Raw genomic sequence first — 57,671 nt, 5'->3', positions numbered from 1 at the left:
AATAACGCGACCAATCTGCAAACTGCGAAACGCCCGACCGTGGCCGAGCGTATAGATGGCTTCCAGCACGCTGGTTTTGCCACTGCCGTTGGCACCTACCAGAAAGTTAAAGCCGGGAGATAAAGCGAGATCCGCGGTTTCGATATTGCGGAAATCGCGGATCAACAAGCGGGTGAGGGACATTACAGTCTCATTGGCATGACAACATAGGCAGCCGACTGTGATGCGGCATCTTCAATCTGCACGCTGGAAACCGAATCGGTCAGCATCATGCGCACGTTTTCGCATTTCAGCGCGTTCAGGACATCCAGCACATAGCTGACGTTGAAGCCGATTTCCATCTCCGCACCGCTATAGGTAACGTCGAGGATCTCTTCCGCTTCTTCCTGTTCCGGGTTATTGGCGGTGATTTTCAGCTGGTTTTCGCTGACATACAGACGCACACCGCGGAATTTCTCGTTAGAGAGAATTGCCGCACGAGCAAACGCCTGCTTGAGCAGATCGCAGCCAGCTTCCAGATGTTTGTCCGGGTTCTTCGGCAATACGCGGCGGTAATCCGGGAAGCGACCGTCCACCAGTTTGGAGGTGAAGATAAAGTCGCCAACGTGAGCGCGAATATTGTTGCTGCCAATCTGTACACGCAGCGGATTGTCGCCGCCGTCGAGCATACGCATCAGTTCAATCACGCCTTTACGCGGCACGATCACCGAATGGCTTGGCAAAGATTGACCAATTGGCATTGAACAGACCGCCAGACGGTGGCCGTCGGTCGCCACGGTGCGCAGTTCTTCACCTTCGGTTTCAAACAGCATACCGTTTAAGTAATAACGAACGTCCTGATGCGCCATAGAAAACTGGGTCGCTTCAATCAGACGCTTCATCGTCGCCTGTGGCAGGGTAAATTCGACTTCGCTCTGCCAGTCATCGAGGTTCGGGAAATCTGCCGCTGGCAGGGTGGAAAGCGAAAAACGGCTGCGCCCGGAGCGCACCAGCATCCGCTCACCTTCCAGCTGCACGGCAATTTCCGCGCCTTCAGGCAGACCACGGCAGATATCAAAGAATTTGCGCGCCGGAACGGTCGTCGCCCCTGGTTCGTGCGGCTGAACCAGCGCAACGCGTGCCACCATTTCCATCTCGAGATCAGTACCGGTCAGCGACAACGTACCGTCAGCAACCTGTAACAGCAGATTACCGAGAATCGGTAGCGTAGGACGACCACCTAACGGACCGCTCACCTGTTGTAGCGGTTTTAATAAATGCTCACGTTCTACGGTAAATTTCATAGGTTTACGATGACAATGTTCTGATTAAATTAGAGAAATCTTCTTTGATATCGTGGCTCTCTTCACGCAATTGCTCGATCTTACGGCAGGCATGAAGCACCGTCGTGTGGTCACGACCACCAAACGCATCGCCAATCTCCGGCAGACTGTGGTTAGTCAGTTCTTTCGCCAGCGCCATCGCCATCTGACGTGGACGCGCTACCGAGCGGGATCGACGTTTGGAAAGGAGATCCGCGACTTTGATCTTGTAGTACTCTGCCACCGTCTTCTGAATATTGTCGATAGTGACCAGTTTTTCCTGCAAAGCCAGTAAGTCGCGCAGCGCCTCACGTACGAAGTCAATCGTGATCGCCCGTCCGGTAAAGTTGGCGTTAGCAATGACGCGGTTCAGCGCCCCTTCCAGCTCACGTACGTTAGATCGTAGACGCTTGGCGATAAAGAACGCCACTTCGCCCGGCAAACGAATGTCGTTTTCGTCGGCCTTTTTCATCAGGATCGCCACGCGGGTTTCCAGCTCTGGCGGTTCGATCGCCACAGTCAGCCCCCAGCCGAAGCGAGATTTCAAACGATCCTCAACACCGTTGATCTCTTTCGGATAGCGATCCGACGTGAGGATGATCTGCTGATTACCTTCCAGCAGGGCGTTAAAGGTATGGAAAAACTCTTCCTGGGATCGTTCTTTATTGGCGAAAAACTGAATATCGTCGATCAGCAGCGCATCAACGGAACGGTAGTAGCGTTTAAACTCTTCGATCGCATTGTTTTGCAGGGCTTTTACCATGTCCTGAACAAAGCGTTCGGAGTGCATATAAACCACTTTGGCATTCGGCTTGCGCGCCATAATGCCATTACCCACCGCATGAAGCAGGTGAGTTTTACCCAGCCCCGTGCCGCCATAAAGGAACAGCGGGTTATAGGCGCCGCCCGGGTTGTCTGCCACCTGGCGAGCCGCCGCGCGCGCCAGTTGGTTAGATTTACCTTCGACGAAGTTATCAAACGTATGTTTAACGTTGACGTTGGAACGATAGGTCGGTTCTGCCGGAGCCGGAACGTTATCCCAGCCTGAGCGCGTAGAAGGCGCAGCACGTTGCGGCTGCACCTGCGCTGCCTGAGCGGGTGCAACTGTATTGCTGGCAGGGACTTTCAGCGTTTGTGTCACGGGCTTTGTGCCCACTTCAAAACGCAGCTGTGGGGCATCCGCTCCACAGAAACTGGTTAGCAGTCCATTGATATTATTGAGGTACTTGTCCCTTACCCAATCGAGGACAAAACGGTTTGGCGCGTACAAGGCCAGCGTGTTATCGCTCAGTTCCGCCTGCAATGGGCGTATCCACATACTGAATTCTGTGGCTGGTAACTCATCCTGCAATCGGGCAAGACACTGCTGCCAAAGCGAAAGTGACACGGCGGACTCCACTCGAACAAAAGTCGATTATGACTAAGGCTGAAACATTCATGATTGTTGACGCACGTCGAAAAGACCCTGCATGAGGGTGACGCACGAACCGCTGTCTGCGGTTATATGCCCGATCAAGATCCTGCAAAACGATCGGGACCGCGGATCATAGCCTAAACTGCGCAAGAGATCTTCTGTTTCTCACAGATTTTCCCGATTTATCCACAGGGCTTTCCAGAACTCGCTAAGTGTAAACGATCCTGCCGCAAGGCGGGCACGATTTACGCCGCATATTGGAAAATTTAATGACCTTAGACAAAATTAGGCTTAATCGATCTAATAAAGATCCTGGACGATCCTTGCGCTTTACCCGGTAGCCCGTATAATCCTCGCCCCGGCGCGCCATGCTGGTTTTCACTGGTGTGAAGCCGTACATTTTCCCAGCGAAAAGGTGCGGAAAAGCGCGGTAAATAAGGAAAGAGAATTGACTCCGGAGTGTACAATTATTACAATCCGGCCTCTTTAATCACCCATGGCTTCGGTGTCCATCGTTTCATTTTTCGGCGGATATCCAATAAAGCCATTGAATTTATTCAAGTTTAGGTAGAAATCGCCATGAAACGCACTTTTCAACCGTCTGTACTGAAGCGCAACCGTTCTCACGGCTTCCGTGCTCGTATGGCTACTAAAAATGGTCGTCAGGTTCTGGCACGTCGTCGTGCTAAAGGCCGCGCTCGTCTGACCGTTTCTAAGTAATATAGCTAACCCCTGCGTGGTTAAGCTCGCATTTCCCAGGGAGTTACGTTTGTTAACTCCCAGTCAATTCACATTCGTCTTCCAGCAGCCACAACGGGCTGGCACGCCGCAAATTACCATTCTCGGCCGCCTGAATTCGCTGGGGCATCCCCGTATCGGTCTTACTGTCGCCAAGAAAAACGTTCGACGCGCGCATGAACGCAATCGGATTAAACGTCTGACGCGTGAAAGCTTCCGTCTGCGCCAACATGAACTCCCGGCTATGGATTTCGTGGTGGTGGCGAAAAAAGGGGTTGCCGACCTCGATAACCGTGCTCTCTCGGAAGCGTTGGAAAAATTATGGCGCCGCCACTGTCGCCTGGCTCGCGGGTCCTGATAGCCCTCATTCGGGTCTATCAACGCCTGATTAGTCCGCTACTCGGGCCGCATTGTCGTTTCACTCCAACCTGTTCAAGCTACGGAATTGAGGCATTGCGCAGGTTTGGAGTGATAAAAGGCAGTTGGTTGACGGTGAAACGCGTATTAAAATGCCACCCTTTACACCCTGGTGGTGACGATCCCGTCCCGCCCGGACCATTTGATACCAGAGAACACTAACGATGGATTCGCAACGCAATCTTTTAGTCATCGCTTTGCTGTTCGTGTCTTTCATGATCTGGCAAGCCTGGGAGCAGGATAAAAACCCGCAACCTCAGGCCCAACAGACCACGCAGACAACGACCACCGCAGCGGGTAGCGCCGCCGACCAGGGCGTACCGGCCAGTGGCCAGGGGAAACTGATTTCTGTTAAGACCGACGTGCTTGATCTGACCATCAACACCCGTGGTGGTGATGTTGAACAGGCTCTGCTCCCGGCTTACCCGAAAGAGCTGAACTCTACCCAGCCGTTCCAGCTGCTGGAAACTTCACCGCAGTTTATTTATCAGGCACAGAGCGGTCTGACCGGTCGTGATGGCCCGGATAACCCGGCTAACGGCCCGCGTCCGCTGTATAACGTTGAAAAAGACGCTTATGTGCTGGCTGAAGGTCAAAACGAACTGCAGGTGCCGATGACGTATACCGACGCGGCAGGCAACACGTTTACCAAAACGTTTGTCCTGAAACGTGGTGATTACGCTGTCAACGTCAACTACAACGTGCAGAACGCTGGCGAAAAACCGCTGGAGATCTCCACCTTTGGCCAGTTGAAGCAATCCATCAATCTGCCACCGCATCTCGACACTGGAAGCAGCAACTTCGCACTGCATACCTTCCGTGGCGCGGCGTACTCCACGCCTGACGAGAAGTACGAGAAATACAAGTTCGATACCATTGCCGATAACGAAAACCTGAACATCTCTTCGAAAGGTGGTTGGGTGGCGATGCTGCAACAGTATTTCGCGACTGCGTGGATCCCGCATAACGACGGCACCAACAACTTCTACACCGCTAATCTGGGTAACGGCATCGCCGCTATCGGCTATAAATCTCAGCCGGTACTGGTTCAGCCAGGTCAGACTGGCGCGATGAACAGCACCCTGTGGGTCGGCCCTGAAATTCAGGACAAAATGGCAGCTGTTGCTCCGCACCTGGATCTGACCGTTGATTACGGTTGGTTGTGGTTCATCTCTCAGCCGCTGTTCAAACTGCTGAAATGGATCCATAGCTTTGTGGGTAACTGGGGCTTCTCCATTATCATCATCACCTTTATCGTTCGTGGCATCATGTACCCGCTGACCAAAGCGCAGTACACCTCCATGGCGAAGATGCGTATGCTGCAGCCGAAGATTCAGGCTATGCGTGAGCGTCTGGGCGATGACAAACAGCGTATCAGCCAGGAAATGATGGCGCTGTACAAAGCTGAGAAGGTTAACCCGCTGGGCGGCTGCTTCCCGCTGATTATCCAGATGCCAATCTTCCTGGCGTTGTACTACATGCTGATGGGTTCCGTTGAACTGCGTCAGGCGCCGTTTGCACTGTGGATCCACGACCTGTCTGCACAGGACCCGTACTACATCCTGCCGATCCTGATGGGCGTAACGATGTTCTTCATTCAGAAGATGTCGCCGACCACTGTGACCGACCCGATGCAGCAGAAGATCATGACCTTTATGCCGGTCATCTTCACCGTGTTCTTCCTGTGGTTCCCGTCAGGTCTGGTGCTGTACTATATCGTCAGCAACCTGGTTACCATTATTCAGCAGCAGCTGATTTACCGTGGTCTGGAAAAACGTGGCCTGCATAGCCGCGAGAAGAAAAAATCCTGATTCGGTGAGTTTTCGCTAAAATAAGGGCGGTCAGTTGACCGCCTTTTTTCTTTTCGTAGGGCGGATAAGCACCGCGCATCCGCCACACAAAGCAACAGGAACATCATGAGCGATAATGACACTATCGTAGCCCAGGCCACGCCTCCGGGACGTGGCGGCGTTGGCATCCTGCGCATCTCCGGCCTCAAAGCCCGTGAAGTTGCCGAAACCGTGCTGGGTAAACTGCCTAAGCCGCGCTACGCCGATTATCTTCCGTTTAAAGACGCCGACGGCAGCGTGCTCGATCAGGGGATTGCGCTATGGTTCCCTGGCCCGAACTCGTTCACCGGCGAAGATGTGCTGGAACTGCAGGGTCATGGCGGTCCGGTGATCCTCGACCTGCTGTTAAAACGTATTCTGACCATTCCCGGCCTGCGAATTGCCCGCCCGGGTGAGTTTTCCGAACGCGCGTTTCTTAACGATAAACTCGACTTAGCCCAGGCCGAGGCGATTGCCGATCTTATCGATGCCAGCTCGGAACAGGCAGCCCGTTCGGCGCTTAATTCGCTGCAAGGCGCATTCTCCGCACGGGTCAACCATCTGGTGGAAGCCCTCACCCACTTGCGCATTTACGTCGAAGCGGCGATTGATTTCCCCGATGAAGAGATCGATTTCCTCTCGGACGGCAAAATTGAAGCCCAACTCAATGGCGTAATTGCCGATCTTGACGCAGTACGCGCCGAAGCTCGTCAGGGCAGCCTGTTGCGCGAAGGGATGAAGGTGGTGATTGCCGGACGTCCTAACGCCGGTAAATCGAGCCTGCTAAACGCGCTGGCTGGGCGTGAAGCAGCAATTGTGACTGATATCGCCGGAACCACACGTGACGTGCTGCGTGAGCATATCCACATTGACGGAATGCCGCTGCATATCATCGACACCGCCGGGTTACGTGAAGCCAGTGACGAAGTGGAACGTATTGGTATCGAGCGTGCGTGGCAGGAAATTGAACAGGCCGACCGCGTGCTGTTTATGGTCGATGGCACCACGACAGACGCTGTTGATCCGGCAGAGATCTGGCCGGAATTTATCGCCCGTCTGCCTGCGAAACTACCGATCACCGTGGTGCGCAATAAAGCCGATATCACCGGCGAAACGCTGGGAATGAGCGAAGTGAACGGTCACGCGTTGATTCGTCTCTCGGCAAGAACTGGTGAAGGTGTGGACGTGCTGCGTAACCATCTCAAACAGAGCATGGGCTTTGACACCAACATGGAAGGCGGCTTCCTGGCGCGCCGTCGTCACCTACAGGCGCTGGAACAGGCGGCGGAGCATTTGCAGCAAGGTAAAGCACAGCTGTTGGGCGCATGGGCTGGCGAATTGCTGGCGGAAGAGCTGCGCCTGGCGCAGCAGAACTTGAGCGAGATTACCGGGGAGTTTACCTCTGACGACCTACTGGGGCGGATTTTCTCCAGCTTCTGTATCGGTAAGTAACCGCACTTACTAAGCCGCATCTGGTAATCAGGATGCGGCTTTGTTTTCCTGCTTGCATACTTTTTATTAATCAATTCATCTTATAAACATTAAATTTTTAATGCAGCGTATTTTTCTGAGAAAAAGCATTTAATAATGCGTCTCGAACGATTGTGATTCGATTCACATTTAATAAACTTAGGAATAGATATAAAAATCTTAATGTAATAGTGTAGCAACATGTCTTTCGAGGATAAGTGCATTATGAATATCTTACATATATGTGTGACCTCAAAGTGGTTCAATATTGACAACAAGATTGTCGATCACCGCCCTTAATTTGCCCTTCTGTAGCTATCACCAGAGTCAAACCAATTAGATTCAATGTGATCTATTAGTTTGCCATGCCTTAATTTTACCTTTTAGACAAGCCATTATTTCTTTATCTATTTGCTCGTCTAAATAAATGTACTCACATACATAAATATGGTGAATTAATGGTTATTGCAGACGCAATATTCACAGGGATCACTGTAATTAAAATAAATGAAGGATTATGCAATGGAAAACTTTAAACATCTCCCTGAACCGTTCCGCATTCGTGTTATTGAGCCAGTAAAACGTACGACTCGCGCTTACCGTGAAGAAGCGATTATTAAATCTGGTATGAACCCGTTCCTGCTGGATAGCGAAGATGTGTTTATCGATTTACTGACCGACAGCGGCACCGGGGCGGTAACTCAAAGTATGCAGGCAGCGATGATGCGCGGCGACGAAGCCTACAGTGGCAGCCGCAGCTACTATGCGTTAGCCGAATCAGTAAAAAATATCTTTGGTTATCAATACACTATTCCGACCCACCAGGGCCGTGGCGCAGAGCAAATCTATATTCCAGTACTGATTAAAAAACGCGAGCAGGAAAAAGGTCTGGATCGCAGCAAAATGGTGGCGTTCTCTAACTATTTCTTCGATACCACTCAGGGCCATAGCCAGATTAACGGCTGTACCGTGCGTAACGTCTATATCAAAGAAGCCTTCGATACTGGCGTACGTTACGACTTTAAAGGCAACTTTGACCTCGAAGGATTAGAACGCGGTATTGAAGAAGTTGGCCCGAATAACGTGCCGTATATCGTTGCGACCATTACCAGCAACTCCGCAGGTGGCCAGCCGGTTTCACTGGCAAATATGAAAGCGATGTACAGCATTGCGAAGAAATACGATATTCCGGTAGTGATGGACTCCGCGCGCTTTGCCGAAAACGCCTATTTCATCAAACAGCGTGAAGCGGAATATAAAGACTGGACTATCGAGCAGATCACTCGCGAAACCTATAAATATGCCGATATGCTGGCGATGTCCGCCAAGAAAGATGCGATGGTACCGATGGGCGGCCTGCTGTGCGTGAAAGACGACAGCTTCTTCGATGTCTACACCGAATGCAGAACGCTGTGCGTAGTGCAGGAAGGCTTCCCAACTTATGGTGGTCTGGAAGGCGGTGCGATGGAGCGTCTGGCGGTGGGGCTGTATGACGGCATGAACCATGACTGGCTGGCTTATCGTATTGCGCAGGTGCAGTATCTGGTCGATGGTCTGGAAGAGATTGGCGTAGTATGCCAGCAGGCGGGCGGTCATGCGGCGTTCGTTGATGCCGGTAAACTGTTGCCACATATCCCGGCAGATCAATTCCCGGCACAGGCACTGGCGTGCGAATTGTATAAAGTCGCCGGTATCCGTGCGGTAGAAATTGGTTCCTTCCTGTTAGGTCGCGATCCGAAAACCGGTAAACAACTGCCTTGCCCGGCAGAACTGCTGCGTTTAACCATTCCACGCGCAACATATACCCAAACACATATGGACTTCATTATTGAAGCCTTCAAACATGTGAAAGAGAACGCGACAAATATTAAAGGATTAACCTTTACCTACGAACCAAAAGTATTGCGTCACTTCACCGCAAAACTGAAAGAAGTTTAATTAACACTACAGAGTGGCTATAAGGATGTTAGCCACTCTATTTCCCCTACACCCTCAATAACAAAAATAGCCTTCCTCTAAAGGTGGCATCATGACTGATCAATCAGAAAAAAAGCACTCTGCATTTTGGGGTGTTATGGTTATAGCCGGTACAGTAATTGGCGGTGGGATGTTTGCTTTACCTGTTGACCTTGCCGGTGCCTGGTTTTTTTGGGGCGCTTTTATTCTTATTATCGCCTGGTTTTCAATGTTACATTCAGGCCTATTATTATTAGAAGCGAACTTAAATTACCCCGTCGGCTCCAGTTTTAACACCATCACCAAAGATTTAATTGGCAACACCTGGAACATTATTAGCGGTATTACCGTCGCCTTCGTTCTCTATATTCTCACTTATGCTTATATCTCTGCTAACGGCGCAATCATTAGCGAAACGATATCGATGAATTTGGGCTATCACGCTAATCCACGCATTGTCGGGATCTGTACGGCCATTTTCGTTGCCAGCGTATTGTGGATAAGCTCTTTAGCCGCCAGTCGTATTACCTCGTTGTTCCTCGGGCTGAAGATTATCTCCTTTGTGATCGTGTTTGGTTCTTTCTTCTTCCAGGTCGATTATTCCATTCTGCGCGATTCCACCAGCACGACTGCGGGGACGTCTTACTTCCCGTATATCTTTATGGCTTTGCCGGTGTGTCTGGCGTCATTTGGTTTCCACGGCAATATTCCCAGTCTGATTATTTGCTATGGCAAAAAGAAAGATAAACTAATCAAAAGCGTAGTTTTCGGCTCGCTGCTGGCACTGGTGATTTATCTCTTCTGGCTTTATTGCACGATGGGGAATATCTCGCGAGAAAGTTTTAAAGCGATTATCTCCTCGGGCGGCAACGTTGATTCACTGGTAAAAACGTTCCTCGGCACCAAACAGCATGGCATTATCGAATTTTGCCTGCTGGTGTTCTCCAACTTAGCTGTCGCCAGTTCGTTCTTTGGCGTCACGCTTGGGCTGTTCGATTACCTGGCGGATCTGTTTAAGATTGATAACTCCCACGGCGGACGTTTCAAAACCGTGCTGTTAACCTTCCTGCCACCCGCTTTGTTGTATCTCGTCTTCCCGAATGGCTTTATTTACGGGATTGGCGGTGCCGGACTGTGCGCCACCATCTGGGCGGTCATTATCCCCGCGGTACTGGCAATCAAAGCCCGCAAGAAGTTTCCCAATCAGATATTCACGGTCTGGGGCGGCAATCTTATTCCGGCGATTGTCATTCTCTTTGGTATCACCGTGATTTTGTGCTGGTTCGGCAACGTCTTTAACGTGTTACCTAAATTTGGCTAATCCCTTAAAGAAGCCAGCGGTCATTCGCTGGCTTCTTGCCTGAAAGGAAATCTCTTTTGTCCAAATGGCAACTCGCCTGATTCTCCTTCACCACGTATGCTTTGCGTCACCTTCCCGTCAGGACGCTTTATCCCATGTCCCGCTTTTTAATTTGTAGTTTTGCTCTGGTTTTACTCTATCCCGCAGGTATTGATATGTACCTGGTCGGCTTACCGCGCATCGCCACCGATCTCAATGCCAGCGAAGCGCAGTTGCATATTGCGTTCTCCGTTTACCTTGCGGGGATGGCAGCAGCAATGTTATTTGCCGGGAAAGTGGCCGACCGTTCAGGGAGAAAACCTGTCGCCATCCCCGGCGCGGCGCTATTTATTATCGCCTCTGTGCTCTGTTCACTGGCTGAAACCAGCGCGTTATTTCTTGCAGGGCGCTTTCTACAGGGACTGGGCGCGGGCTGTTGTTACGTGGTGGCGTTCGCCATTTTGCGCGACACGCTGGATGATCGACGTCGGGCAAAAGTGCTGTCATTACTCAACGGCATTACCTGCATCATTCCGGTGTTAGCGCCAGTGCTTGGCCACCTGATTATGCTTAAGTTCCCGTGGCAGAGCCTGTTCTGGGTAATGGCGCTGATGGGTGTCGCGGTACTCATGTTGTCATTGTTTATTTTAAAAGAAACCCGCCCTGCGGCACCTGCCGTTTCGGGCAAAACACGAGAAAATACCGAGTCTTTGCTTAACCGCTTTTTCCTCAGCCGAGTGCTTATCACCACCCTCAGCGTCTCAGTCATACTTACCTTCGTGAATACGTCGCCAGTATTGATGATGGAAATCATGGGCTTTGCGCGCGGAGAATACGCCACCATTATGGCGTTGACCGCAGGTGTTAGCATGACCGTATCATTCTCCACGCCATTTGCGTTGGGGATTTTTAAGCCACGTACGTTGATGATCACCTCGCAGGTGTTATTTCTGGCGGCGGGAATCATCCTTGCGGTTTCGCCTTCCCATGCAGTTTCGCTGTTTGGCATCACGTTGATTTGCGCTGGTTTTTCGGTGGGATTCGGCGTGGCAATGAGTCAGGCGTTAGGGCCGTTTTCATTACGCGCGGGCGTAGCCAGTTCGACATTAGGCATTGCACAGGTTTGCGGTTCATCACTGTGGATTTGGCTAGCGGCGGTAGTCGGCGTAGGCGCATGGAATATGCTGATCGGGATTCTGATTGCCTGTAGCATAGTGAGCCTGTTGCTGATTATGCTCGTCGCGCCTGGACGCCCCGTTACCGCTCATGAAGAAATCCATCACCACACTTGATCTGAATTTGCTGCTCTGCCTGCAACTGCTGATGCAGGAGCGCAGCGTGACCAAAGCGGCGAAGCGGATGAACGTGACGCCTTCGGCGGTGAGCAAATCTCTGGCAAAGCTTCGGATATGGTTTGATGACCTGCTCTTTGTGAACTCACCGCTGGGCCTGACGCCAACGCCGCTGATGGTCAGCATGGAGCAAAATCTGGCGGAGTGGATGCAAATGAGCAATCTGCTGCTGGATAAACCGCACCACCAAACGCCACGTGGTCTGAAGTTTGAGCTGGCAGCAGAATCGCCGCTGATGATGATTATGTTTAATGCGCTGTCGAAACATATTTACCAGCGTTACCCACAGGCGACGATTAAACTGCGCAACTGGGATTATGACTCGTTGGATGCAATTATTCGTGGCGAAGTGGATATCGGTTTTACCGGACGAGAAAGCCACCCTCGCTCGCGAGAACAGCTTAGTCTTCTGCCGTTGTCTATTGATTATGACGTATTATTTACAGACTTACCGTGCGTCTGGTTGCGCAAAGATCATCCGGCGCTGCGTGAAGAATGGGATCTGGATACTTTTTTACGTTATCCACATATCAGCATTTGCTGGGAACAGAGCGATACCTGGGCGCTGGACAATGTGTTGCAGGAATCAGGACGCGAACGCACGATTGCCATGAGTCTGCCGGAATTCGAGCAGTCACTGTTTATGGCGGCGCAGCCAGACAATTTGCTACTGGCGACCGCACCGCGCTACTGTCAGTATTACAACCAACTCCACCAGCTGCCACTGGTTGCACTCCCTCTCCCGTTTGACGAAATCCAGCAAAAAAAGCTGGAAGTGCCGTTTACTCTGCTGTGGCACAAACGGAACAGCCATAACCCGAAGATCGTCTGGTTACGGGAAACCATTAAAAATCTTTACGCCTCGATGACATAATTAAATCGTATAAAACGCGACCATATTTCGCGATAAAATGTAAAAAACATGTAATAAATTTGTCTGAATCGAACTTTTCGCCGCTTTAGTCTGTCCATAATTTCAGTAAATGATTACTCTGTATTCATAATGGACCATTAAGCATGGAGCGAAAAATGGCGACTCACTTTGCCCGAGGGATTTTAACGGAAGGACACCTGATATCTGTTCGTCTACCCTCCCAGTGTCATCAAGAAGCCCTAAATCTTCCCCCTCATCGTCAAAGTCGTTTCCTGGCGTCCAGAGGTTTACTCGCAGAACTGATGTTCTTGCTGTACGGCATTAGTGAATTGCCGGAAATCGTCACCCAGGCAAAAGGAAAGCCGGTTTTCCACGATAGAAATTTACCATCATTTTCAATAGCCTATGCCGGAAACATGGTCGGAGTGGCATTAACAACTGAAGGTGAATGTGGCCTCGATATGGAACTACAGCGCGCGACTCGTGGGTTTCATAGCCCTCACGCGCCCGATAACCATGCTTTTTCCAGCAATGAATCACTATGGATCAGTAAGCAAAACGATCCTAACGAAGCGCGAGCGCAGCTCATCACGCTGCGCCGAAGCGTGCTAAAACTTACCGGTGATGTTTTGAATGACGACCCGCGAAATCTGCAGTTGATGCCCATTGCGGGACGCCTGAAATGTGCCCATGTAAATCATGTAGAAGCGATATGCGACGCAGAGGAAGTGCTGGTATGGTCCGTGGCGGTCAGCCCAGCGATTGAAAAGCTCAATGTCTGGGAGTTTGATGGCAAGCAAGGCTGGAAAAGCCTGCCGGATATTCACAGCCGCGCCAATAATCCTACCAGCCGGATGATGCGTTTTGCCCAGCTCTCTACCGTGAAGTCATTTTTGCCAAATTGATAGACAACCACAGGAGTCATCATGTCTGAAAAATTGAAGGTGGTTACGTTATTGGGAAGCCTGCGCAAAGGTTCATTTAATGGCATGGTTGCACGTACCCTGCCGAAAATTGCCCCAGCGGGTATGGAAGTTAACGCGTTGCCATCTATTGCTGACATTCCCTTATATGACGCAGACGTACAGCAGGAAGACGGTTTTCCAGCAACGGTTGAAGCTCTGGCGGAACAGATTCGTCAGGCGGATGGTGTGGTGATCGTGACGCCGGAATATAACTACTCGGTGCCGGGTGGACTGAAAAATGCCATCGACTGGCTTTCCCGCCTGCCCGATCAGCCATTGGCCGGTAAACCGGTGTTGATTCAGACCAGCTCAATGGGCGTAATTGGCGGCGCACGCTGTCAGTATCATCTGCGCCAGATTCTGGTCTTCCTGGATGCAATGGTAATGAACAAACCAGAGTTTATGGGCGGCGTGATTCAGAACAAAGTCGATCCACAGACTGGAGAAGTGATTGATCCGGGAACGCTGGACCACCTGACCGGGCAGTTGACCGCATTTGGCGAGTTTATTCAACGCGTTAAGATCTAAATAAAAAACCCGCCAGCAATCATGCATGGCGGGTTTTTAACGCGCTATCGATTTTAGTGGGCGTCGATAAAGACAATTTTCAGCACAAACAGCAGCGCCACGATAATCACGCACGGGCTAAGGTCGCGCAGACGGCCTGTACCGATTTTCATCACGCAGTAGGAGATAAAGCCCAGCGCAATACCTTCGGTAATCGAGAAGCTAAACGGCATCATCACGGCAGTAATAAACGCCGGAACGGATTCGGTGAGATCCTGCCATTTCACACGCGCAAGACTTGAGGTCATCAATACGCCAACGTAAATGAGCGCGCCAGCCGCGGCGTAGCCAGGCACCATCCCCGCCAGCGGCGACAGGAAGATAACCAGCAGGAACAGCAAACCAACAACCACTGCCGTCAGACCAGTACGCCCACCAACGGAAACACCGGAGGAGGACTCAATATACGCCGTAACAGAAGAAGTACCGATAAACGAACCGGTCACGGAAGAGATACTGTCGACATACAGCGCCTGCTTCATGCGCGGGAATTTACCTTTCTCATCCGCCAGACCTGCTTTATCAGTCACGCCAATCAGCGTACCGGAGGAGTCAAACAGGTTAACCAGCATGAAAGAGAAAATCACGCCAGCCAGTCCGAGGTTGAATGAACCAGCTAAATCCACATGCCCCACCACGGTCATCACGCTCGGCGGCGCGGAGACAATGCCGTTGTAGTGCACATCACCCAACATCCAGCCCAGCAGCGTTGTCACCACGATAGAAACCAGCACCGCCGCGTGGATGTTACGTGAAGCCAGAATGGCGATGATGAAGAAGCCGAGGATACCCAGCAGCACACTGTGAGAAGTCAGATTACCGATACTCACCAGCGTTTCCGGATTAGCGACAATCACACCTGCGTTTTTCAGCCCCATCATGCCAATGAACAGGCCGATACCGCTGGTGATCCCCACACGCAGACTCACCGGAATGTTGGCAATCATCCAGTAGCGAACGCGGAAGATTGTCAGTAACAGCAGACCAATCGCGCCCCAGAAGATTGCGCCCATCCCGACCTGCCACGGCAAGCCCATCGCCTGTACAACCACAAAAGCGAAGAACGCATTCAGGCCCATAGCGGGTGCCAGCGCGACTGGCAGGTTAGCAAACAGCCCCATCAGAATACTGCCGAACGCAGCAATCAGACAGGTGGTGACGAAGACGGCGCTGGTGTCCATGCCAGCAACGCCAAGAATTTGCGGGTTAACAAAAACGATGTAAACCATCGTCAGGAAGGTGGTAAAACCGGCGATCACTTCGGTCCGTGCCGTCGTGCCATGTTCGCGCAGTTTAAACACGCGTTCCAGCATCCCCTGGCCAGAAGCCTGGGTTGTGTGTTGTTGACTCATTATCTATTTCCGAACAAGGAGGGAAAATACGTCGCTATCGTATACCAAAATGAGACAATATGGATGGCTGAAGATAACTTTTTTTCATTGTATTCGCTTATACGGCAACGATTGCGTCATGCGAATATGCCTGACGAAAACGTTAAACTAACGATAAAGGAAAGACATGTCCCAGATAGAAGCGGTATTTTTCGACTGCGACGGTACGCTGGTCGACAGTGAGGTCATTTGCTCCCGTGCCTATGTCACGATGTTCAGGGAATTTGGCATTAACGTTGACCTTGAAGAAATATTTACCCGCTTTAAAGGCGTAAAACTCTACGAAATCATCGACATCATTAGCAAAGAACAGGGCGTAGAAATGGTCCGTGCCGATGCCGAACACGTTTATCGTGCGGAAGTGGCGCGACTGTTTGATAGCGAGCTTGAGGTGATTGCAGGAGCGAACGAATTGCTGGCTAGTGTGAAAGTGCCGATGTGCGTCGTCTCTAACGGCCCGGTCAGCAAGATGCAGCATTCGCTTGGTAAGCTCAATATGCTGCACTATTTCCCGGAAAAACTGTTCAGCGGTTACGACATTCAGCGTTGGAAGCCCGACCCGGCATTAATGTTCCATGCGGCAAAAGCGATGAATGTGAACGTTGAAAACTGCATTCTGGTCGATGACTCCAGCGCCGGTGCGCAGTCAGGAATCGATGCCGGTATGGAAGTGTTTTACTTCTGCGCTGACCCGCACAATAAGCCGATCGTTCATCCGAAAGTCACCACCTTTACCGAGTTGGCGCAGTTACCTGCGCTCTGGAAGGCACGAGGCTGGAATATTACGGCATAACGCTTCAAACTCCCTTCACTTACCCCGCCCGGCAAGGCGCTCAAAGGTAAGCAAAGGGAGTTTGATATGTCAGTTCAACGTCGGGTAATGCATCACGCGTCTACCAGGATTCGGTATTTAATATCCTGAAACAGACTCTTTACGCTAAGCGGGATGCTTTATCTTTAAGCTACTCAAAAGCAGACAGGATGTTTCTATGACTCAAAATATCAGGCCGTTACCCCTATTCAAATATCATCCAAAACCACTGGAAACAGGCGCATTTAAGCAGGATAAAACCGTAGAGTGCGATTGCTGTGAACAACCGACGTCAGTTTATTACTCTGGTCCTTTTTATTGTGTTGATGAAGTTGAATATCTCTGTCCGTGGTGCATTGCGGACGGTTCTGCGGCAGAAAAGTTTGCAGGTAGTTTTCAGGATGATACAAACATTGAAGGCGTTGAATTTGAGTATGATGAAGAGGACGAATTTGCCGGTGTTAAGAACACATATCCTGACGAAATGCTGAAAGAGTTGGTTGAACGCACGCCAGGTTATCATGGATGGCAGCAGGAATTCTGGCTCGCACATTGTGGCGATTTCTGTGCTTTTATCGGCTATGTGGGCTGGAATGAGATAAAAGATCGCCTCGATGAATTTGCCAATCTTGAAGAAGATTGTGAAAATTTCGGTATTAAAAATTCAGATCTAGCTAAATGTTTGCAAAACGGCGGTGATTGTCAGGGTTATCTGTTCCGCTGTCTCCACTGCGGTAAGCTGAGACTGTGGGGCGATTTTTCGTAATGCTACTCTGCCCGGTAAGTTTTACCGGGCAGAGAGCCAGGTGCAGCGCACGCTTAGCGTTACGCTTTCGAATCTTTCTCTGCCAGCAATTTATCCAACTCATCGCCGCCGACGTGACGGAAATCCTGACCCTTCACGTAGTAGAAGATGTATTCGCAGATATTCTGGCAGCGGTCACCAATACGTTCGATTGAACGTGCGCAAAACAGCGCGGTAAGTACGCTCGGAATGGTGCGCGAATCTTCCATCATGTAGGTCATCAACTGACGAACAATCCCTTCGTACTCCTGATCGACTTTTTTATCTTCACGATAAATACGCACCGCTTCGTCAATATCCATACGCGCAAACGCGTCCAGCACGTCGTGCAACATCTGGATAGTGTGACGCCCCAGTGATTCCAGGCTTACCAGCAACGGCTGATGCTGCTGGGAGAATTTCTCCAGTGCAGTGCGACAGATTTTATCCGCCACGTCGCCAATACGCTCCAGTTCGGAAATGGTTTTACTGATCACCATCACCAGACGCAGGTCGCTCGCCGTCGGCTGACGTTTGGCAATAATGCGCACGCAGGCTTCATCGATCGCCACTTCCATCATGTTGACGTTCTTGTCGCCTTCGATCACGCGCTTCGCCAGATCGCTGTCCTGGTTATGCATCGCGGTGATTGCATCAGAAAGCTGCTGCTCCACCATGCCGCCCATGGTCATCACCTGCGTGCGGATACTTTCCAGTTCGGCGTTGAACTGGCCGGAAATATGTTTATTAAGATTGAGACTGTCCATAACGCACTCCTGAATCAACCGTAACGACCGGTGATGTAGTCTTCTGTTTGTTTCTTCGCTGGCTTGGTGAACAGATCGTCCGTGTTGCTGAACTCAATCAATTCGCCCAGGTACATAAACGCCGTGTGGTCGGAACAACGCGCAGCCTGCTGCATGTTGTGGGTGACGATCACCACGGTGTAATCCTGCTTCAGTTCGGTGATCAGCTCTTCAATACGCCCGGTAGAAATGGGGTCGAGCGCCGAACACGGTTCGTCGAGCAGCAGCACTTCCGGGCGAATGGCGATACCACGCGCAATACACAGACGCTGTTGCTGACCGCCAGAGAGAGAGTAACCGCTCTGGTGCAATTTATCTTTGGTTTCGTTCCACAATGCAGCTTTGGTCAATGCCCACTGCACTCGCTCGTCCATGTCAGCACGGGAGAGCTTCTCAAACAGACGCACGCCAAAAGCGATGTTGTCGTAAATGGACATCGGGAACGGCGTCGGTTTCTGAAACACCATGCCCACTTTCGCACGCAGCAGAGCGATATCCTGAGTGTTGGTCAGAATGTTGTCGCCATCGAGCAGAATTTCACCTTCCGCGCGCTGCTCTGGGTACAGTTCAAACATTTTGTTGAAGGTACGCAGCAGCGTCGATTTACCGCAGCCGGACGGCCCGATAAACGCCGTAACCTGGTTTTTAGCGATATCCAGGTTGATGTTTTTCAGGGCATGGAATTTGCCGTAGTAGAAGTTCAAATTACGAACCTGAATTTTACTCGGGGCAGTTTCAACCATACTCATTGCAATCTTTTCCTCATCGTGCCTGATGCACTTCGCTAATCAGGCTTACCGTAGGCCGGATAAGGCGTTCACGCCGCATCCGGCAAAGTGTTAACCGTGTTTATTCTTCGCAAATACAACGCGCGCCAGAATGTTCAGCAGCAGTACGCACAGGGTAATGATCAACACCCCGGCCCAGGCCAGTTGCTGCCATTCCGCAAACGGACTCATCGCAAACTTAAAGATCGTTACCGGCAGGTTGGCGATCGGTTGCATCATGTCCGTGCTCCAGAACTGGTTGGAGAGCGCGGTAAACAGCAGCGGCGCGGTTTCACCAGCAATACGGGCAATCGCCAGCAGGATACCGGTCATAATCCCGGACACCGACGCTTTCAGCGTAATCGCGGAGATCATCTTCCACTTCGGCGTACCCAGCGCATAAGCCGCTTCACGCAGGCTGTCCGGCACCAGTTTCAGCATGTTCTCGGTGGTGCGGATAACAATCGGCACCTGTAATAGCGCCAGTGCAATCACACCCGCCCAGCCGGAGAAGTGCTCCATCTGCGCCACCACAATGGTGTAAACAAACAGACCAACCACAATCGATGGCGCAGAGAGCAGAATGTCGTTAATGAAGCGAATCACTTCTGCCAGCCAGGATTTACGACCATATTCAGCCAGATAAATCCCCGCCATAATGCCCAGCGGCGTACCGAATACCGTGGCCCACAAAATTAACAGCCCGCTACCTGCCAGGGCGTTCGCCAGACCACCGCCTTCCGTATTGGGCGGCGGTGTCATTTCAGTGAACAGCGCCAGCGACATACCATCGATACCGCGAGTGATGGTGGACATTAAAATCCAGATCAGCCAGAACAGACCGAAGGCCATCGTCGCCATTGAGAGCGTCAGTGCAATACGGTTCTTGAGGCGGCGACGCGCCTGCATTTTGCGGCGGGATTCAGCAAGCGCCGCAGTGGTTTGCATTTCAACCATAGCCATTAGCGTGCCCCCTCATTCTTAGCCAGGCGCATAATCATAAACTTCGATGCGGCGAGGACGATGAAGGTAATCACAAACAGGATCAGGCCCAGTTCCATCAGTGCGGCAACGTGCAGACCGGATTCCGCTTCGGCAAATTCGTTGGCCAGTGCAGAGGTGATACTGTTGCCCGGCATGTACAGCGAGGCGCTGTCGAGCTGGTAGGTGTTACCGATGATAAAGGTCACCGCCATCGTTTCACCGAGCGCGCGCCCCAGACCCAGCATAATGCCGCCGATTACCCCATTTTTGGTGAACGGAAGAACAATACGCCAGATAACTTCCCAGGTGGTGCAGCCAATACCGTAGGCCGACTCTTTCATCATCACCGGGGTTTGTTCGAACACATCGCGCATTACCGCCGCAATGTACGGAATAATCATGATGGCGAGGATCACGCCTGCCGCGAGGATACCGATACCAAATGCCGGACCGGAGAACAGCGCGCCGACAATCGGGATATTCGACATGATATTGCCGACCGGCTCCTGAAAGTAAACGGCGAACAGCGGCGCGAAGATAAACAGACCCCACATGCCGTAAACGATACTTGGAATGGCAGCCAGCAACTCAATGGCGATACCCAGCGGGCGTTTCAGCCAGCCAGGCGCAAGCTCGGTCAGGAACAGGGCTATACCGAAACTCACCGGAACGGCGATCAGCAGCGCGATAAACGAAGTCACCAGCGTACCGTAGATCGGTACCAGCGCCCCGTAGATATCGTTCGGCGCATCCCACTCTTTGGTCCACAGGAAAGCCAGACCAAATTTCTGAATGCTCGGCCAGGAGGAGATGATCAGAGAGACAATAATGCCACCCAACATCAATAGCACAATCAGCGCCGCCAGTTTTACCAGCACGCTGAAAATTATGTCGCCCTTTTTACCCGGTGGGTTAAAAGCAGGCTTGGTTGCAGCCATAAGTTACTCTTCAGTTAAACGCGTTTACAAAGTCATTTTGTAATGCCGGATGCGGCGTTAACGCCTCATCCGGCCTGGAGTTTTATTAGTACAGCGGCTTACCGCTACTGTCTTTAATATTGGTCTTCCACGCAGCGCGAACCTGTTCAACTACGCTATCCGGCAGGCTGGCATAATCCAGATCGTTCGCCTGTTTAGCCCCGGTTTTGTACGCCCAGTCGAAGAACTTCAGCACTTCTGTGCCTTGTTCTGGTTTCTTCTGATCTTTGTGGATCAGAATGAACGTGGTAGAGGTAATAGGCCACGCATCTTCGCCTTTCTGGTTGGTCAGATCCTGAGCGAATGTTTTGCTCCAGTCTGCACCTTTTGCTGCATTAGCGAAGTTTTCTTCGGTCGGACTAACCGGTTTACCGTCAGCGGAGATCAGTTTGGTGTACGCCAGGTTGTTCTGCTTCGCGTAAGCATATTCAACGTAACCAATTGCACCCGGCAGACGCTGAACGAACGCGGCGATACCGTCGTTACCTTTACCACCCAGACCAATCGGCCATTTTACGGTAGAGCCAGTACCAACGTTGTTTTTCCACTCTTCGTTCACTTTCGCCAGGTAGCTGGTGAAGACGAAGGAAGTCCCGGAGCCATCTGCACGGCGCACTACTGCGATATTCTGTGAAGGCAGCTTCAGACCCGGATTCAATTTGGCGATGGCTTCATCATCCCACTTTTTAATTTTGCCCAGGTAGATATCGCCGAGGGTTTTACCATCCAGCACCAGTTCGCCAGATTTCAGACCCGGTAAGTTAACCGCCAGCACCACGCCGCCAATCACGGTCGGGAACTGGAACAGGCCTTCCTGAGCCAATTTTTCATCAGACAGCGGCGCGTCAGAGGCACCAAAATCAACGGTATTAGCGATAATCTGTTTTACGCCACCGGAAGAACCGATACCCTGGTAGTTAACTTTATTACCGGTTTCTTTCTGGTAAGTGTCAGCCCATTTGGCATACACCGGCGCAGGGAAGGTTGCACCTGCGCCTGTCAGGCTTGCTTCTGCAAACACAGAGAAAGCACTCATCGATAAGGTCGCGGCGACAACAGTTGCGACGGTGGTACGCATAACTTTCATAATGTCTCCTGGGAGGATTCATAAAGCATTGTTTGTTGGCTACGAGAAGCAAAATAGGACAAACAGGTGACAGTTATATGTATGGAATATGACAGTTTTATGACAAATCAGAATTATTAGTTAACTTTTTGATTTTATTGACTAAGAAAAAGAAAAGTAATGTCACCTTTTTGTCATGCAGAGTGAAAACTCGCGGACAAAAATGCGTAAGATGACAACGGTGTGAGGAACACCGCTGTCAGTTCGTTTAGCGTACAATCTCAATTGTTATCGTTGCAGTCGCGGTAAATGTTCCTGGCGCGGGGCGAGCCCCCGTAAGGCTTGCAGGAGCAGCAGAAAAAGTGACGCTACCTGCTTTTTCACCAAAGACGGTTGATTTACCCATATCTGTCGGCAGTTCACCACCGTTAACATTGATTTCCTTATTATTTTTATCATAAATTTTAATCCCAACGTTCGGGTTTGATGTCACGACCATTGAGTTGTCAGTACTGGGTTCGGTAGCATAAAAAGATGTACTGATATCATCAGTATTTAGTATTCCTAAATTTTCACACTCAATGGTGACGGTTTTGGTAATTTTATGCGTTGTCACGGTACTTCCAGCTACCGAAGAAAAATCTGCCGCAGGAATTTCTTTAAAATCAAAATTAATGGGTCTTAAACTGTTAATTTCACAGCTTTGCGGTGCAGTGATATCGCCACGAATATAAACATCCGCCATAGGTTGTGAGTAATCAACCGGAGTGTCACGGCTTATGGTTCCGTACAATTTCGCCACGAGAGTTTCAGGAATAATTAACTTTCCAGCAAAAGTCTTCTTAATATAAAAATAAATTATTGCTTTTGCACCACTGGAAATACTTAATGGGTCCGTGCGACTACATTTATATGAACCTCCAGTAGGCCTGTTAGCATGGTATTCAAAAGGTGCATTAATGTATCCTACACCGAGAAGGTCTATCGATATTCCAACATCCAAATTAGGATTCAAATTAAAGTAGTTTACATTAGAACGAACACCCGCATAACTTAAGGCCTCGTTTATTCTCGCTGTATAGTAAATATAAGGAAACTCCCCCACTTTCCCTGTATCACAATGGCAGTGAGCAGGATAAGTGTCCCCATTTGTCACGGTTTTATTAAAGGTCTCTCCCACTCTGTTCTCGTCTGCCGTAATCAGATAGCCTGAAAAATCAAGTGTGCTATGAAAGGCCCCATTATCTGAAGTGCAGATACCTTTTGGGGCCGCAAGTGCCACGCCACTAAAGGAGAAGATAAAGACAGCAAAGCACCACTGTATAATATACTTATTCATAAAAATCCTTTTAATGACATGTCACACCTTGTTCAATTAAGCCGCTCTCACTTTCTGGTATTGAAAGGGAATAATCGAAGGTGCATTTAGTGACGGCATTTTCACCCCAGGAGAGCATCACCTGCCCCTTTTCAGGAAGGCCCGAGAGATAAAGTTCTCCCTGGTCACCGACAATTCCTGAATCAGCAGAGCTTGTATTTTGTACAGAAGCAATAGCGCCAAAAGGTGCTGGCTTACCTTTTGCATTCATTACTCTGAAAAGAACGCGATAGCCCACGTGGGTAACAAATTCTGCTTTAACCACCGCGCCACGGGTGGGAACCATCGTAACGACGGTATTATCAAGTTCTATATTCGACTTCGAGAAATAGTTATCGCTGATTGCTACCCGGTTTTCATCATAAGGGTTTAGCTGTGTCTTGACCGTATAGCCACGCCAGTCCGTTGCTGCACCACGCATATTATCGATTTCCAAACCGGCGGCCCCTGGCGCTTTAACGAGAGCGATTGTTTCACCCAATTCCTGGCTTAACGTTACTCCTTCACTGTGCGCCAGAATGCCGCCCCTGATACCATAATTAAGTCGCTGGGAATTTTGGCTGTAGTTATAACTGCCGTTCACTGTGCCGTAAGTTCCGTCATAGGTCAGTGACATATTACCGCCGACTTCATCATCACGGCTGTTATAGGACTGCATTAAATTCCAGGAAAGATTATTTCTCTCCAGAGCCGTACCACTGAGTCCAAGTTGATGTGAGCTACCGGAATTATCGTTTTGTGAAACAGAATAGGTGGCGTAACTATTTCCCCACCAGCCCGATAAAGGAACAGATAAAGAGAGCATGTAGATCTGCTCACTGGTGTTATCACTGGCATGGTTGTTACCCGTCCCCTGCCGGGCAGTATTGGAATAACTCCAGGAGACGTTCCACGAGAGACGCTTCCAGCTACTGCTGTAGCCAAATTGCATTAATCGTTCAACATCATCGGTATGCCAGTACTGTTGGCGACTTAATGTCAGATATAAGTTGCCATAATCTCTGCCCAGTGATTGCGTTAGCGTTCCTTCCACACGGCTGCGGCGGTTACCGGTTTCCCAAAAATCTTCAGGATTATTACGCCGGGACGCCCATTCATTGAGGGTATAATAGCCTTCGGTGGAGTAACGATAGCCAACCAGGCGCAAGCTGGTATCCGTATCATCAAAACGTTTCGAATACAGAAAGCGATAAGACTGACCGGTTTCCGTATCATCATGACTAAATTTCGCGCGGGCATGTGTCACATCAAAAGAAATTGCGCCCAGAGAACCTAGATCTTTACCCACGCCCAGAGCGGCAGAACCATAATTTTCAGCAGCCTGTATGCCACCATACAATGTAAAACCATGGGGAAAACCATGAAGGATCTGTGCCTGAAGAACATCAGGGGTAAAGCCATCTTCATCGCGCAATTCCCCCACACTGACATCAACATCGGTCTGACCTTCACGTTTGAGGATCGCCAAAGAGGCATAAGGTTGAGTGAATCGTTGTTCGCTACCATCTTCTTCTTTGATAGTCACGTCCAGATCGCCACCTGTGCTGGCAGTGTTGAGGTCGGTGATTTCAAAGGCACCTTGTGGAACGGCAGATTGATAAATCACGTAGCCATTCTGGCGAATGATGACAGTGGCATTGGATTTTGCAATTCCCCGAACTACTGGCGCAAACCCATTCTGGCTGGCAGGTAACATGTCGTTGTCGGTATACAGGCGTGCTCCGCGGATTTGTGTACTGTCAAAAATATCGCTCGCCGTCCACGTATCGCCGATCATAATCTGGCTTCTTAATGCCGCAATATCACGCTGTATCCAGGTGCTGATAGAGTTGTATTCCGCCCGACCATCAGTGGTGTTTAAGGTACTGTAATTACGTAGCCGCCATGACCCAATATTCAGCCCGTTGCGCAAATTGAGATAACTGGTATCTGTCTCCTCAGAACCATAATCCGAACGCAGGGTATGTGAACCAGAAAAATCGTAGTTGATAGTGAGCGCGTTAATCCCCTCATCCCAACGCGTGGGGCTTATGTAATCAAAAGCCATCGCGTCCATGTAGATTTGGGGAATGGATATATTCAGTTGTAATTTATCACTGTCGAACTGCCAGGATGAGCCTTCAATACGTGGCGCAGGATCAAGGCAGGTCGTTTCATCCACGTTATTGAGCGACTTCAAGGCATCAACTTTTACGCCAAAAGAGGCCAGCGTTTTTTTAATGGCAATAAAGCAGGCGTGTAGATCGGCATCGGGGTTATCCTGAACAAAAGTAACATCCTGACGTTCAAACATTTTCCCATTAATAAAAATATCAACGCTATAAACGCCAGGAGGCATCATATTTGCCCGGTTAAACTGACGAATATCGACTTCGGATTTATGGTCGATTTCCAGAAGCGCCGGATTGAATACACTGACCTCGGCCATCAGGCTTTGCGAGAAAATCAGACACGTCCCTGCCGTGAGGCCAACCACTATTCTGGTCGTCATCATAATACGCCTATCCTTATCCCTTGCTTACAGCATCATTTTTATCGGGTCACTGACTGCGCCGTAATCATTAATAAATCGCCAGGTCATTTGGCCTCCCGCAGAATTAGCAGGTAAAGGTAACGTGAGCGTTTCAAAAGGACGGATCATGTTGAGAGGCACATCATGACCATCAACGATGACATCCATCACACTGATATGAATTGGGTTGGGATTCTCTGCTATGAGATTTCGCCCTTCCCGGCGCCACTTCACCTTCGGTGCAGCATCTTCGGGAATAAGGCGGATATTTGCTGGTCGCCAGAACAGCTTGATACGCGTTTTGACTGCGATTTCTAGCGAGTTCGCCGCTTTGTTGCTCGCAGAGGGCGGAATATTTTTAATATTCAGCCAGAAGACTGACTCGCGATCATCAGGCAATGACACACCTTTGGTGTGAATAATGCGTAATACTTTTTCTTGCGCGGGTTCTAATCGTGATACCGGAGGAATAACGGTAAACGGAGCTTTACTTTTATCCTCTTTATTAAACGGATCTACCCAAGCCTGGATGAGGTAAGGTATTTTTTCTTCTTTGCTAAATACAGAAATAGATTTATCGGCATTATTACTTAAGTAAACTACCCGCGTACCGCCAATGACAACACCTGCATAGGTTAATGCTGACTGGCCTAGAAAAAGGCTTAGTATAATAGCGATAAATAACTTACATGAAACTGTTGTTTTAAAGAGCCTGATTAAACAACTTTTTCTGGACATAACGACTCCCTGGCCAAAGCCAACTGAATAAAAAGGCCCTTGATAAATTATTTCTTATATTCGACGGTAAATTGTGAATCAGCGTTCGCCGTACCCGCCGTTACGGTCACATTGGTTGCCACATAGCGTGCAATAAACTTCATTTCTGCCTTGCCTTCAGCGTCGATAGCGGTATAAGCAGAGTCGTTATAAAGTTTAACCTGCGAATTATCGGACTGGTTAAAAATACGGATGCCGACGCCAGTAGCAACTATTGCAGCTCCTGTGCCAGTATAATCACCCGGATCGCTCGCAGTAATTGGTGTACCTACTTTCAGGTCACCGTCTCCGCCAGGCGCTTCGGTACCATCAAAACGAACGGCTGCCTGAGTGTAGGTTGCCGGGCACTTTTCAAGTTTAATACTGAACTGCTGTGGTGACGCCAGACTACCTACACCTGAAAATGCGCTTTTGCTGACTTTACCCAGTGGAACGGTTTGATCGGCTGTATCGGAGGTAACTTCACAAGTAGTGTCGACAATTTCACCGACAAAATGAACAACACCATCCTCTGCCAGTGCATGCCCGGCCAACATTAAAGAAGCCAGAGTGAGTGCACTACCTATAATATTACGTTTCATAGAAACTCCATTGATATAATATATCCTTTAACCTGAATCATCACTTATATTAATAAGTGTGTTTATGATTCGCGGACATACTACATCAACGAAATAAAATTAGCTAAAAATAATATTAATTATTTGAATTTGAATATAAATTTATTATTTAAATATTATAAAAAATGTATAAAATCAAGTGTGCAATCAGACATTAAAAACAAATCAGAATATATTCATATTGCCTAATATATAAATCATAATTTTATTAATGTTATTTATGAAAAAAAAGGGCCGCCAGATGGCAACCCTTTCATTATGCGTGTTCTGTTTTACTCAACCGTTACCGATTTTGCCAGGTTACGCGGCTGGTCAACGTCGGTACCTTTGATCAGCGCGACATGGTAAGCCAGTAGCTGCAGCGGAACGGTGTAGAAGATCGGTGCAATCACCTCTTCTACATGCGGCATCTCGATGATGTGCATGTTATCGCTACCGACAAAACCTGCATCCTGATCGGCGAAGACGTACAACTGACCGCCACGCGCACGAACTTCTTCAATGTTGGATTTCAGTTTTTCCAACAGTTCGTTGTTCGGTGCAACGACGATAACCGGCATATCCGCGTCAATCAGCGCCAGCGGACCGTGTTTCAGTTCGCCCGCAGCGTAGGCTTCAGCGTGAATGTAAGAGATTTCTTTCAGCTTCAATGCGCCTTCCAGCGCGATTGGGTACTGATCGCCACGTCCCAGGAACAGCGCGTGATGTTTGTCAGAGAAATCTTCTGCCAGGGCTTCAATGCGTTTGTCCTGAGACAGCATTTGCTCAATACGGTTCGGCAGCGCCTGCAGACCATGCACGATATCATGTTCAATGGAGGCATCCAGACCTTTCAGGCGAGACAGTTTCGCCACCAGCATCAGCAGCACGGTTAACTGGGTGGTGAAGGCTTTGGTGGAGGCCACGCCAATTTCCGTACCTGCGTTGGTCATCAGCGCCAGATCGGATTCACGCACCAGAGAAGACCCCGGAACGTTACAGATTGCCAGCGAACCAAGGTAACCCAGCTCTTTCGACAGACGCAGGCCAGCCAGGGTATCTGCGGTTTCGCCAGACTGTGACAAGGTGATCATCAGGCTGTTACGACGCACGGCAGATTTGCGATAGCGGAATTCAGAAGCGATTTCGACGTCGCACGGAATACCAGCCAGCGATTCAAACCAGTAACGGGAAACCATACCGGAGTTGTAAGAAGTACCGCAGGCAAGGATCTGAATATGCTCAACCTTCGACAACAGTTCGTCGGCGTTCGGCCCCAGCTCGCTCAAATCTACCTGACCGTGGCTGATGCGCCCGGTAAGGGTGTTTTTGATCGCGTTAGGCTGTTCGTAGATCTCTTTCTGCATGTAGTGACGGTAAATACCTTTATCGCCCGCGTCATATTGCAGATTGGATTCGATATCCTGACGTTTCACTTCCGCGCCAGATTTATCGAAGATGGTTACCGAACGGCGAGTTACTTCAGCGATATCGCCCTCTTCGAGGAAGATAAAGCGACGGGTCACCGGCAGCAGCGCCAGCTGGTCAGAAGCGATAAAGTTTTCGCCCATACCGAGGCCAATCACCAGTGGACTACCAGAACGTGCCGCCAACAGGGTATCCGGGTGACGGGTATCCATAATTACCGTGCCATAAGCGCCACGCAGCTGCGGAATAGCGCGCAGAACAGCTTCACGCAGAGTGCCGCCCTGTTTCAGTTCCCAGTTCACCAGGTGCGCAATCACTTCGGTGTCGGTTTCAGACACGAAGGTATAGCCACGGGCTTTTAACTCTTCACGCAGCGGTTCATGGTTTTCGATGATGCCGTTATGCACCACCACAATGTGTTCAGAAACATGCGGATGCGCATTCACTTCTGAAGGTTCGCCGTGCGTCGCCCAGCGAGTATGAGCAATACCCGTACCGCCATGCAGAGGATGTTCTTCCGCTGCCTGAGCCAGCATCTGTACTTTACCGAGACGACGCAGGCGGGTCATATGACCTTCCGCATCAACAACGGCCAGACCGGCAGAGTCATATCCGCGGTATTCCAGACGACGTAAACCTTCAAGAAGGATTTCTGCTACATCACGTTGCGCGATCGCGCCAACAATTCCACACATAGTTTTTGATTCCGGTTTATATCGTTGTCGGTCAACCTGTATGCCCGTTTTTTCGGGCGCCCCGAGCCTTGTAGAGAGTGGGGTTATTTTTATAGTTACTGCTTGTGGGAGGGAGATTATGTTATCTCCTCATCCCTGGAGGCCGGATTTACCCAGCCAGAATTACTTTTTCTTTACCGGACGACGCCAGCCTTCTTTTTGCGACTGCGGCACACGGCTGATCGCCAGGGCGTTTTCGCCAACATTACGCGTCACAGTTGTACCGGCAGCAATCGTCGCACCTTTACCCACCGTTACAGGAGCCACCAGCTGGGTGTCGGAACCGACAAAGACATCATCGCCGATAATGGTTTTGAATTTATTCGCTCCATCATAGTTGCAGGTAATGGTTCCCGCACCGATGTTAACGTTATCGCCGATCTCCGCATCGCCCAGGTAAGTCAGATGACCGGCTTTCGAACCTTTACCCAGACGCGCTTTTTTCATCTCAACGAAGTTACCGACGTGTGCGCCTTCCAGCAACTCAGCACCGGGGCGCAGACGGGCAAACGGGCCGATGGTACAGGCTGCTGCCAGATTAGCATCTTCCACTACGGTATACGGGCTAATTTCGCAATCATCGCCAATCACGCTATTTTTAATCACGCATCCGGTGCCGATTTTCACGCGATTACCGAGAGTAACGTTGCCCTCGATGATAACGTTAGTATCAATTTCAACATCGCGCCCGTGAGTTAGCGTACCGCGCAGATCAAAACGGGCTGGATCGCGCAACATAACGCCTGCTAACAACAGTTTTTCAGCCTGTTCGGACTGGTAAACGCGCTCCAGACGAGAGAGTTGCAGACGGTTATTCACGCCTTCAACCTCGCTTAAACGTTGCGGGTGAACGGCAACGATTTCACGTCCTTCCTGATACGCCAGCGAAATAATATCGGTGATGTAGTATTCACCCTGAGCGTTATTGTTGGTCAGCTTCGCCAGCCAGCGTTTCATATCTGCGCCGTTGGCGATCAGAATGCCAGTGTTGATTTCCTGAATTTGACGCTGCTCGTCGGTGGCATCTTTGTGCTCAACAATGCCGGTAACTTTGCCGTTTTCACGGGTGATACGTCCATAACCGGTCGGATCATCCAGTTTCACTGTCAGCAGGCCAATGCCGCCCTGCGGTTTAGCATCTCGCAGGCGCTGGAGTGTTTCAACAGAGATCAGCGGCACGTCGCCATAGAGCATTAAAATGTCTTCATCATCGGCAAAAAAAGGTGCGGCCTGCTGCATTGCATGACCCGTACCCAGCTGTTCTGCCTGAAGCACCCAGTTCAGGTTGTCATCTTTCAGCGCCTGTTTAAGCAGATCGCCGCCGTGGCCGTAAACCAGGTGAACGTGCGCTGCACCTAATTCATTCGCGGCATCAATGACATGCTGAACCATCGCTTTCCCGGCAAGGGTATGCAGCACTTTCGGAAGATCGGAATACATGCGAGTGCCTTTGCCTGCTGCAAGGATCACTACGCTCATAGCATTATTCAACATACGCGTCCTGACTGTAATTTGAGAACGAATTTAAACCGCTTCACATTGAAAAAACTACATTTTTTTCATCGTGAAATGGACAGGGGATAAATTGCTCAATAACGGATTATCCCCGCTGGCGAAAGAGCCATTTTCGACCATCGTCACGCCTTTTGTCTTCATAAAAGTAAGACACCACCTTCATTTAAGCGTCAGACTGATGTTTTTGCTCTTATTTCGATCAATGAATAAACAGGAAAATCAGCGAAGGATTTCGCGTAATTATAAAAACGAGTTTAATTGCGGGATATAAAAATGCGCAGGATATAGCAGAACCAATCTCGCTGCGGCGCGCGAAAAAAAAGCCAGCCTGTTTCCAGACTGGCTTTTGTGCTTTTCAAGCCGGTGTTACATCGCTTTTTTGGTCAACTCGATAACGCGCAGCTGCGCGATCGCTTTGGCCAGTTCCGCAGACGCCTGAGCGTAATCTACGTCGCCGTGAGAGCTGCTAATGTGCTCTTCAGCCTTACGTTTCGCTTCCATGGCTCGCGCTTCGTCGAGATCCTGTCCGCGAATTGCGGTGTCGGCCAGAACGGTCACGTTGCCAGGCTGCACTTCAAGAATGCCGCCAGACAGATAGATAAACTCTTCGTGACCGTGCTGTTTCACGATGCGAATCATACCAGGCTTAATGGCGGTGAGCAGCGGTGCGTGGCCCGGGTAAATTCCCAGTTCACCTTCGCTACCCGTTACCTGGATTTTCTCGACCAGACCAGAGAACATTTGTTGCTCTGCGCTGACGACGTCCAGGTGGTAAGTCATTGCCATATCACCCTCCGATTAAGGCGTTAAAGTTTTTTGGCTTTTTCCACAGCTTCTTCGATGGAACCGACCATGTAGAACGCCTGCTCCGGCAGGTGATCGTATTCGCCTTCCATGATGCCTTTAAAGCCACGGATGGTGTCTTTCAGGGAGACGTATTTACCCGGAGAACCGGTGAATACTTCTGCCACGAAGAACGGCTGGGACAGGAAGCGCTGGATCTTACGAGCACGCGCTACCACCAGTTTGTCTTCTTCAGACAGTTCATCCATACCCAGGATGGCGATAATGTCTTTCAGTTCCTGATAACGTTGCAGGATGGACTGAACGCCACGCGCGGTGTCGTAGTGTTCCTGACCAACCACCAGCGGGTCCAGCTGACGGCTGGTGGAGTCCAGCGGGTCAACGGCCGGGTAGATACCCAGAGACGCGATCTGACGGCTCAGTACCACGGTTGCGTCAAGGTGCGCAAAGGTGGTTGCCGGAGACGGGTCAGTCAAGTCATCCGCAGGTACGTATACTGCCTGTACGGAGGTGATAGAACCGGTTTTGGTGGAGGTGATACGTTCCTGCAGAACGCCCATCTCTTCCGCCAGGGTCGGCTGATAACCTACCGCTGAAGGCATACGGCCCAGCAGTGCGGATACTTCCGTACCGGCCAGGGTGTAACGATAGATGTTGTCAACGAACAGCAGAACGTCACGACCTTCGTCACGGAATTTCTCAGCCATGGTCAGACCGGTCAGAGCAACGCGCAGACGGTTTCCCGGCGGCTCGTTCATCTGGCCATACACCAGGGATACTTTGTCGATAACGTTGGAGTCGGTCATTTCGTGGTAGAAGTCGTTACCCTCACGAGTACGTTCACCTACGCCCGCAAACACAGAGTAACCGGAGTGCTCGATCGCGATGTTACGAATAAGCTCCATCATGTTTACGGTTTTACCTACACCCGCACCACCGAACAGACCAACTTTACCGCCCTTAGCGAACGGACACATCAGGTCGATAACTTTGATACCGGTTTCCAGCAGTTCCTGAGAGTTTGACAGCTCTTCGTAGGAAGGTGCTGCGCGGTGAATCGCCCAACGCTCTTCTTCACCGATCTCGCCTTTCATGTCGACCGGTTCGCCCAGTACGTTCATGATACGGCCCAGAGTCGCTTTACCTACCGGGACTTCGATCGGGTGTTCGAGGTCTTTTACATCCAGACCGCGACGCAGACCGTCGGAGGAACCCATTGCGATGGTACGCACGATACCGCCGCCGAGCTGCTGCTGAACTTCCAGCACCAGACGCTCATTACCATTTTGCACCTCAAGAGCATCGTACACGCGCGGTACGGCATCCTGAGGGAATTCGACGTCAACTACGGCGCCGATTACCTGGACAATCTTTCCAGTAGCCATCTTAAATCCTCTACGAAATAACCTGTTTAAACCGCGGCGGCCCCCGAGACGATCTCGGTGAGTTCCTGAGTAATGCTGGCCTGACGAGCTTTGTTGTATACCAACTGCAGCTCTTTAATCAGGCTGCCGCCATTGTCGGTCGCGGCTTTCATCGCCACCATACGGGCGGCCTGCTCGCTGGCCAGGTTTTCAACCACGCCCTGATAAACCTGAGATTCGACATAACGACGCAGCAGGGTATCCAGCAACGCCTTCGGATCGGGTTCGTACAGGTAATCCCAGGATTTATGTTTCAGATCATCATCATCTGATGCCGGTAACGGCAGCAGCTGGCTGATGGTCGGAACCTGAGACATGGTGTTAATAAATTTGTTGCTGACAATGTAAAGCTTGTCCAGACGGCCTTCGTCGTAGGCCTGCAACATCACTTTTACCGGACCGATCAGTTCGGACAGGGAAGGGTTATCTCCCATGCCTGTAACCTGGGCAACAACATTGCCGCCCACGGAACTGAAGAACGACACACCTTTCGAGCCGATCATTGCGAGGTCGCATTGAACGCCTTTGTCGGTCCAGGTCTTCATTTCCGCCAGCAGTTTTTTGAACAGGTTAATGTTCAAACCACCGCACAAACCACGGTCGGTCGACACCACCAGGTAGCCCACGCGTTTAACGTCGCGTTCTTCCAGGTATGGGTGCTTATATTCCAGATTACCGTGCGCAAGGTGACCAATCACTTTGCGCATGGTTTCTGCATAAGGACGGCTGGCCGCCATGCGATCCTGCGATTTACGCATTTTGGAAGCGGCGACCATCTCCATCGCTTTAGTGATCTTTTGCGTGTTCTGGACGCTTGCGATCTTACTACGTATCTCTTTTGCGCCGGCCATGAGCTTCTCCTCAATGCCTTGCGGCCTGCCCTAAGGCAAGCCGCCAGACGTTACCAGGATTGGGTTGCTTTGAAGGAATCGAGGATGCCTTTCAGCTTGCCTTCGATTTCGTCGTTGTAGCCACCGGTCTGGTTGATCTCTTGCATCAACGGAGCGTGATCACGGTCGACGTAAGCCAGCAGAGCGGCTTCGAAGCTGCCGATTTTCGACAGTTCAACATCCGCCAGGTAACCACGTTCTGCTGCGAACAGAACCAGAGACTGCTGCGCAACAGACATCGGCGCATACTGTTTCTGTTTCAGCAGTTCGGTCACTTTCTGACCGTGGTCAAGCTGCTTACGCGTTGCATCGTCAAGGTCGGATGCAAACTGAGAGAACGCTGCCAGTTCACGATACTGTGCCAGAGCGGTACGGATACCACCGGACAGTTTTTTCATGATTTTGGTCTGTGCTGCACCACCAACACGGGATACGGAAATACCCGGGTTAACCGCAGGACGAATACCGGCGTTGAACAGGTTGGTTTCCAGGAAGATCTGACCATCGGTAATGGAGATTACGTTGGTCGGAACGAACGCAGAAACGTCACCCGCCTGAGTTTCGATAATCGGCAGTGCGGTCAGAGAACCGGTTTTCCCTTTCACTTCACCTTTGGTGAAGGCTTCAACGTATTCGGCGTTAACACGCGCAGCACGCTCCAGCAGACGAGAGTGGAGGTAGAATACGTCGCCCGGGAATGCTTCACGTCCTGGCGGACGACGGAGCAGCAGGGAGATCTGACGGTAAGCAACAGCCTGTTTAGACAGGTCATCGTAAATGATCAGCGCATCTTCACCGCGGTCACGGAAGTATTCGCCCATTGCGCAACCGGCATATGGCGCCAGGTATTGCAGTGCAGCGGATTCAGACGCGGTTGCTACCACAACGATGGTGTTAGCCAGTGCGCCGTGCTCTTCCAGTTTACGTACCACGTTAGAAATGGTGGACGCTTTCTGGCCGATAGCGACATAGATACATTTGATACCGGAATCGCGCTGGTTGATGATGGCATCAATAGCCAGTGCGGTTTTACCGGTCTGACGGTCACCGATGATCAATTCACGCTGACCACGACCGATTGGGATCATGGAGTCAACGGCTTTATAACCGGTCTGTACCGGCTGATCTACGGACTGACGTTCGATAACGCCTGGAGCGATTGCTTCTACAGCAGAGAAGCCGTCGTGATCCAGCGGACCTTTACCGTCGATTGGTGCACCCAGAGTGTTAACCACACGACCCAGCAGGCCACGGCCAACCGGAACTTCCAGGATACGGCCAGTACACTTAACTTTCATGCCTTCGGCAAGGTCAGCGTACGGACCCATAACAACCGCACCTACAGAGTCGCGCTCGAGGTTCAGTGCGATAGCGTAACGGTTACCCGGCAGGGAGATCATTTCACCCTGCATACAATCGGCCAGGCCGTGAATGCGGATAACACCGTCACTTACAGAAACAATAGTACCTTCGTTGTGAGCTTCACTCACAACATTGAACTGAGCAATGCGCTGCTTGATCAGTTCGCTGATTTCGGTGGAATTCAGTTGCATGCTCCAGTCCCCTTAAGACTGCAAGACGTCTGCAAGGCGCTCAAGACGACCGCGTACGCTGCCATCAATGACCATATCACCCGCTCGGATGATAACGCCTGCCATTACAGACTTATCGATTTTGCAATTCAGCTTAACTTTGCGTGACAGACGTTTTTCCATCGCAGCAGAAATTTTCGCGAGCTGTTGTTCACTCAATGCAGCAGCGGAAATGACGTCTACCTCAGCGGTAGCCTCACTTACGGCACGCAGGTGAATAAACTGCTCCAGAACATCCGGGAGCGCGTTAAGACGACCATTTTCAGCCATAACCCGAATCAGGTTCTGACCGTTTTCGTCCAGTTGCTCACCACAAACTGCGATAAACGACTCGGCGAGCGTTTCTGGCGCCAGTGCACCAGAGAGAAGCTCTGCCATCTGTTCGTTTTTGGTTACCTCGGCGGCAAACGCCAGCATGTCCTGCCAGCGTTCTACACTTTGGTGTTCGACGGCAAAGTCAAAAGCTGCTTTGGCGTAGGGGCGAGCTACCGTAATAAATTCAGACATCAGCCCCTCCCTCCTTACAGTTCAGCGACAAGTTTATCCACGATGTCGCTGTTAGCAGCTTCATCCACGGAACGTTCGATGATCTTCTCGGCGCCAGCAACAGCCAGGATAGCAACTTGCTTACGCAGCTCTTCACGGGCACGTTTACGCTCGGCTTCAATTTCCGCCTGCGCCTGGGCCACGATTTTAGTACGTTCCTGTTCTGCCTCAGCTTTCGCTTCGTCCAGAATCTGCGAGCGGCGTTTGTTCGCCTGCTCGATGATTACCTGGGCTTCCGCTTTCGCTTTTTTCAGCTGGTCGGTCGCGCTGGCCTTTGCAAGGTCAAGGTCCTTATGTGCTCGTTCTGCGGAAGCAAGACCGTCAGCAATTTCTTTTTGACGTTTTTCGATGGCTGCCATTAATGGCGGCCATACGTACTTCATGCAGAACAGAACGAACAGGACAAACGCGATGGCCTGGCCGAGGATTGTTGCGTTAAGATTCACAGCACAATGCCTCTATTTAGTTAACGTTCTGATATTGCTCTTTAAATAAAAGCAACGCTTACTACGCGACAGCGAACATCACGTACAGACCCAGACCTACAGCGATCATCGGGATAGCATCCACCAGACCCATAACGATAAAGAACTGAGTACGCAGCAGAGGAATCAGATCAGGTTGACGCGCTGCGCCTTCCAGGAATTTACCCCCGAGGATGCCGATACCGATCGCAGCACCGATTGCCGCCAGACCCATCATCACAGCGGCAGCCATGTACAGCAGATCCATATTCAGGTTTTCCATGACAGTCTCCAGTTTGTTTCAGTTAAAACGTAGTAGTGTTGGTAAATTAATGTTCTTCAGACGCCATCGACAGATAGACGATCGTCAGAACCATGAAGATGAAGGCTTGCAGCGTAATGATCAGGATGTGGAAAATGGCCCACGGCACATTCAGGATCCACTGTGACCACCACGGCAACAGACCAGCAATCAGAATGAAAATCAGCTCACCGGCATACATGTTACCGAACAGTCGCAAACCGAGTGAAACTGGTTTGGACAGCAGGCTTACCCCTTCAAGGATTAAGTTGACAGGAATGAACGCCCAGTGATTGAACGGCTGCAGCGTCAACTCTTTCGTGAAGCCGCCGATGCCTTTCATTTTGATGCTGTAGAACAGAATCAGGATAAATACGCCCAGTGCCATAGACAGCGTTACGTTCACGTCCGCAGACGGAACCACACGCAGTGCAGGCAGACCCAGTACATGTTCAGCAATGTACGGCAGCAGGTCGATAGGCAGTAAATCCATCAGGTTCATCAGGAATACCCAGACGAAGATCGTCAGGGCCAGCGGAGCAATCAGCTTGCTTTTGCCATGGTACATGTCTTTCACGCTACCATTAACAAAGCCGATCACCAGCTCAATCGCGGTCTGAAACTTACCTGGCACACCGCTGGTCGCCTTTTTGGCTACGCTACGGAATAAAACCAGGAACAACAGACCCAGCACCACCGAGAAGAACATGGAGTCAATATTAATTGTCCAGAAGGTGGCTGGGGGGTTATGCGGATCCACCAGCGAGAATGTACGCAGGTCCAGCTGAAGGTTATTCAGGTGGTGTCCTATGTAATCCTGCGGCGTCATATTTTCTGAAGCCATGATGCCTTTTACCCTTTGTTGTTAATTACAGCCGGTGCCAGTATCTGAACCACCAGCACCAAAACCCACGTAACGATCAGCGGCAAGAATACCGCCTTTAAAACAGCCAACGCCACCACCAGTAACACCAACATCGCCAGAACTTTGAAAGCTTCGCCAAATGCGAACGTCCAGGCCACCCGGCCTTTCGCTGGTGTATGCGCCTGGTGACGCCAGGCAAATATCATAAAAAAAACGTTAGGCAGAAAGACTGCCAGGCCTCCACTTAACGCAGAGACGCCCCAGAAGGGGTCTTTGAGGCTGAACAGCAATCCACTTGCTATCACCACCAGTAACTGAACGAGCAGAAGCTTCCGAGCAACGTTTCGACTCAAGAGCGACACAGACATCACGTTTTTCACTCCTGCTCCCTTCGAGGTATGCCGCGTGTCGTATAAAACTTTCTTTAAGGCTTAGAGTCAAGCATCAAAAAGCGGTCAAATTATACGGTGCGCCCCCGTGATTTCAAACAATAAGTAGCCAAAAGGTGAATAAATGTTTAAATATTTTTCCAGTGCATACAATTGCGACTTTTCTGCTAACCGTGGTGGATCATGAAAAACTGTAAATAACGCGTAAACACTAGTGGTAAAGCGTGCTTCAGATCACATATCGAGCATGTTCACCCGTAGCATATTTATTTACTTGGCAAATGATGCCTTTGCAAGCTTCTGATATTTCAGTCTAAAAACAGATACTCTTTTCACAAATAGCATTTACACAACAAAAACCACCCATTGACATTCTTAATAAAACTTTAACAGACAATTATGGTTCTTAGCGCCAATTTTTAGCAGCCTGATATTTTCACTAATGACTTATTTTCTGCTTACCAAAAAAAGCCACGTTACTTTGTTGATGCAAAATGGTGAACGTGGCGTTAAATGTAACCAGTTATATCAGTAGAAAACCTGGTTGTTGTTAACAGTCTAACCGGTCAATTTTTTATTATTTTTTTGATAAAAATTAAATTTTATTTGCTTTAATCACCACCAGATGACGTTCGCCATCCAGGGCGGGAACCTGAAGTTTAACCACTGATTCGACCTGATATTCTTCGGGCAACAAAGCGATTTCATCTTCCGGCATTTGACCTTTCAACGCATAAAAACGGCCTTGCTCACCAGGAAGATGATGGCACCAGCTCACCATATCGTTCAAAGACGCAAAAGCGCGGCTAATTACGCCATCAAACGGCGGCTCTGACGGAAACTCTTCTACCCTGCTCTGTACTGGTTCAATGTTTTCCAGTTTCAGTTCATGTTGCACCTGACGGAGGAAACGCACGCGTTTACCAAGGCTATCCAGCAGCGTGAAATGGGCTTCAGGACGCACGATGGAAAGCGGTATGCCAGGCAACCCCGGTCCGGTTCCCACATCGATAAAACGCTCACCTTGCAAATATGGAGCAACGACAATGCTGTCGAGAATATGGCGTACCAGCATCTCGTTAGGATCGCGGACCGAGGTCAGGTTGTACGCCTTATTCCATTTATGCAGCATATTTACGTAGGCAATAAGCTGATTTTTCTGGTGATCGGTAAGCGAAATTCCTGCGTCTTTCAGCAGTGAAGAGAGTTTGTTGAGCACGGTGATTACCTGTTCTTGATGCGTTGCCAGGTAAGCGGGTGCTTACCTGGCATTTTTAATGCGTTATGCGCTACGACGCAGCATACCCTGTTTTTTCAGCCACACCAGCAGAATGGAGATGGCCGCAGGTGTGACGCCAGAAATACGCGAAGCCTGACCGATAGAGGCCGGTTTGTGATCGTTAAGTTTGGCGATCACTTCGTTAGACAGACCGGATACCTGGCGGTAATCCAGCGTCGCAGGCAGCAGCGTGTTCTCGTTACGCTGTTGCTTTTCGATCTCATCTTGCTGGCGCGCAATATAACCTTCGTATTTAACCTGAATCTCAACCTGTTCCGCCGCCTGTTCGTCTGTCAACGCAGGGGAAAACGGCGTCAGCGTGGTTAATTTTTCATACGTCATTTCCGGACGACGCAGCAGATCTTCACCGCTGGCTTCACGGGAAAGCGGCGCAGTCAGGTGAGCATTCACTTCGGCTGCCGCTTCCGCCGACGGGGTTACCCAGGTTGACTTCAGGCGCTGACGCTCACGCTCGATGTTCTCAAGCTTCTCGTTAAAGCGCGCCCAGCGTTCGTCATCTACCAGACCCAGTTCACGACCGATTTCAGTCAAACGCAGATCCGCGTTATCTTCGCGCAGCATCAGACGATATTCTGCGCGGGAGGTAAACATACGGTACGGTTCTTTGGTACCCAGCGTGCAGAGGTCGTCCACCAGCACACCAAGATAAGCCTGAGAACGCGCAGGCGCCCAACCTTCTTTGTCTGCGGACAGACGGGCAGCGTTAAGACCGGCCAGCAAACCTTGCGCAGCGGCTTCTTCATAACCGGTAGTGCCGTTAATCTGACCAGCAAAGAACAGCCCCTGGATAAACTTACTCTCCAGCGTTGGTTTCAGGTCACGCGGATCGAAGAAGTCATATTCGATGGCATAACCAGGACGCACGATCTTTGCATTTTCCATCCCCTGCATGGAGCGGACGATTTGCATCTGCACATCGAATGGCAGGCTGGTGGAGATACCGTTCGGATAAATTTCGTTAGACGTCAGCCCTTCCGGTTCAAGGAAGATCTGATGCTGATTTCTGTCGGCAAAGCGCATGACTTTGTCTTCGATCGACGGGCAGTAGCGTGGGCCGACACCTTCGATCACCCCTGCGTACATTGGGCTACGATCGAGGTTACTGCGGATCACATCATGGGTTTTCTCGTTGGTATGGGTGATATAACACGGCACCTGCTGGGGATGCTGGGCCGCATTGCCCATGAACGAGAATACCGGCATTGGGTTATCGCCATGCTGTTGCGCCAGCACGCTGAAGTCGATAGTGCGCGCATCGATACGCGGCGGCGTCCCGGTTTTCAGACGACCAACGCGCAGCGGCAGTTCACGCAGACGGCGAGAAAGCGGAATGGATGGCGGATCACCAGCACGGCCACCGCTGTAATTATCCAGACCGATATGAATTTTACCGTCGAGGAACGTCCCAACGGTGAGCACGACGGCTTTGGCACGGAATTTCAGTCCCATTTGGGTGACCGCACCAACCACGCGATCGTTTTCGACAATAAGATCCTCAACTGCCTGCTGGAAGATCATCAGATTCGGTTGGTTCTCCAGCGCCGTGCGTACCGCCTGACGATAGAGCACACGATCCGCCTGAGCTCGGGTAGCGCGAACCGCCGGCCCTTTGCTGGCGTTTAGTATCCTAAACTGGATACCTGCCTGATCGATCGCTTTCGCCATCAGACCGCCGAGTGCATCCACTTCTTTTACCAGATGTCCCTTCCCAATACCGCCGATCGCCGGGTTGCAGCTCATCTGCCCCAGAGTGTCGATATTGTGTGTCAAAAGCAGAGTCTGTTGACCCATACGCGCCGCGGCCATCGCGGCCTCGGTGCCTGCATGACCCCCGCCAATGATGATGACGTCAAAAGGATCCGGATAAAACATGGTGATTGCCTCGCATAACGCGGTATGAAAATGGATTGAAGCCCGGGCCGTGGATTCTACTCAACTTTGTCGGCTTGAGAAAGACCCGGGATCCTGGGTATTAAAAAGAAGATCTATTTATTTAGAGATCTGTTCTATTGTGATCTCTTATTAGGATCGCACTGCCCTGTGGATAACAAGGATCTGGCTTTTAAGATCAACAACCTGGAAAGGATCATTAACTGTGAATGATCGGTGATCCTGGACAGTATAAGCTGGGATCAGAATGAGGGGTTATACACAACTCAAAAACTGAACAACAGTTGTTCTTTGGATAACTACCGGTTGATCCAAGCTTCCTGACAGAGTTATCCACAGTAGATCGCACGATCTGTATACTTATTTGAGTAAATTAATCCACGATCCCAGCCATTCTTCTGCCGGATCTTCCGGAATGTCGTGATCAAGGATGTTGATCTTCAGTGTTTCACCAATCTGTTTTGCACCGGAATTTTTGAGTTCTGCCTCGAGTTTATCGATGGCCCCACAAAAAGTGTCGTATTCACGACTGCCAATACCGATTGCGCCAAAGCGCACTGCAGAAAGATCGGGCTTTTGTTCCTGCAATGCTTCATAGAAAGGAGAAAGGTTGTCCGGAATGTCTCCGGCACCGTGGGTTGAGCTGATAACCAGCCAGATCCCAGAGGCAGATAAATCTTCTAACAGCGGACCGTGCAGCGTTTCGGTGGTAAAACCCGCCTCTTCCAGCTTTTCAGCCAGGTGTTCTGCTACATATTCGGCACCGCCCAGGGTGCTGCCGCTGATAAGAGTGATATCTGCCATAAACCGCCACCTTTATTAAGAGTGGCGTATTGTACGCTGTGAACGCGCTGGGATCTACCTGTGGAAAAGTATGGGATTAAAAAAGCTGATCAGGGCTTAATGGTACGCATGATCGGGTTCTGCAGGACGATCAATGTCTCGGTGGACTGAATTTCATCAATTGTTTGGATCTTGTTGATAAGTACATGCTGGAGGGCGTCGATCGAACGGCACATCACTTTTATAAAGATGCTGTAGTGGCCGGTGGTGTAGTAGGCTTCGGTGACTTCGTCGAGACTTTCCAGCTTTGCCAGCGCGGAAGGATAGTCTTTTGCGCTCTTCAGGATAATGCCGATAAAACAGCCTACGTCATAACCGAGCTGTTTTGGGCTGACGTCGATACGGGCGCCGGTAATGATCCCCGCTTGCTTCATTTTCTCTACACGAACGTGAATCGTCCCCGGGCTTACGCCAAATTGTTTCGCCAGTTCGGCGTAAGCGGTGCGTGCATTGCCCATTAATGCTTCCAGGATGCCGCGGTCCAGATTGTCGATCAGATAATTTTCCATAGGATTTTCTTATGTGCATTGATGATTTATTCTATTTTAGCCTTCTTTTTTAACGAATCAAAATTGAGTTAGGCTTTTTATTGAATGATTATTGCATGTGTGTCGGTTTTTGTTGCTTAATCATAAGCAACAGGACGCAGGAGTATAAAAAATGAAAACCGCTTACATTGCCAAACAACGTCAAATTAGCTTCGTGAAATCTCACTTTTCTCGTCAACTGGAAGAACGCTTAGGGCTGATTGAAGTCCAGGCGCCGATTCTTAGCCGTGTGGGGGATGGCACGCAGGATAACTTGTCGGGCTGTGAAAAAGCGGTACAGGTAAAAGTGAAAGCTCTGCCTGATGCCCAGTTCGAAGTGGTTCATTCACTGGCGAAGTGGAAACGTCAGACATTAGGGCAACACGACTTCAGCGTGGGCGAAGGGCTGTACACGCACATGAAAGCCCTTCGCCCCGATGAAGACCGTCTTTCCCCGCTGCACTCGGTCTATGTTGACCAGTGGGACTGGGAACGCGTAATGGGCGACGGTGAGCGTCAATTCTCCACTCTGAAAAGCACAGTAGAGGCGATCTGGGCGGGAATTAAAGCAACCGAAGCTGCTGTTAGCGAAGAGTTTGGTCTGGCAGCGTTCCTGCCGGATCAGATCCACTTCGTACACAGCCAGGAGTTACTGGCTCGTTATCCGGATCTCGATGCCAAAGGGCGTGAGCGGGCGATTGCGAAAGATCTTGGCGCGGTATTCCTCGTCGGGATTGGTGGCAAGCTGAGTGATGGTCATCGCCACGACGTGCGCGCACCGGATTATGATGACTGGAGCACCCCGTCAGAGCTGGGCCATGCGGGTCTGAACGGCGATATTCTGGTATGGAACCCGGTACTGGAAGATGCGTTTGAGCTTTCTTCCATGGGGATCCGCGTGGATGCCGACACGCTGAAGCATCAACTGGCGCTGACCGGTGATGAAGATCGTCTGCAGCTGGAGTGGCATCAGGCGCTGCTGCGTGGTGAAATGCCGCAGACCATCGGCGGCGGTATCGGCCAGTCTCGTTTGACTATGCTGCTGCTGCAACTGCCGCATATCGGCCAGGTTCAGTGTGGTGTATGGCCGGCAGCTGTTCGCGAGAGCGTCCCTTCTCTGCTGTAATCGTTTATCGCCGCCAGCGTCTGAGCAGGCGGCTTCGCATCCCGGTATCAAAGCGCCAGATATGATCGAAAATGCGCATGATGCCGGGTTTGCCGTGTGCCGACATCGCCACGGCATGAAAGCGATGCTGATGTACCCGCTGCAACTCTTTCACTTTACTCGTCACATCGTCAGGCAACCGCTGGGCGATAAAATCAGAAATCACCACCGCATCAGCGTCAAACCATTCCCGACTTTGTAAGCGTTCCATAATGGCGCGAAAACAACTGGCCAGATCGGTGCCGCCACGAAACTGCTGACTTAAAAAGCGGATCGCTTGTTCAAGACCTTGTGGGCCTGAAAGCTCGTAACGGACGATCTCGGTGGAAAATAACATAATATAGCAGCGTCGATTTTCAGCGAGGGCTATGCGCATCAAGGCCAGACAGAACGCTTTCGCACACTGCTCATTAAAACCGCCCATTGAGCCGGAAGTATCTACGCAGACAATAAACGGCCCGCGCGGTTGTTCGTCGTAATCTTTATGTACCACCGGGCGTTCGATCACTTTTTCACGCCATGATTCACCGTGCAGACGATAGGTGAGCAACTGTTTTTCCACCAGCCGACGATAAAATTCATATTCCAGTTCAGTGATGCCCAGTGTCGCCAGTTCCGGCGGCAGAAGGCGTAAAATATCATCGCTTTGTTGCAGGCCATCAACCTGCTCAGGAACGGTTGCTGGTTCGCGCACCATGGTGCGGAAGGTTTCCATCTGCGCATCGTTGCGGGGTATTGATTTGGCCTCCCGCGAACGTCCCAGCTGTTCCGCCAGACGTTTCAGTTCCGGCTGTTCGTTAAGAAATTCCCCGTATTTCACAATCAACTGATAGTCGCCGCGTTTAAGCTGACCGGCGCTCATATCCCACAGACGACCGGCTGCGGTGTTGTTATCAGCCAGAACTGGTTCGAGCTGCCCGCTTAATGTCATGCGTTCCTGAACTTCGCTCAACAGTTGTTCGCGTTCTTCTTCTAATAACTGCTGATTCAGGGTCGTCGCTTGCACAATCAGGCTTAAGCGCCAACGCTGGAGAAAAAGTGTATGCAATGACGGAGTGATAGTGCTGTTAGCATCAACCAGCTGTCGGGCTTGTTCGGCCCACGGGGAATTCAGACGATGCAGTAAGTCCAGAATCTGGGGTAGCTGCACAATAAACTGCGGCGTGGAGAGAAGCTGGCTTTGCTGATAGCACATGACCTCTTCAGTGAGTTCCGGCGGGACACGCGCATCTTTCAGGCGGCTATGCAGCACCTCACGCCAGCGGGGAATATCATCGGTGATTGCCGCCTTGAGGCGCGGGAATTTTTCAAAGAATACCGCCAGCTGCGGTGAGGCCAGCAGCGCGATGATCATCTCTTCGATCAATCCCTCTTCGCTGACGGCCAGCATCACATTGAGCGTATCCAGTGTTAGCATTGTTGCGCCTGGCGAATCTGGGCGCCGACATCCTGTAGGCTGGCTTCAATGCGACCTAACCAGTCGCCAGGGATAAACAGACATTTTTGCTGTTCGCTGAATAAAACGTGTTGCTTACGCCAGTCGCTTTCAAGCTCTTCCAGCTGTTGTTTTATTTCACCTGGTAGACCTTCAGCCGATGAACCGGGGAGCGCCAGCATACTGCCTTGTAAACTTACATCGCGTACAACCAGATGTTGGGCGCTATCAACTTCCAGATTCAGTTTCTGGGCAAAGCCGATACCGTTCAGTTTGCCACGAATTTCACCACCTTTGCTCAGCCACTGTTCCAGCGCGCTACGCTCAAAGGAGATATGAACTACTTCCATATCATGCAGTTTTAACGGTTTTTGCAGCAGCAGAGTCAGATTGGAATCAGTAACGTTGACAGGAAGCTGATACTGCTGACGACGGCTGAAAATGCCGCCCAGACGAATTACCGTTAAGGCTGTTTTATCGCTTTGTTGCTGCTGGAGTTGCAGACGACGTTGCACAATCGCGCCCAGGCGGGTCAACATCCCTTGCTGTTGCCAGGCGTGACCGGTCATCAATAAATCAATTTGTTGTTGAATCAAATTCAGGCTTTGCGCGTCATACCATAGGCAATCTTTCAGCAAGATAAGATCAACCGGGGCAACAGCACTGCGACCACTAAAAAAAGCGCTGGCCTGCAATAAGCGGATCGCTTTTTTCCAGCGGCGATCGGAGACGTAAGGCGCATCCGGTAATTTATCCAGTTGCTGGCGCAGCATAAAAATCAGCTCAAATACATGATCGGGCAGCGTAATTTCACTAATCTCTTTCTGCCAGCGTTCATATTCTTCATCAGTGACCTGCAAGGCGGCAGGAACCGGATTGTTATTTTCATCTTGTTGGCTGGTTAGCATGGAGCGGAAATTCGCTTTATCCTGCACTTTATCTAACCACAGACGAATCAGCATGCGGTCATATAACGCTTCCAGACTGCTGTCTGCTTCCGGCAGCTCGTTGGAGGCCGCCACGAGCAAGCGCATCGGGATTTTTTCGACATGAGCACCGTTACGGAATTGACGTTCGTTAATAGCGGTTAGCAGGGTATTAAGAATTGCCGGGCCAGCTTTCCAGATTTCATCCAGAAAGACGATTTCTGCTTCCGGCAGGTAACCGCTGGTTAAGCGTTCATAGCGTCCCTCATCTTTTAACGCCTGAATGGAAAGGGGGCCAAAAACTTCTTCCGGGGTGGAGAAGCGGGTCATCAGATATTCAAAATCGCGCGCATTCTGGAAGGCGAATTTTAAGCGACGGGCGATCAGACTTTTAGCAATACCTGGGGGGCCAAGCAGGAACACGCTTTCACCACTTAATGCCGCTAACAAACACAGGCGGATGGCGTGGCTACGTTCATAAAGCCCCTTTTCCAGCGCGCTGCTCAGGCGGGAAATTCTTTCCGCTAATAAATGAGGGTGAGCCATAATGAAGTGGCGTCCTTTCGTCAAAAGTTCTGCGTAAATTGCGAGTATAGACGTTTCTTGCTGGTGGCAAAAATAGTCTCAAAGAAGGGATATTTTTCTTTGAGCCAGGTTAATGTGGCCGCATTTAGGAGTACGATTTTGCCGTTAATCGTGCATACTGAGCGCTTTTTTGTGGGCCAAGGGACTACGCACACATTTCATATTTCAACGAAAGACTAGTCTATGAGCACTGATAATAAGCAATCGTTGCCCGCGATAACCCTCGCGGCGATTGGAGTTGTCTACGGCGATATTGGTACCAGCCCGTTATATACACTTCGTGAATGTTTGTCCGGCCAGTTTGGTTTTGGCGTTGAACGCGATGCCGTGTTTGGCTTTTTATCGCTGATCTTCTGGCTGCTAATCTTTGTGGTTTCCATCAAATATCTTACCTTCGTGATGCGCGCGGATAACGCCGGAGAAGGGGGTATTCTGACGTTGATGTCGCTTGCCGGGCGTAATACGTCGGCTCGAACGACCTCAATGTTAGTGATTATGGGGCTAATCGGTGGCAGCTTTTTCTATGGTGAAGTCGTCATTACTCCCGCTATTTCGGTGATGTCTGCCATTGAAGGTCTGGAAATCGTCGCCCCGCAACTGGATACCTGGATAGTTCCCCTCTCAATCATCGTTCTTACTTTACTGTTTATGATTCAAAAACATGGCACTGCTATGGTCGGTAAGCTGTTTGCGCCGATCATGCTGACCTGGTTTTTGATTCTGGCAGGGCTGGGGTTACGTAGCATTATTGCTAACCCGGAAGTGCTGCATGCGCTAAATCCGGTGTGGGCGGTGCATTTCTTCCTTGAATACAAAACGGTTTCTTTTATTGCATTAGGGGCGGTGGTGCTGTCGATTACCGGAGTCGAGGCGCTGTATGCCGATATGGGGCATTTTGGTAAGTTCCCGATTCGCCTGGCGTGGTTCACTGTCGTCTTGCCTTCCTTAACCCTTAATTACTTCGGCCAGGGAGCGCTGTTGTTAAAGAACCCGGAAGCGATTAAGAACCCGTTCTTCCTGTTAGCACCGGATTGGGCGCTGATCCCGCTGCTGATCATCGCTGCACTGGCAACGGTGATTGCCTCGCAGGCAGTTATCTCTGGCGTTTTCTCATTGACGCGTCAGGCGGTACGTCTGGGATATCTTTCGCCGATGCGCATTATTCACACCTCCGAAATGGAGTCAGGGCAAATCTATATTCCGTTTGTGAACTGGATGCTCTATGTCGCGGTCGTGATTGTGATTGTCAGCTTTGAGCACTCCAGTAACCTGGCGGCGGCGTATGGGATTGCGGTAACCGGAACCATGGTGTTGACGTCTATTCTCTCGACTACCGTGGCGCGTCAGAACTGGCACTGGAATAAGTATTTTGTTGCGCTGATCCTGATAGCCTTCCTTTGTGTCGATATTCCATTGTTCACCGCTAACCTCGATAAACTGCTCTCCGGCGGCTGGTTGCCATTGAGCCTCGGTACGGTGATGTTTATCGTGATGACCACCTGGAAGAGCGAGCGTTTCCGCCTGCTGCGACGGATGCATGAACATGGTAATTCTCTGGAAGCGATGATTGCTTCGCTGGAGAAATCTCCGCCCGTTCGCGTTCCCGGAACCGCGGTGTATATGTCGCGTGCAATCAACGTCATTCCCTTTGCGCTGATGCATAACCTGAAACATAACAAGGTATTGCATGAGCGGGTGATTCTGTTAACTCTGCGTACCGAAGACGCGCCATATGTCCATAACGTCCGTCGGGTACAGATTGAACAACTGTCGCCCACTTTCTGGCGCGTGGTGGCAAGTTACGGCTGGCGGGAAACGCCAAACGTGGAAGAAGTTTTCCACCGCTGCGGTCTGGAAGGGTTAAGTTGCCGGATGATGGAAACCTCCTTCTTTATGTCGCATGAGTCGTTGATCCTCGGCAAACGCCCGTGGTACTTACGTTTGCGTGGCAAACTGTACTTGTTGTTGCAGCGTAATGCACTGCGTGCACCAGATCAGTTTGAAATCCCACCAAACAGGGTTATTGAACTGGGTACTCAGGTCGAAATCTAACGCCAGACGCCTCCTTTCTTCATAAAGGGGGCGTTTTTGTTTTTGATGCTTAATCACGATGTAAAACGTTTCGATGTTGATCACATTTCAGTAACGTTGCGATGGTTTTCTCTGTTCAGTCAGGATTAAACTGCTGGTCAGCGAAACGTTTCGCTGATGGAGAAAAAAATGAAAAAAGGCGCCGTTCTTAATTCTGATATTTCGTCGGTGATCTCCCGTCTGGGGCATACCGATACGCTGGTGGTGTGTGATGCTGGTTTACCCATCCCAAAAAGGACAACGCGTATCGATGTGGCATTAACCCAGGGCGTACCTTCTTTTATGCAGGTGCTGGGAGTTGTTACGAGTGAAATGCAGGTTGAGGCAGCCATTATCGCGGAAGAGATCAAACAACATAATCCGCAACTCCACGAAACGTTGCTCACTCACCTTGAGCAGCTGCAACAACACCAGGGAAACACCATTGAAATTCGTTACACCACGCATGAACAATTCAAACAACTAACCGCAGAAAGTCAGGCGGTAATTCGCAGCGGAGAATGTTCTCCGTATGCGAATATCATTCTCTGTGCTGGCGTGACGTTCTGAGGTCGTCATGGAAGCATTACTACAGCTTAAAGGCATTGATAAAGCCTTTCCGGGCGTAAAAGCCCTCTCGGGCGCCGCGTTAAATGTCTATCCGGGCCGTGTGATGGCGCTGGTAGGCGAAAACGGCGCGGGTAAATCCACCATGATGAAAGTGCTTACCGGTATCTATACTCGCGATGCCGGTACGCTTTTATGGCTGGGGAAAGAAACGACATTTACCGGGCCGAAATCTTCCCAGGAAGCCGGGATTGGGATTATCCACCAGGAGCTGAACCTGATCCCGCAGTTGACCATTGCCGAAAACATTTTCCTCGGTCGTGAGTTTGTTAATCGCTTTGGCAAAATTGACTGGAAAACCATGTATGCCGAAGCGGATAAATTGCTGGCTAAACTTAACCTGCGCTTTAAAAGCGACAAGCTGGTGGGCGATCTTTCCATCGGTGACCAGCAAATGGTTGAAATCGCCAAAGTGCTGAGCTTTGAGTCGAAAGTCATCATTATGGATGAACCGACCGATGCGCTGACCGATACCGAAACCGAATCCCTGTTCCGCGTCATCCGCGAGCTGAAATCGCAAGGCCGCGGTATTGTCTATATCTCCCACCGCATGAAAGAAATCTTCGAGATTTGCGATGACGTTACCGTTTTTCGTGACGGACAATTTATTGCTGAGCGCGAAGTGGCATCACTGACCGAAGATTCGCTGATTGAGATGATGGTGGGTCGCAAGCTGGAAGATCAATATCCGCACCTGGACAAAGCGCCGGGAGATATCCGCCTGAAAGTCGATAATCTCTGCGGACCTGGCGTTAACGATGTCTCTTTTACTTTACGCAAAGGCGAAATTCTTGGCGTCTCTGGTTTGATGGGCGCAGGTCGTACCGAACTGATGAAAGTGCTCTACGGCGCACTACCGCGCACCAGCGGTTATGTCACGCTGGATGGGCATGAAGTTATTACTCGTTCACCGCAGGATGGCCTGGCAAACGGCATTGTGTATATCTCCGAAGACCGTAAACGTGACGGTTTAGTGTTGGGCATGTCAGTAAAAGAGAACATGTCGCTGACAGCGCTGCGCTACTTCAGCCGCGCTGGCGGCAGTTTGAAGCATGCCGATGAACAGCAGGCTGTGAGTGATTTCATTCGTCTGTTTAATGTGAAAACACCGTCGATGGAACAGGCAATTGGTCTGCTTTCCGGTGGCAATCAGCAAAAAGTGGCGATTGCCCGCGGTCTGATGACACGCCCCAAAGTGTTGATCCTTGATGAACCTACCCGTGGCGTAGATGTCGGCGCGAAAAAAGAGATCTATCAACTGATTAACCAGTTCAAAGCCGATGGCTTGAGCATCATTCTGGTGTCATCGGAGATGCCAGAAGTATTAGGCATGAGCGATCGCATCATCGTCATGCATGAAGGGCATCTCAGCGGGGAATTTACTCGTGAGCAGGCCACCCAGGAAGTGTTAATGGCTGCCGCTGTGGGCAAGCTTAATCGCGTGAATCAGGAGTAAAAAAATGACAACCCAGACTGTTTCTGGTCGCCGTTATTTCACGAAAGCGTGGCTGATGGAGCAGAAATCGCTTATCGCTCTGCTGGTGCTGATCGCGATTGTCTCGACGTTAAGCCCGAACTTTTTCACCATCAATAACTTATTCAATATTCTCCAGCAAACCTCGGTGAACGCCATTATGGCGGTCGGCATGACGCTGGTGATCCTGACGTCGGGCATCGACCTGTCCGTCGGTTCTCTGTTGGCGCTGACTGGCGCAGTTGCTGCGTCTATCGTCGGCATTGAAGTCAATGCGCTGGTGGCTGTCGCTGCCGCACTGGCATTAGGTGCCGCAATTGGTGCGGTAACCGGGGTGATTGTGGCGAAAGGCCGCGTCCAGGCGTTTATCGCTACGCTGGTTATGATGCTTTTACTGCGCGGCGTGACCATGGTTTATACCAATGGTAGCCCAGTGAATACCGGCTTTACTGAGAACGCCGATCTGTTTGGCTGGTTTGGTATTGGTCGTCCGCTGGGCGTACCGACGCCAGTCTGGATCATGGGGATTGTCTTCCTCGCGGCATGGTACATGCTGCATCACACGCGTCTGGGGCGTTACATCTACGCGCTGGGTGGCAACGAAGCGGCAACGCGTCTTTCTGGTATCAACGTCAATAAAATCAAAATCATCGTCTATTCTCTTTGTGGTCTGCTGGCATCGCTGGCCGGGATCATTGAAGTGGCGCGTCTCTCCTCTGCACAACCCACGGCGGGGACTGGCTATGAGCTGGATGCTATTGCGGCAGTGGTTCTGGGCGGTACGAGCCTGGCGGGCGGAAAAGGTCGCATTGTTGGGACGTTGATCGGCGCATTAATTCTTGGCTTCCTTAATAATGGATTGAATTTGTTAGGTGTTTCCTCCTATTACCAGATGATCGTCAAAGCTGTGGTGATTTTGCTGGCGGTGCTGGTAGACAACAAAAAGCAGTAATAACGACTACAGGACATCTTGAATATGAACATGAAAAAACTGGCTACCCTGGTTTCTGCTGTTGCGCTAAGCGCCACCGTTAGTGCGAATGCAATGGCAAAAGACACCATTGCGCTGGTGGTTTCCACACTCAATAACCCGTTCTTTGTATCGCTGAAAGATGGCGCGCAGAAAGAGGCGGATAAACTCGGCTATAACCTGGTGGTGCTGGACTCCCAGAACAACCCGGCGAAAGAGCTGGCGAACGTGCAGGACTTAACCGTTCGCGGTACCAAAATTCTGCTGATTAACCCGACTGACTCCGACGCGGTGGGTAACGCCGTGAAGATGGCAAACCAGGCGAACATCCCGGTTATCACCCTTGACCGTCAGGCCACGAAAGGCGAAGTGGTGAGCCACATTGCTTCTGATAACGTACTGGGCGGCAAAATCGCCGGTGATTACATCGCGAAGAAAGCGGGCGAAGGTGCCAAAGTTATCGAGCTGCAAGGCATTGCCGGTACATCCGCAGCCCGTGAACGTGGCGAAGGCTTCCAGCAGGCTGTTGCTGCTCACAAATTTAATGTCCTTGCCAGCCAGCCGGCAGACTTCGACCGTACCAAAGGTTTGAACGTAATGCAGAACCTGTTGACCGCTCATCCGGATGTGCAGGCAGTGTTTGCGCAGAACGATGAAATGGCGCTGGGCGCACTGCGTGCGCTGCAAACTGCTGGTAAATCGGATGTGATGGTCGTCGGATTTGACGGTACACCTGATGGCGAAAAAGCAGTAAATGATGGCAAACTGGCAGCGACTATCGCTCAGTTACCCGATCAGATTGGCGCGAAAGGTGTCGAAACCGCGGATAAAGTTCTGAAAGGCGAAAAAGTTCAGGCGAAATATCCGGTTGATCTGAAACTGGTTGTTAAGCAGTAGTCTTGGTCAGGTTTTATAACCTGATAGTGGCATCAATACGTCATCGACAGATGAACGTGTAATATAAAGAAAAGCAGGGCACGCGCCACCCTAACCCGGTGGCGCATTTTATGGACATCCCGAATATGCAAAACGCAGGCAGCCTCGTTGTTCTTGGCAGCATTAATGCTGACCATATCCTTAATCTTCTATCTTTTCCTACTCCAGGCGAAACCGTAACCGGTAACCACTATCAAGTCGCATTTGGCGGCAAAGGTGCGAATCAGGCGGTGGCAGCAGGGCGTAGCGGTGCGAATATCGCGTTTATAGCCTGCACGGGCGATGACAGTATTGGCGAGAGCGTACGTCAGCAGCTCGCTACTGATAACATTGATATTTCTCCGGTCAGCGTGATCAAAGGCGAATCAACAGGTGTGGCGCTGATTTTTGTTAATAGTGAAGGCGAGAACGTCATCGGTATTCACTCCGGCGCTAACGCTGCCCTTTCCCCTGTGCTGGTAGAAGCACAACGCGAGCGTATTGCGAATGCCTCAGCATTATTAATGCAGCTGGAATCACCACTCGAAAGTGTGATGGCAGCGGCGAAAATCGCCCATCAAAATAAGACTATCGTTGCGCTTAACCCGGCTCCGGCTCGCGAACTTCCTGACGAACTGTTGGCGCTGGTGGACATTATTACGCCAAACGAAACGGAAGCAGAAAAGCTCACCGGTATTCGTGTTGAAAGTGATGAAGATGCAGCGAAGGCGGCGCAGGTACTGCATGAAAAAGGTATCCGAACTGTACTGATTACTTTAGGAAGTCGTGGTGTATGGGCTAGCGTGAATGGTGAAGGTCAGCGCGTTCCTGGATTCCGGGTGCAGGCTGTCGATACCATTGCTGCCGGAGATACCTTTAACGGCGCGTTAATCACGGCGTTGCTGGAAGAAAAACCATTGCCAGAGGCGATTCGTTTTGCCCATGCCGCAGCTGCGATTGCCGTAACACGTAAAGGCGCACAACCTTCCGTACCGTGGCGTGAAGAGATCGACGCATTTTTAGACAGGCAGAGGTGACGCTTGGCTACAATGAAAGATGTTGCCCGCCTGGCGGGCGTTTCTACCTCAACAGTTTCTCACGTCATCAATAAAGATCGCTTCGTCAGTGAAGCGATTACCGCCAAAGTTGAAGCGGCGATTAAAGAACTCAATTACGCGCCATCAGCTCTGGCGCGTAGTCTCAAGCTTAATCAAACACATACCATTGGCATGTTGATCACCGCCAGTACTAATCCTTTCTATTCAGAACTGGTGCGTGGCGTTGAACGCAGCTGCTTCGAGCGCGGCTATAGTCTTGTCCTTTGTAATACCGAAGGCGATGAGCAGCGAATGAATCGTAATCTGGAAACGTTGATGCAAAAGCGTGTTGATGGCCTGCTGTTACTGTGCACCGAAACGCATCAGCCTTCGCGTGAAATCATGCAACGTTATCCGACAGTGCCAACCGTGATGATGGACTGGGCACCGTTCGATGGCGACAGCGATCTCATTCAGGATAACTCGTTGCTGGGCGGAGATTTAGCGACGCAATATCTGATTGACAAAGGTCATACTCGTATCGCCTGTATTACCGGACCTCTGGATAAAACGCCTGCACGCTTGCGACTGGAAGGTTATCGGGCAGCGATGAAACGTGCTGGCCTCGACATTCCTGATGGTTATGAAGTGACTGGCGATTTTGAATTTAACGGCGGGTTTGACGCTATGCGACAGCTGTTATCACATTCGCTGCGTCCTCAGGCGGTCTTTACCGGAAATGACGCAATGGCAGTGGGTGTTTACCAGGCGTTGTACCAGGCTGGATTGCATGTCCCGCAGGATATCGCTGTGATTGGTTATGACGATATTGAACTGGCACGTTATATGACGCCACCGCTCACCACTATCCATCAACCGAAAGATGAATTGGGAGAGCTGGCGATTGATGTACTCATCCATCGAATGGCGCAGCCAACCTTACAGCAACAACGATTACAACTTACTCCGATTCTGATGGCGCGCGGCTCGGCTTAGATTTTTGCTGGCGTTTAATCAAATTATTACCATCAGTTGCCTTCAGGAGCATGAACATCGCTGCTGAAGCAACCGTAATAATCCCCATCGTAATAAACGTATAGTGGAATTGTTCAACAATCGTCGTACCTTCCATCCCTTCGTAAACGCGAAGAACGGCTGCGCTAACGGCTACGCCTAAACTGATCGACAACTGTTGCGTGACCGCCAGGACGCTGTTACCACTGCTGGCGTTGTCATCGGTCAGATCGGCAAGTGTTATGGTATTCATCGCGGTAAATTGCGTCGACATCGCCATCCCTAAAATAAACAACGGCAAAATTAGCATCCAGATCGCCATTGCCGGAGATTGCAATGAGAACTGGGCGATCATCAAACCAATAATCACCGTAATTCCCACTAACGTATGGCGATAGCCCAGACGCCGTAAAACCTGCGTAACCATCGATTTCGCAATAATGGAGCCTAACGCTATCGGTGCCATCATGCAGCCGGCAATAAACGCCTGATAACCAAATCCTACCTGTAACATCAATGGCATAAGGAACGGTACACAGCCGGTCCCCAGACGGGTTGCAATATTGCCTACGATACCGATCGAGAAAGTGTGGGTTTTAAATAAATTTAATGAAATTAATGGGTTTGGCGTTCGTCGCGCATGGAGAATATAGAGAAGCAGTAACACTATGCTGGCCACAATGACCGTCAAGGCAATCCAGGTTTCAACAATTTTCTCACCAAACAGTTCTATTCCACTTGAGAAGAGCACAAGGCTAAGACCAAACAGTAAAAAACCAGTGATATCAAATTTTCGACGTGCTGTGGTGAAGTTGGGCATATGTTTGCGAGCGTAAAGAAGGCCCGCAATACCAATGGGAATATTGATTAAAAAGATCCAGTGCCATGTCGCCCACGTGACTAACATGCCCCCAAGAACGGGCCCTAAAATCGGCCCTACCAGACCCGGCATGGCGACAAAATTCAGTACCGGGAGGAGTTCATTGCGTGGGTATGCGCGCAGTAACGCCAGGCGAGCAACCGGCATCATCATTGCGCCGCCTATCCCCTGAATAACACGGAAGACAACCAGTTGTGGCAGCGAGTTTGAGAGTGCGCAGGCCAGAGAACCCAACGTGAACAAGCTAACGGCAATGGTAAAAACGCGGCGTGTGCCGAAGCGATCGGCCAGCCATCCGCTGACCGGAATAAGCATCGCCACCGTCAGCGTGTAACTGATGATGGCCGATTGCATAGCGAGGGGGGAGCGATTAAGACTATGAGCGATATCGGGTAGGGCTGTATTCAGGATGGTGGCATCAAGTGCCTGCATGAAGAAAGCCATCGCCGCAATCCATGGCAAACCCGCCATACTGCGCTTCTTTTTCTCGCTCATTCAATGTCCCTTTGTCTGGTTATTATCACTTATCCGGAGTGTGTAGTAGCGCCTGACAAGCTTTAAATGCCGCGTTGCCATCGCTTTGGATAATCGCATCGACGATCGCCTGGTGCAGATCCAGCTTTATCACGGTGTCACTGGTTATTGACGTGAAGTAAGTGTGATAAACCGAATGGAATAGCGAAGCGAAAGAGGTCAAAAACGGATTGGCGCTCATTTCATAGATGTGCTCATGCCAGGCCATATCGACCTCAACCCAACGTTCTCGGCGAAAGTTATCTTTTAATGCGACCATTTCGGCCATTAGCGTGTTGAGATGCGCCTTCTGTTCTGCTGTTCCTACCGTTGCCGCCAGTAAACAGGCTTGCGGCTCCAGACAGATACGCATAACCAAAAAGTGATCAATGACCTGATGAAAGTTCTCTTCTGTCATCCACCAGGTGAGTAATTCCTGATCAAGAAAGTTCCAGTTGGATTGTGGCATGACCCGAGTACCAATTCGTGGACGCGGTAAAACCATCCCCTTTGCCGTTAACGTCTTGACCGCTTCGCGTACCGCAGTACGACTCACACCAAATTGCTCACCCAGTTCAATTTCACCCGGCAAAATGGTGCCAGGTGCGTATTCACCTTTTAAGATTCGTTGTGCCAGCTTCTCAGCCAGAACATATGAAAGGTTTTTCTGTGCAGCTAACTGTTGTGCGCTTAAAGGCATTACTTATCTTCCTTTTTCTTTTTATTCCTCTTTAGTATGCCACCTGGAAGTGTGATTGCGGTTGCAAAAACGGCAAATTGCTTGTTTTATGGCACGCTTACAGGTGTTTTGCTGAAAAAACGCGCATTCGGAAAATTATTTTAAATTTCCTCTTGTCAGCTCAGAATAACTCCCTATAATGCGCCACCACTGACACGGAACAACGGCAAACACGCCGCCGGGTCAGCGGGATTCTCCTGAGAATTCCGGCAGAGAAAAGCAAAAAAAATGCTTGACTCTGTAGCGGGAAAGCGTATTATGCACACCCCGCGCCGCTGAGAAAAAGCGAAGCGGCACTGCTCTTTAACAATTTATCAGACAATCTGTGTGGGCACTCGAAGATACGGATTCTTAACGTCGCAAGACGAAAAATGAATACCAAGTCTCAAGAGTGAACACGTAATTCATTACGAAGTTTAATTCTTTGAGCATCAAACTTTTAAATTGAAGAGTTTGATCATGGCTCAGATTGAACGCTGGCGGCAGGCCTAACACATGCAAGTCGAACGGTAACAGGAAGAAGCTTGCTTCTTTGCTGACGAGTGGCGGACGGGTGAGTAATGTCTGGGAAACTGCCTGATGGAGGGGGATAACTACTGGAAACGGTAGCTAATACCGCATAACGTCGCAAGACCAAAGAGGGGACCTTCGGGCCTCTTGCCATCGGATGTGCCCAGATGGGATTAGCTAGTAGGTGGGGTAACGGCTCACCTAGGCGACGATCCCTAGCTGGTC

At 50.5% G+C, this 57,671-nt stretch carries 55 protein-coding genes and 1 rRNA gene (1 of these 56 running past the window's edge); 24 read left to right on the top strand and 32 right to left on the bottom strand.

Features of this window, described 5'->3' with window-relative positions; genetic code table 11:
• The 3 genes in view from recF to dnaA are tightly spaced (at most 4 nt apart) and all read right to left on the bottom strand, a layout consistent with a single transcriptional unit that may run on beyond the window.
• Positions 1–183, bottom strand: partial view of a DNA replication/repair protein RecF gene (gene recF, locus AACU94_RS20635; protein WP_000060112.1) — the start only. The gene continues 891 nt to the left of window position 1, outside the view; 183 of the gene's 1,074 nt are visible here — the first part of the coding sequence; it begins with the start codon at positions 181–183; its stop codon lies beyond the left edge, outside the window.
• Entirely contained in the window at positions 183–1,283 is a 1,101-nt protein-coding gene (dnaN, locus tag AACU94_RS20630) for a DNA polymerase III subunit beta (RefSeq protein ID WP_000673464.1), read from the bottom strand. Before dnaN ends, recF begins: the two co-directional genes overlap by 1 nt.
• Positions 1,284–1,287: 4 nt before the next feature.
• On the bottom strand, positions 1,288–2,688 hold the full coding sequence (dnaA, locus tag AACU94_RS20625; protein WP_000059100.1) for a chromosomal replication initiator protein DnaA: 1,401 nt from the start codon (positions 2,686–2,688) through the stop codon (positions 1,288–1,290).
• A 296-nt stretch (positions 2,689–2,984) separates the two neighbouring features.
• Here dnaA and AACU94_RS20620 point away from each other — a divergent pair, with 296 nt between their 5' ends.
• From AACU94_RS20620 to yieF, 13 genes are all read left to right on the top strand, one after another.
• Positions 2,985–3,056, top strand: a complete 72-nt coding sequence (locus AACU94_RS20620; RefSeq protein WP_123057980.1) for a hypothetical protein — start codon at positions 2,985–2,987, stop codon at positions 3,054–3,056.
• 238 nt (positions 3,057–3,294) lie between these two features.
• Positions 3,295–3,435 (top strand): 50S ribosomal protein L34, encoded by a 141-nt coding sequence (rpmH, locus tag AACU94_RS20615; RefSeq protein ID WP_000831330.1) that lies wholly within the window; start codon positions 3,295–3,297, stop codon positions 3,433–3,435.
• 16 nt (positions 3,436–3,451) lie between these two features.
• On the top strand, positions 3,452–3,811 hold the full coding sequence (gene rnpA / locus AACU94_RS20610; RefSeq protein WP_000239730.1) for a ribonuclease P protein component: 360 nt from the start codon (positions 3,452–3,454) through the stop codon (positions 3,809–3,811).
• Positions 3,775–4,032 carry a membrane protein insertion efficiency factor YidD gene (gene yidD / locus AACU94_RS20605; protein ID WP_001307474.1) on the top strand — a complete coding sequence of 86 codons (258 nt, stop codon included), beginning with the start codon at positions 3,775–3,777 and terminating at the stop codon, positions 4,030–4,032. The genes rnpA and yidD overlap by 37 nt, the downstream gene beginning before the upstream one ends.
• 2 nt (positions 4,033–4,034) lie before the next feature.
• Positions 4,035–5,681, top strand: a complete 1,647-nt coding sequence (gene yidC, locus AACU94_RS20600; RefSeq protein ID WP_064525945.1) for a membrane protein insertase YidC — start codon at positions 4,035–4,037, stop codon at positions 5,679–5,681.
• A gap of 105 nt (positions 5,682–5,786) precedes the next feature.
• A complete protein-coding gene (mnmE, locus tag AACU94_RS20595) occupies positions 5,787–7,151 on the top strand; it encodes a tRNA uridine-5-carboxymethylaminomethyl(34) synthesis GTPase MnmE (RefSeq protein ID WP_135488533.1) in 1,365 nt (454 codons plus the stop codon).
• Positions 7,152–7,394: 243 nt separating this feature from the next.
• Positions 7,395–7,469 (top strand): tryptophanase leader peptide, encoded by a 75-nt coding sequence (tnaC, locus tag AACU94_RS20590; RefSeq protein WP_001364348.1) that lies wholly within the window; start codon positions 7,395–7,397, stop codon positions 7,467–7,469.
• Positions 7,470–7,691: 222 nt separating this feature from the next.
• Entirely contained in the window at positions 7,692–9,107 is a 1,416-nt protein-coding gene (gene tnaA, locus AACU94_RS20585) for a tryptophanase (protein ID WP_130206804.1), read from the top strand.
• A 91-nt stretch (positions 9,108–9,198) separates the two neighbouring features.
• Positions 9,199–10,446, top strand: coding sequence for a low affinity tryptophan permease TnaB (tnaB, locus tag AACU94_RS20580; protein ID WP_130215102.1), 1,248 nt, complete (start codon positions 9,199–9,201; stop codon positions 10,444–10,446).
• Between the two features lie 134 nt (positions 10,447–10,580).
• Complete coding sequence (gene mdtL, locus AACU94_RS20575; RefSeq protein WP_135488532.1) at positions 10,581–11,756, top strand: multidrug efflux MFS transporter MdtL; 1,176 nt, start codon at positions 10,581–10,583, stop codon at positions 11,754–11,756.
• On the top strand, positions 11,731–12,690 hold the full coding sequence (yidZ, locus tag AACU94_RS20570) for an HTH-type transcriptional regulator YidZ (RefSeq protein ID WP_130258393.1): 960 nt from the start codon (positions 11,731–11,733) through the stop codon (positions 12,688–12,690). The genes mdtL and yidZ overlap by 26 nt, the downstream gene beginning before the upstream one ends.
• A gap of 155 nt (positions 12,691–12,845) precedes the next feature.
• Positions 12,846–13,595 (top strand): 4'-phosphopantetheinyl transferase family protein, encoded by a 750-nt coding sequence (locus tag AACU94_RS20565; RefSeq protein ID WP_130258394.1) that lies wholly within the window; start codon positions 12,846–12,848, stop codon positions 13,593–13,595.
• Positions 13,596–13,616: 21 nt separating this feature from the next.
• Positions 13,617–14,183, top strand: coding sequence for a class I chromate reductase YieF (gene yieF / locus AACU94_RS20560; protein WP_130215096.1), 567 nt, complete (start codon positions 13,617–13,619; stop codon positions 14,181–14,183).
• A gap of 53 nt (positions 14,184–14,236) precedes the next feature.
• On the opposite strand, the gene adeP is transcribed toward yieF, so the two are convergent.
• The gene (adeP, locus tag AACU94_RS20555; protein WP_064525932.1) at positions 14,237–15,574 is read right to left on the bottom strand and encodes an adenine permease AdeP; all 1,338 of its coding nucleotides are present in this window, start codon (positions 15,572–15,574) and stop codon (positions 14,237–14,239) included.
• Positions 15,575–15,740: 166 nt separating this feature from the next.
• Between adeP and yieH the strand changes: the two genes are divergently transcribed.
• On the top strand, positions 15,741–16,406 hold the full coding sequence (gene yieH / locus AACU94_RS20550; RefSeq protein WP_135403725.1) for a 6-phosphogluconate phosphatase: 666 nt from the start codon (positions 15,741–15,743) through the stop codon (positions 16,404–16,406).
• 196 nt (positions 16,407–16,602) lie between these two features.
• Positions 16,603–17,190, top strand: a complete 588-nt coding sequence (cbrC, locus tag AACU94_RS20545; RefSeq protein WP_130222515.1) for a PF03691 family colicin E2 tolerance protein CbrC — start codon at positions 16,603–16,605, stop codon at positions 17,188–17,190.
• A 59-nt stretch (positions 17,191–17,249) separates the two neighbouring features.
• Here the strand turns inward: cbrC and phoU are convergent, their stop codons facing one another.
• The 24 genes from phoU to asnC all read right to left on the bottom strand — a co-directional run bounded on the left by phoU (position 17,250) and on the right by asnC (position 42,568).
• Positions 17,250–17,975 carry a phosphate signaling complex protein PhoU gene (gene phoU / locus AACU94_RS20540; RefSeq protein ID WP_130206818.1) on the bottom strand — a complete coding sequence of 242 codons (726 nt, stop codon included), beginning with the start codon at positions 17,973–17,975 and terminating at the stop codon, positions 17,250–17,252.
• Positions 17,976–17,989: 14 nt separating this feature from the next.
• Complete coding sequence (gene pstB, locus AACU94_RS20535) at positions 17,990–18,763, bottom strand: phosphate ABC transporter ATP-binding protein PstB (RefSeq protein WP_000063126.1); 774 nt, start codon at positions 18,761–18,763, stop codon at positions 17,990–17,992.
• Between the two features lie 90 nt (positions 18,764–18,853).
• On the bottom strand, positions 18,854–19,744 hold the full coding sequence (gene pstA / locus AACU94_RS20530) for a phosphate ABC transporter permease PstA (protein WP_001251991.1): 891 nt from the start codon (positions 19,742–19,744) through the stop codon (positions 18,854–18,856).
• A complete protein-coding gene (pstC, locus tag AACU94_RS20525; protein WP_000741620.1) occupies positions 19,744–20,703 on the bottom strand; it encodes a phosphate ABC transporter permease PstC in 960 nt (319 codons plus the stop codon). Before pstC ends, pstA begins: the two co-directional genes overlap by 1 nt.
• 85 nt (positions 20,704–20,788) lie before the next feature.
• Positions 20,789–21,829, bottom strand: a complete 1,041-nt coding sequence (gene pstS / locus AACU94_RS20520) for a phosphate ABC transporter substrate-binding protein PstS (protein WP_000867162.1) — start codon at positions 21,827–21,829, stop codon at positions 20,789–20,791.
• Between the two features lie 247 nt (positions 21,830–22,076).
• Entirely contained in the window at positions 22,077–23,147 is a 1,071-nt protein-coding gene (locus tag AACU94_RS20515) for a fimbrial protein (protein WP_135488531.1), read from the bottom strand.
• Between the two features lie 10 nt (positions 23,148–23,157).
• On the bottom strand, positions 23,158–25,680 hold the full coding sequence (gene lpfC-O113 / locus AACU94_RS20510) for a long polar fimbrial usher protein LpfC-O113 (RefSeq protein ID WP_130222519.1): 2,523 nt from the start codon (positions 25,678–25,680) through the stop codon (positions 23,158–23,160).
• Between the two features lie 24 nt (positions 25,681–25,704).
• Positions 25,705–26,436, bottom strand: coding sequence for a long polar fimbrial chaperone LpfB-O113 (lpfB-O113, locus tag AACU94_RS20505; RefSeq protein ID WP_135488530.1), 732 nt, complete (start codon positions 26,434–26,436; stop codon positions 25,705–25,707).
• A 47-nt stretch (positions 26,437–26,483) separates the two neighbouring features.
• Positions 26,484–27,056 carry a long polar fimbria major subunit LpfA-O113 gene (gene lpfA-O113 / locus AACU94_RS20500; RefSeq protein WP_135403727.1) on the bottom strand — a complete coding sequence of 191 codons (573 nt, stop codon included), beginning with the start codon at positions 27,054–27,056 and terminating at the stop codon, positions 26,484–26,486.
• Positions 27,057–27,367: 311 nt separating this feature from the next.
• Complete coding sequence (glmS, locus tag AACU94_RS20495; RefSeq protein WP_130215082.1) at positions 27,368–29,197, bottom strand: glutamine--fructose-6-phosphate transaminase (isomerizing); 1,830 nt, start codon at positions 29,195–29,197, stop codon at positions 27,368–27,370.
• 162 nt (positions 29,198–29,359) lie between these two features.
• Complete coding sequence (gene glmU, locus AACU94_RS20490) at positions 29,360–30,730, bottom strand: bifunctional UDP-N-acetylglucosamine diphosphorylase/glucosamine-1-phosphate N-acetyltransferase GlmU (RefSeq protein WP_130261122.1); 1,371 nt, start codon at positions 30,728–30,730, stop codon at positions 29,360–29,362.
• A 387-nt stretch (positions 30,731–31,117) separates the two neighbouring features.
• Positions 31,118–31,537, bottom strand: coding sequence for a F0F1 ATP synthase subunit epsilon (locus tag AACU94_RS20485; RefSeq protein ID WP_001251965.1), 420 nt, complete (start codon positions 31,535–31,537; stop codon positions 31,118–31,120).
• Positions 31,538–31,557: 20 nt separating this feature from the next.
• Positions 31,558–32,940, bottom strand: coding sequence for a F0F1 ATP synthase subunit beta (atpD, locus tag AACU94_RS20480; protein ID WP_000190506.1), 1,383 nt, complete (start codon positions 32,938–32,940; stop codon positions 31,558–31,560).
• A gap of 26 nt (positions 32,941–32,966) precedes the next feature.
• Positions 32,967–33,830 carry a F0F1 ATP synthase subunit gamma gene (gene atpG, locus AACU94_RS20475; RefSeq protein ID WP_130215078.1) on the bottom strand — a complete coding sequence of 288 codons (864 nt, stop codon included), beginning with the start codon at positions 33,828–33,830 and terminating at the stop codon, positions 32,967–32,969.
• Between the two features lie 50 nt (positions 33,831–33,880).
• Positions 33,881–35,422 (bottom strand): F0F1 ATP synthase subunit alpha, encoded by a 1,542-nt coding sequence (atpA, locus tag AACU94_RS20470; RefSeq protein WP_001176745.1) that lies wholly within the window; start codon positions 35,420–35,422, stop codon positions 33,881–33,883.
• 12 nt (positions 35,423–35,434) lie between these two features.
• Positions 35,435–35,968, bottom strand: coding sequence for a F0F1 ATP synthase subunit delta (gene atpH / locus AACU94_RS20465; RefSeq protein WP_001288587.1), 534 nt, complete (start codon positions 35,966–35,968; stop codon positions 35,435–35,437).
• Between the two features lie 14 nt (positions 35,969–35,982).
• Positions 35,983–36,453, bottom strand: coding sequence for a F0F1 ATP synthase subunit B (gene atpF / locus AACU94_RS20460; protein ID WP_001052219.1), 471 nt, complete (start codon positions 36,451–36,453; stop codon positions 35,983–35,985).
• A gap of 61 nt (positions 36,454–36,514) precedes the next feature.
• Entirely contained in the window at positions 36,515–36,754 is a 240-nt protein-coding gene (gene atpE, locus AACU94_RS20455) for a F0F1 ATP synthase subunit C (RefSeq protein WP_000429386.1), read from the bottom strand.
• Positions 36,755–36,800: 46 nt separating this feature from the next.
• Entirely contained in the window at positions 36,801–37,616 is an 816-nt protein-coding gene (gene atpB / locus AACU94_RS20450; protein ID WP_000135618.1) for a F0F1 ATP synthase subunit A, read from the bottom strand.
• 8 nt (positions 37,617–37,624) lie between these two features.
• Positions 37,625–38,005 carry a F0F1 ATP synthase subunit I gene (gene atpI / locus AACU94_RS20445; protein ID WP_130206826.1) on the bottom strand — a complete coding sequence of 127 codons (381 nt, stop codon included), beginning with the start codon at positions 38,003–38,005 and terminating at the stop codon, positions 37,625–37,627.
• 616 nt (positions 38,006–38,621) lie between these two features.
• On the bottom strand, positions 38,622–39,245 hold the full coding sequence (gene rsmG / locus AACU94_RS20440) for a 16S rRNA (guanine(527)-N(7))-methyltransferase RsmG (protein WP_033804388.1): 624 nt from the start codon (positions 39,243–39,245) through the stop codon (positions 38,622–38,624).
• Between the two features lie 63 nt (positions 39,246–39,308).
• Positions 39,309–41,198 (bottom strand): tRNA uridine-5-carboxymethylaminomethyl(34) synthesis enzyme MnmG, encoded by a 1,890-nt coding sequence (mnmG, locus tag AACU94_RS20435; protein ID WP_130206830.1) that lies wholly within the window; start codon positions 41,196–41,198, stop codon positions 39,309–39,311.
• Positions 41,199–41,576: 378 nt separating this feature from the next.
• Positions 41,577–42,020: an FMN-binding protein MioC gene (gene mioC / locus AACU94_RS20430; RefSeq protein WP_130206832.1), complete on the bottom strand. Its 444-nt coding sequence runs from the start codon at positions 42,018–42,020 to the stop codon at positions 41,577–41,579.
• 89 nt (positions 42,021–42,109) lie between these two features.
• On the bottom strand, positions 42,110–42,568 hold the full coding sequence (gene asnC, locus AACU94_RS20425; protein ID WP_000432970.1) for a transcriptional regulator AsnC: 459 nt from the start codon (positions 42,566–42,568) through the stop codon (positions 42,110–42,112).
• 151 nt (positions 42,569–42,719) lie between these two features.
• On the opposite strand from asnC, the gene asnA reads away from it, so the two are divergent.
• A complete protein-coding gene (gene asnA / locus AACU94_RS20420) occupies positions 42,720–43,712 on the top strand; it encodes an aspartate--ammonia ligase (protein WP_130222527.1) in 993 nt (330 codons plus the stop codon).
• Positions 43,713–43,716: 4 nt separating this feature from the next.
• Here the strand turns inward: asnA and viaA are convergent, their stop codons facing one another.
• Together viaA and ravA are read right to left on the bottom strand one after the other, a co-directional pair.
• Positions 43,717–45,168 carry an ATPase RavA stimulator ViaA gene (gene viaA, locus AACU94_RS20415; protein WP_130215076.1) on the bottom strand — a complete coding sequence of 484 codons (1,452 nt, stop codon included), beginning with the start codon at positions 45,166–45,168 and terminating at the stop codon, positions 43,717–43,719.
• The gene (ravA, locus tag AACU94_RS20410; protein WP_130222529.1) at positions 45,162–46,658 is read right to left on the bottom strand and encodes an ATPase RavA; all 1,497 of its coding nucleotides are present in this window, start codon (positions 46,656–46,658) and stop codon (positions 45,162–45,164) included. Before ravA ends, viaA begins: the two co-directional genes overlap by 7 nt.
• A 222-nt stretch (positions 46,659–46,880) precedes the next feature.
• On the opposite strand from ravA, the gene kup reads away from it, so the two are divergent.
• The 7 genes from kup (at position 46,881) to rbsR (ending at position 54,786) form a co-directional block, all read left to right on the top strand.
• The gene (gene kup, locus AACU94_RS20405) at positions 46,881–48,749 is read left to right on the top strand and encodes a low affinity potassium transporter Kup (RefSeq protein ID WP_086218933.1); all 1,869 of its coding nucleotides are present in this window, start codon (positions 46,881–46,883) and stop codon (positions 48,747–48,749) included.
• Between the two features lie 168 nt (positions 48,750–48,917).
• A complete protein-coding gene (rbsD, locus tag AACU94_RS20400) occupies positions 48,918–49,337 on the top strand; it encodes a D-ribose pyranase (RefSeq protein WP_135488529.1) in 420 nt (139 codons plus the stop codon).
• Between the two features lie 7 nt (positions 49,338–49,344).
• Entirely contained in the window at positions 49,345–50,850 is a 1,506-nt protein-coding gene (gene rbsA / locus AACU94_RS20395; RefSeq protein ID WP_069906356.1) for a ribose ABC transporter ATP-binding protein RbsA, read from the top strand.
• 4 nt (positions 50,851–50,854) lie between these two features.
• Positions 50,855–51,820: a ribose ABC transporter permease gene (gene rbsC, locus AACU94_RS20390; RefSeq protein ID WP_000211858.1), complete on the top strand. Its 966-nt coding sequence runs from the start codon at positions 50,855–50,857 to the stop codon at positions 51,818–51,820.
• A 24-nt stretch (positions 51,821–51,844) separates the two neighbouring features.
• Positions 51,845–52,735, top strand: a complete 891-nt coding sequence (rbsB, locus tag AACU94_RS20385) for a ribose ABC transporter substrate-binding protein RbsB (protein WP_001056273.1) — start codon at positions 51,845–51,847, stop codon at positions 52,733–52,735.
• Between the two features lie 125 nt (positions 52,736–52,860).
• Positions 52,861–53,790 (top strand): ribokinase, encoded by a 930-nt coding sequence (gene rbsK, locus AACU94_RS20380; protein ID WP_135488559.1) that lies wholly within the window; start codon positions 52,861–52,863, stop codon positions 53,788–53,790.
• A gap of 3 nt (positions 53,791–53,793) precedes the next feature.
• Positions 53,794–54,786, top strand: a complete 993-nt coding sequence (rbsR, locus tag AACU94_RS20375) for a ribose operon transcriptional repressor RbsR (RefSeq protein ID WP_130215068.1) — start codon at positions 53,794–53,796, stop codon at positions 54,784–54,786.
• Here the strand turns inward: rbsR and mdtD are convergent.
• On the bottom strand, positions 54,752–56,179 hold the full coding sequence (gene mdtD, locus AACU94_RS20370; protein WP_135488528.1) for a multidrug transporter subunit MdtD: 1,428 nt from the start codon (positions 56,177–56,179) through the stop codon (positions 54,752–54,754). The genes rbsR and mdtD overlap by 35 nt on opposite strands.
• Positions 56,180–56,204: 25 nt before the next feature.
• Positions 56,205–56,897: a FadR/GntR family transcriptional regulator gene (locus tag AACU94_RS20365; RefSeq protein WP_130222537.1), complete on the bottom strand. Its 693-nt coding sequence runs from the start codon at positions 56,895–56,897 to the stop codon at positions 56,205–56,207.
• A gap of 480 nt (positions 56,898–57,377) precedes the next feature.
• Here AACU94_RS20365 and AACU94_RS20360 point away from each other — a divergent pair.
• A 16S ribosomal RNA gene (locus AACU94_RS20360) occupies positions 57,378–57,671 on the top strand; the annotation flags it as partial.

This window comes from Escherichia sp. E4702 (assembly GCF_963883545.1).
GTDB lineage: Bacteria > Pseudomonadota > Gammaproteobacteria > Enterobacterales > Enterobacteriaceae > Escherichia.
The sequence above is the reverse complement of the archived record's forward strand: the minus strand, read 5'-3'. Positions and strand labels throughout refer to the sequence as shown.

Bases quoted from the DNA above. Each gene is read 5' to 3' on its own strand.
- atpI (WP_130206826.1), bottom strand. From the start codon at position 38,005: ATGTCTGTGTCGCTCTTGAGTCGAAACGTTGCTCGGAAGCTTCTGCTC.
- kup (WP_086218933.1), top strand. From the start codon at position 46,881: ATGAGCACTGATAATAAGCAATCGTTGCCCGCGATAACCCTCGCGGCG.
- cbrC (WP_130222515.1), top strand. From the start codon at position 16,603: ATGACTCAAAATATCAGGCCGTTACCCCTATTCAAATATCATCCAAAA.
- lpfA-O113 (WP_135403727.1), bottom strand. From the start codon at position 27,056: ATGAAACGTAATATTATAGGTAGTGCACTCACTCTGGCTTCTTTAATG.
- ravA (WP_130222529.1), bottom strand. From the start codon at position 46,658: ATGGCTCACCCTCATTTATTAGCGGAAAGAATTTCCCGCCTGAGCAGC.
- rbsC (WP_000211858.1), top strand. From the start codon at position 50,855: ATGACAACCCAGACTGTTTCTGGTCGCCGTTATTTCACGAAAGCGTGG.
- atpB (WP_000135618.1), bottom strand. From the start codon at position 37,616: ATGGCTTCAGAAAATATGACGCCGCAGGATTACATAGGACACCACCTG.
- tnaA (WP_130206804.1), top strand. From the start codon at position 7,692: ATGGAAAACTTTAAACATCTCCCTGAACCGTTCCGCATTCGTGTTATT.
- yidC (WP_064525945.1), top strand. From the start codon at position 4,035: ATGGATTCGCAACGCAATCTTTTAGTCATCGCTTTGCTGTTCGTGTCT.
- pstA (WP_001251991.1), bottom strand. From the start codon at position 19,744: ATGGCTATGGTTGAAATGCAAACCACTGCGGCGCTTGCTGAATCCCGC.
- AACU94_RS20565 (WP_130258394.1), top strand. From the start codon at position 12,846: ATGGCGACTCACTTTGCCCGAGGGATTTTAACGGAAGGACACCTGATA.
- mnmG (WP_130206830.1), bottom strand. From the start codon at position 41,198: ATGTTTTATCCGGATCCTTTTGACGTCATCATCATTGGCGGGGGTCAT.
- atpG (WP_130215078.1), bottom strand. From the start codon at position 33,830: ATGGCCGGCGCAAAAGAGATACGTAGTAAGATCGCAAGCGTCCAGAAC.
- yieH (WP_135403725.1), top strand. From the start codon at position 15,741: ATGTCCCAGATAGAAGCGGTATTTTTCGACTGCGACGGTACGCTGGTC.
- rbsB (WP_001056273.1), top strand. From the start codon at position 51,845: ATGAACATGAAAAAACTGGCTACCCTGGTTTCTGCTGTTGCGCTAAGC.
- rbsA (WP_069906356.1), top strand. From the start codon at position 49,345: ATGGAAGCATTACTACAGCTTAAAGGCATTGATAAAGCCTTTCCGGGC.
- adeP (WP_064525932.1), bottom strand. From the start codon at position 15,574: ATGAGTCAACAACACACAACCCAGGCTTCTGGCCAGGGGATGCTGGAA.
- dnaN (WP_000673464.1), bottom strand. From the start codon at position 1,283: ATGAAATTTACCGTAGAACGTGAGCATTTATTAAAACCGCTACAACAG.
- asnC (WP_000432970.1), bottom strand. From the start codon at position 42,568: ATGGAAAATTATCTGATCGACAATCTGGACCGCGGCATCCTGGAAGCA.
- glmS (WP_130215082.1), bottom strand. From the start codon at position 29,197: ATGTGTGGAATTGTTGGCGCGATCGCGCAACGTGATGTAGCAGAAATC.
- atpE (WP_000429386.1), bottom strand. From the start codon at position 36,754: ATGGAAAACCTGAATATGGATCTGCTGTACATGGCTGCCGCTGTGATG.
- pstB (WP_000063126.1), bottom strand. From the start codon at position 18,763: ATGAGTATGGTTGAAACTGCCCCGAGTAAAATTCAGGTTCGTAATTTG.
- pstC (WP_000741620.1), bottom strand. From the start codon at position 20,703: ATGGCTGCAACCAAGCCTGCTTTTAACCCACCGGGTAAAAAGGGCGAC.
- glmU (WP_130261122.1), bottom strand. From the start codon at position 30,730: ATGTTGAATAATGCTATGAGCGTAGTGATCCTTGCAGCAGGCAAAGGC.
- mdtD (WP_135488528.1), bottom strand. From the start codon at position 56,179: ATGAGCGAGAAAAAGAAGCGCAGTATGGCGGGTTTGCCATGGATTGCG.
- rbsK (WP_135488559.1), top strand. From the start codon at position 52,861: ATGCAAAACGCAGGCAGCCTCGTTGTTCTTGGCAGCATTAATGCTGAC.
- AACU94_RS20515 (WP_135488531.1), bottom strand. From the start codon at position 23,147: ATGAATAAGTATATTATACAGTGGTGCTTTGCTGTCTTTATCTTCTCC.
- tnaB (WP_130215102.1), top strand. From the start codon at position 9,199: ATGACTGATCAATCAGAAAAAAAGCACTCTGCATTTTGGGGTGTTATG.
- asnA (WP_130222527.1), top strand. From the start codon at position 42,720: ATGAAAACCGCTTACATTGCCAAACAACGTCAAATTAGCTTCGTGAAA.
- AACU94_RS20365 (WP_130222537.1), bottom strand. From the start codon at position 56,897: ATGCCTTTAAGCGCACAACAGTTAGCTGCACAGAAAAACCTTTCATAT.
- viaA (WP_130215076.1), bottom strand. From the start codon at position 45,168: ATGCTAACACTGGATACGCTCAATGTGATGCTGGCCGTCAGCGAAGAG.
- pstS (WP_000867162.1), bottom strand. From the start codon at position 21,829: ATGAAAGTTATGCGTACCACCGTCGCAACTGTTGTCGCCGCGACCTTA.
- lpfC-O113 (WP_130222519.1), bottom strand. From the start codon at position 25,680: ATGATGACGACCAGAATAGTGGTTGGCCTCACGGCAGGGACGTGTCTG.
- mioC (WP_130206832.1), bottom strand. From the start codon at position 42,020: ATGGCAGATATCACTCTTATCAGCGGCAGCACCCTGGGCGGTGCCGAA.
- AACU94_RS20485 (WP_001251965.1), bottom strand. From the start codon at position 31,537: ATGGCAATGACTTACCACCTGGACGTCGTCAGCGCAGAGCAACAAATG.
- lpfB-O113 (WP_135488530.1), bottom strand. From the start codon at position 26,436: ATGTCCAGAAAAAGTTGTTTAATCAGGCTCTTTAAAACAACAGTTTCA.
- mdtL (WP_135488532.1), top strand. From the start codon at position 10,581: ATGTCCCGCTTTTTAATTTGTAGTTTTGCTCTGGTTTTACTCTATCCC.
- atpD (WP_000190506.1), bottom strand. From the start codon at position 32,940: ATGGCTACTGGAAAGATTGTCCAGGTAATCGGCGCCGTAGTTGACGTC.
- yidD (WP_001307474.1), top strand. From the start codon at position 3,775: ATGGCGCCGCCACTGTCGCCTGGCTCGCGGGTCCTGATAGCCCTCATT.
- atpA (WP_001176745.1), bottom strand. From the start codon at position 35,422: ATGCAACTGAATTCCACCGAAATCAGCGAACTGATCAAGCAGCGCATT.
- mnmE (WP_135488533.1), top strand. From the start codon at position 5,787: ATGAGCGATAATGACACTATCGTAGCCCAGGCCACGCCTCCGGGACGT.
- rpmH (WP_000831330.1), top strand. From the start codon at position 3,295: ATGAAACGCACTTTTCAACCGTCTGTACTGAAGCGCAACCGTTCTCAC.
- atpH (WP_001288587.1), bottom strand. From the start codon at position 35,968: ATGTCTGAATTTATTACGGTAGCTCGCCCCTACGCCAAAGCAGCTTTT.
- yieF (WP_130215096.1), top strand. From the start codon at position 13,617: ATGTCTGAAAAATTGAAGGTGGTTACGTTATTGGGAAGCCTGCGCAAA.
- phoU (WP_130206818.1), bottom strand. From the start codon at position 17,975: ATGGACAGTCTCAATCTTAATAAACATATTTCCGGCCAGTTCAACGCC.
- yidZ (WP_130258393.1), top strand. From the start codon at position 11,731: ATGAAGAAATCCATCACCACACTTGATCTGAATTTGCTGCTCTGCCTG.
- rbsD (WP_135488529.1), top strand. From the start codon at position 48,918: ATGAAAAAAGGCGCCGTTCTTAATTCTGATATTTCGTCGGTGATCTCC.